Source organism: Actinosynnema sp. NPDC004786 (assembly GCF_053601135.1).
Genome location: NZ_JBSGBG010000015.1, coordinates 115344 through 172192 on the forward strand (window position 1 = coordinate 115344; position 56849 = coordinate 172192).

The window sequence follows — 56849 nt, forward strand, 5'->3', positions numbered from 1 at the left end:
GTCGGCCAGGAGCTGCCGGACCTCGTCGTAGCCGGTGACGAGCCAGCCCTCGTGGCCGTCGGGGAAGATCAGGGGGCTGACCGGGCGGGTGGCGCGCAGGTCGCTGATCCGCCGGGGCGGGTCGAAGGGCCCCGCGTCGCGCTCCACGGGCAGGCCGTGCGGGATGTCGGCCGTTCGGGTCATCGGTGTTCCTTCCGTGGCGGGTGTCCCGGCCACGATCACCGACCGGCCGGACACGCCGCTGACACCGCTCTGACACGACCCTGACGCCGCCCCGATCCGCGAACACCCGCCTGCCGCCGCCTCCGAGGCACGGCCCGGCCGCACGCCGCCCCACCGACGACCCGGCAGGACGGCCCGCACGCCGACCCCGACCACAACCCCGGGCATCCGCCCGGCACCCGACGAGGCCCGGTTCGGCGGACCGAACCGGGCCTCGTCGGGTGAGCGACGCCTTCCGGACGAAGGGGGGATTCGCGGAGGCGTCCGCTCGACCTGCCCTGGTGGTCAGGCGGCCGCGGGGGTTCCGGTGCGGTTCTCGGCCACCTTGCGACTGATCATCAGGGACAACAGGGCAGCGCCGATGCTGAGCGCCCCGGCCACGTACCAGGCGGGCGCGTAGTCGCCGTAGCTGTCGCGGGTGATCCCGGCCAGCGTCGAGGCGATCGCCGCGCCGATCTGGTGCGAGGCGAAGACCCAGCCGAACACGATCGGCGCGGACATGCCGTAGTGCTCGCGGCACAGCGCGACGGTCGGCGGCACGGTGGCGATGAAGTCCATGCCGTAGAAGATGACGAACACGATCATCGGCCCGGTGATGGACTCGTGGAACAGCGACGGCAGCACCAGCAGCGAGATGCCGCGCAGCACGTAGTAGACGCCCAGCAGGATCCGGGAGTCGACGCGGTCGGTGAGCCAGCCGGACAGGATCGTGCCGATCAGGTCGAACACGCCGATCAGGGCCAGCAGGCCCGCCGCGTGGACGCTCGGCATGCCGTGGTCGTGCGCGGCGGGGATGAAGTGCGTGGCGACCAGGCCGTTGGTGGTCGCGCCGCAGATGGCGAAGCCCAGCGCGAGGAACCAGAACGGCTTGGTGCGGGCGGCGTTCTTCAGCCCGTCGATGGCCAGGCGCGCGGCGTTGCCGGTCACCGGCGGCGCGGGCACGACCTCGTCCGCGCCGTACGGCGGGATGTTCAGGTCGGCCGGGTGCTCGCGGAAGAACAGCAGGACCAGCGGCACGGTCGCGAACGCCACGAGCGACACCACGATCGCCGCCGAGCGCCACCCGCCCGAGGACTCCGTCAACGACGCCACGAGCGGCAGGAAGACCAGCGAACCGGTCGCGCCACCGGCCGAGAGCAGGCCGGTGACCAGGCCCTGGCGCTTGACGAACCACCGCGTGCCGATGGTGGCCACGAAGCCCAACGAGATGGAACCGGCGCCGAGGCCCACCATCACGCCCCAGAGGAGCACGAGCTGCCACGCCGCCGTCATGAAGATGGTCAACCCGCTGCCCAGCGCGATCAGCGCCATCGCGCCGGCCGTCACCTTGCGCACGCCGAAGCGCTCCATCAGGGCGGCGGCGAACGGCGCGGTCACGCCGTACAGCGCCAGGTTGACCGACATGGCGAAGCCGATGGTGCCGGTCGACCACCCGAACTCGCGTTGCAGGGGGTCCACCAGCGCGCCCGGGGTGGAACGGAACCCAGCGGCGCCGACGAGCGCGACGAAACCGATGCCCGCGATCATCCAGGGCCAGAGTTGCTTGTTGCGAATCACGGGACAAGGGTGCTCGATGCGGGGCGGTTCCGAAAAGTGGCTCGATGGCCATCCTGTGCAAGAATCGGGCCATGACCCGACCGCACCTGGTTGCCGTGCTCGCGCTGGACGAGGTCGTCGCGTTCGACCTCGGCACCCCCACGCAGGTCTTCCACGCCGCCCGCGACCAGCAGGAGCGACGGTTCTACCAGGTCCGGGTGTGCACGCCCGGCGGGAGGCCGGTGCGCAGCTCGGCGGGCTTCACGGTCACCCCCGAGCACGGGCTGGAGCTGCTGGCCGAGGCCGACACGGTGCTCGTGGCCGGCGTCCACTACGACTCGCGGGTGCTGACCGACGGCACGGTGGACGCGCCGGTGCGCGACGCCCTGCGCGCGGCGGCGGACCGGGGCGCGCGGGTCATGTCGATCTGCACGGGCGCGTTCGTGCTGGCCGCGGCCGGGCTGCTGGACGGCCGCCGCGCCACCACGCACTGGGCGCACGCGGAGCAGTTCCGGCGGCTGTTCCCGGCGGTCGAGCTGGACCCGGACGTGCTGTTCGCCGACGAGGGCCGGATCCTCACCTCGGCCGGCGTGGGCGCGGGGGTGGACCTGTGCCTGCACGTCGTGCGGGAGGACCACGGCAGCGGGGTGGCGAACATGGCGGCGCGCCGGTGCGTCGTGCCGCCGTGGCGGCCGGGCGGGCAGTCGCAGTTCATCGTGCGCCCGATCCCGACGGTGGCCGACACGTCCACCGCCCCGGCCCGCGCGTGGGCGCTGGAGCACCTGCACGAGCCGCTGGACCTGCGGTCGCTGGCCGCGCACGCCCGGATGAGCGTGCGCACGTTCACCCGCCGGTTCCGCGAGGAGACCGGGATCAGCCCCGGCAAGTGGCTCACGCAGCAGCGGGTGGAGCGGGCGCGGCACCTGCTGGAGACCACGGACCTCGCCGTCGACCAGGTGGCGCGGCACGCGGGCTTCGGCACGGGCGCGGCGCTGCGGCAGCAGATGAGCGCGACCCTCGGCGTGGCGCCCAGCGCCTACCGCACCACGTTCCGGTCCGCCGGGTAGGCCCGCCCCGGAACGGCAAGCGGCACATCGACACCCCGCGTCGCAAGGCGCCACGCCCGCGGCACGACCACACGCCGCACCGCACCACGCCGCGCGACCACCGACCTTAGCCGGACGCGCCGCGGCACGACCGCCCGCACGCGCACGGCGGTCCGGCGCCGACCCGTCGAGGGCCGGCGCCGGACCGCCGTGACCGATCACCGCCGTCAGGCCGAGGCGTCGTCGGGCTCCGCGACCGTGACGCTGTAGAGGTCCAGCTCCCGGAACGGGTTGGGCTGCACCGTGCGCAGCCGCGTCGACCACGCCGACAGGGTGCTCTGGTACCACACCGGGATGGTGGGCATGTCCTCCAGGATCGCCCGCTCCGCCTCCTGGTACAGCTTCCACGCCTGCTCGCGGTCCGGCGCGCGGTCCGCGGCGGACAGCAGCTCGTCGACCACGGCGCTGCTGTACCTGCCGACGTTGTCGGACGCGCCGGTCCGGAACATCGGGCTCAGGAAGTTCTCGATCGACGGGTAGTCCGCGATCCACCCCGAGCGGAACAGGGCGGTGATCTCCTGGGCGTTGAGCTTGCGGCGGAACTCGCCCATGGTCGGGATCGGCACGAACCGGCACGGCACGCCGAGCGTCTCGGTGACCGACGCGCAGATCTCCTCCATCCACGGCTGGTTCGGCGAGTCGACGTTGGAGGTCAGCTCGATCTCGCCCTCGAACCCGGACGCGTCGAACAGCTCCTTGGCGCGCACCGGCGAGTACGTGCACAGCTCGCCGCCCTGGTTCTCCGCCCGGCCGGAGACCGCGGGCGGCACCAGGCCGTCGGCGGGCACCTGGTGGCCCTGGAAGATGCGGTCGATCAGCTTGACCCGGTCGATCGACATCGAGATCGCCTGCCGCACCCGCCGGTCCGCGTAGCGGGAGTCGTAGAGCGGGAACGAGACGGTCTGGATGCCGAGGTAGGTCCGGTCGTGGGTGCGGCCGGGCAGGTCGCGCTGGTACCGGTTGCCCTCCAGCGCCCAGTACGGCGTGACGTCGAGGTAGTCGAGCTTGTCCGCGATCACGTCGTGGTAGGCGTCGCCCAGGTCCCGGTAGATCCGGAACTCGACGCCGCCGATGTGGGGCTTGTCGTCCCCGGCGTACCCCTCGTAGCGGTGCAGCAGGATGTACTTCTCCCGCTCCCGGGAGACGAACCGGAACGCGCCGTTGCCGATGGGGTGGGCCTCGTAGGCCGCCCGGTCGGTGAAGAACACCTCGGGCAGCGGGAAGAACGCGCTGCACCCGAGCGTGACGGGGAACTCCGAGAACGGCGCCGACAGGGTCACCACGAACGTGTGGTCGTCGATCACCTCCAGCCCGGACATCTCGGTCACCGTCGAGTCCGGCGCGTTGACCTCCTCGAAGCCCGCGATGTGCGACAGGAACGTGGCCGCCTGCATCTTGTTCGGGCCGTGCGCGGTGTAGTTCCAGGCGTCCACGAAGCTGCGGGCGGTGACCGGCGTGCCGTCGTGGAACGTCCAGCCGCGCTTGAGCTTGATGGTGAACCGCGCCGAGTCGGTGGTCTCGATCGACTCGGCGACGGCGTTGCGCGGGTGGGCGTCGACCGCGTCGTAGGAGACCAGTCCCCGGAACAGCGCGGCGATCACCTTGACCCCGCCGGACTCGGTGGTGTGGCCGGGGATCAGCGCGTTCTCCGGCTCGGTGCCGTGGTAGCTGATGATCGCCGGTCGGGATGACTGCACACTTCCTCCGTATGGCCTGTGTTCGGGACGTTCGGGATCCGTCAGCGCTGCTCGTCCAGCGCGTGGTAGCGGCCGTGCAGGAACACCAGGGCGGGACCGTGCTGCCGCTCGTTGACGGCCACGACCTCGCCCACGACGAGGGTGTGGTCGCCCACGTCGAAGCTGTCCCACAGCACGCACTCCAGCCAGCTCGCGGAGTTGAGCACCAGCGCGCCGGTCTCGCACCCCGGCGTGGCGCGCAGCGCGCCCACGACCGGGGCGCGGGTCTCCCGGTCCTTGGCGAGCTGCCGGGCGACCTCGCGGGCCCGGCTGTCCAGGATGGACACCGCCCACTTCTTCGTCTCCAGCAGGTCCGCGAGGAACGCCGACTCCAGCCGCAGGCTCAACGACACCAGCGGCGGGTCGAGCGAGACCGAGGTGAGCGAGTTGACCGTCACCGCGTCGTGGCGCCTGCCGTCCGCCCGGTCGCTGTAGGTCGTCGCCACGCACACGCCGGTGGCGAAGTTCCGCATGACACCACGCAGGTCGGGTGGCATTGTGATCACACCTTCCGATGCGGACACCGTCGGCCGGGTCCCGGTGACGTCAGATCGACTGGGAGAACGAGAAGACGCGGTCCGGGTCGTACCGGCGCTTGACCTCCGCCAGGCGCGCCGCGTTGGGGCCGTGGTAGGCGGTGCGCCAGTCGTCCAGGTCCGGGTCGGTGAAGTTCACGTAGGACGCGTTCGCCGCGAACTCCCCCATGTCCTGGTGCAGCGCGTGCAGCCAGTCGAGGTTGCTCCGCTCGACCTCCGGCGACTCGTCCGGCAGCCACGAGGTGTCCAGCGACACGAGGAACAGCACGTCCCGGTGCGGGAACGCGGTCTCGGTCGCGGGCACGTCGTTGATCGCGCCGCCCCAGGTGAACAGGGCCGCGCCGGCGCCGTCGGGGTTCGCGCTGCCGGGCCACTTGTCCACCGCGGTCACCAGGGTCCGCAGCCCGTCCTCGGCCAGCGGTCCGGGCGTGCACCGGGTGCGCACCGCGAACGCGCCGCCCGCGGTGGCGTGGTGCAGGTACTCGGCCGCCTCCCAGTAGGTCCGGTCGGCGATGTCGACCCGGGACGGCGGCGCGACGGCCAGCGCGGGGGCGAGCAGCTCCCGCAGCTCCTCGGCCGGGCCGAGGTGCTGGCCGATCACCGACACCACGCCGTCCTGGCCCGCCGCGCGGCTGATGCCGATCCGGGCGGCGAACCCGTTGGGGGCCAGGCGCATGACCTCCTGCATGGTGGCCAGCACGTCCATCGCGTGCGCCCAGTCCCACAGCAACAGGCAGGTGGACGTGGCGGGCACGGGCCGGGCCTGGAAGGTGAACGAGGTGTTGACGCCGAAGTTGCCGCCGCCACCGCCCCGGCACGCCCAGAACAGGTCCGGGTTCACCGTCTCGCTGCACGTCACCGTGCTGCCGTCGGCCAGCACCACGTCGGTGGACACGAGCGAGTCGCAGGTGAGCCCCATCGCGCGGGACACCACCGAGACACCGCCGCCGAGCACCAGGCCGCCGATGCCGACGTCGTCGGAGTTGCCCAGCGGGAAGATCAGGTCGTGCTCGCGCAGGGCGGCGTAGATCTTCCCCGTCTGGGCGCCGCCGCCGACCGTGACGAGCGCGGTGGACGGGTCGACGCTCACCTCGTCCAGGCCCTGGAGGTCGAGCACCAGGCCGCGGTTCACGGAGTTGCCCGCGTAGCTGTGCCCGCCGCCGCGGGCCACGATCGGCACCCCGGCGTCGCGGGACCAGCCGATCGCCCGGCTCACGTCGTCCGGCCCGGCCGCGGACAGCACCGCGGCCGGCCGCACGTCGCGGAACCGCTCGTTGAACGGCCTGCTGCGCTCGTCGAACCCGTCGTCGCCGGGCAGCCGCAGCCGCCCGTCGACCAGGCCGCGCAACCCGTCCCACCCGGTCATGCCACACTTCCCGTCCGCGTCGGGGCCGACGGCTGCTGCGCCGGCACCTCCTCCAGGTAGGACACGCCGCTCGCGGCGTGCTCGCCGAAGCGCTGCCACTCCTCGCGCAGCACCAGCCGCCCGTCGGCGCGCTGCTCCGGCACGTTCACGGTGTGCCCCGAGATCACCTCGCCGGTGCCCAGCACCATCGTGTACGCCAGCCGCAGCGTGCCGTCCGGGGCGCACACGCCGGTGATCGTGCCACGCCGCACCTTGCCGCCGGTGAAGTCGGCCCACACCAGGTCGCCGTCCTGGTGGTAGCGGGCGACCGTGCCGTCGCCGCCGCCCGCCTTGCGGAACAACCGGCCGTCGTAGTTGATCATTCGTCCACGTCCAGCAGTCCGGCGGGCATCTCCAGCACCGCGCCCTTGGGCTTGGGCGCGACCCGTTCGGCGTCCACCTCGACCAGCGCGCTCGCCGCGAGCAGCCGCTCCTCGCAGGTCGGCACGTCGTCGGCCTGGACGACCACGAACGAGTGCCGGGCGATGTAGCCGCCCGGCGGCAACCGCAGCGTGGTGCCGGGCTCGACCATCGGCGAGGCCGTGACCAGGCCGGGGGCCTCCTTCGGCACGACGACCTTGTGCACCACGCAGTCGTGGTCGGGGTAGCCGAACCGGATGCCGGCCACGCCCCGCGCGGTGCGGGTGGTCTCGGGCCGCTGGCCCAGCGCCACGTCCACCATGACCTCGCCGGGGTCGATGCCGGTCGCGGTCTTGCCGAGGAACGGGATGAGGTCGCCGCCGACCCGGCCGTTGATCTCGATGATCAGCGGGCCGCGCTCGGTCAGCCGCACCTCGGTGTGGGTGATGCCGTCCTCGATGCCGAGCACCCGGTGCGCCCGCGCCAGGGTGTCCAGCAGGACCGGGTCCTCCAGCAGCGGGTCGGAGGCGTCCACCACGTGGCCGATCTCCTCGAAGTACGGGTGCTCGCCGGTCCGCTTGCGGGCCACGAACATCGGCAGGTACTCGCCCTTGTGCAGCGCGCCGTCCACGCTGATCTCGGGGCCGACCGCGTACTCCTCCACGATCGCGCCGCCGCGGTAGGGCTCGTCGCCGACCAGGCTGGCCTCGTGCGCGACCTGGAAGGCGTCGGCCAGCTCCTGCTCGTCGCGGGCCAGCACCACGCCCATGCTCGCGCCGAGCGCCCGGGGCTTGACCACGACCGGGTAGCCGATGCGCTCGGCCGCCGCCCGCGCCTCGTCCAGGTCGGCGGTCATCGCGAACCCGGGCTGGAGCAGGCCGCCCTCGGTCAGCCGGGTCCGCGCGCTGTACTTGTCCCGGCAGCCGTGCACGCCGGGGATGCTCAGGCCGGGCACGCCGAACTCCGCGGCCAGCTCGGCGGCGGGCATCACCAGCGGCTCGTCCCAGCACAGCACGCCGACGACGGTGTGCCGCGCGGCGACCTCGCGGGCGGTGGCCGCCAGCAGCTCGTGGTCGAACACGTTGACCACGGTGATCTCGTCGAAGTACTCGTGCTGCCAGGTCGGCTGCAGGTTGTTGATCAGCACCAGCGCGTGGCCCGCCCGGCGCGCCCTGGCCGCGGCGGACCGGACCAGGTACTCGCGGTAGAGCTTGAGCCCGCTGCCGATGACCAGCACCACGGTCTTGGAGCCGCTCATGTCGTGTTCCTCCACGGTCTTCTCATCCCGCCCAACCGGTCAGCCGCGGCAGGGTAGCGGGCGTCACGGTCGTCGCGCCCGCCCCCGTCGGGATGCGGGTGTCCGGCAACGCCTCGGCCGCCAGGTCGATCAGGATCGGCGCGGCGCACCGCAGCACCACCTCGACCTCGTGGCAGAAGTCGCCCTCCTCGCCGGGCCGCACCGACCACCGCGCCAGCCTGGCGAGCTGGTCGGTCAGCACCTCGGTCGCCCGGGTCAGGCTGAAGCAGTCCAGCTCGTAGCAGGCGGCGAACCGCTCCACGATCCTCGCCGCCGCCGCCCGCGACCGCTCCGACACCGGCAGCGGGCCGCGGCCGGTGAACCCGTCCACCCGGGCCGCGACCTCGTTCCACGGCTCCACGAGCCGGGTCGAGGTCACCCGGGCCAGCGCGGCGTGGCTGAAGTCGGTGCGCTGGTTCTCCGGGCTGGTCGCGGCCAGGTGGAACCGCACCAGGTCGCGCGGCACCCGCTCGACCAGGTCGCGGCCCCACACCACGTGTCCCCGGCTGGTGGAGAACTTCGAGTTGTCCAGCTCGTAGAACTCGTTGGTGATGAACTCCTCCGGCAGCAGGTACCGCCCGTCGGTGGCGAGCAGCATCGCCACCGCCGCCACCGCGAACGGGTAGGTGTTGTCGAAGCCGAGGAAGTAGACCACCTTCGTGCCCGCGTCGGCGAGCCACAGCTCGTCGTCCACCGCCGACGGCAGGCCCCGGCGCTCGGCCGACAGCGCGGCGCAGTAGATGCTCCACGCGGCGGGCTCGGCGTTCGGGTTGATCGTCTGACCGGCGACCTCGGGGAACGGGGCCGGGATGCCCCACGAGATCGGGTAGGTGACCGGGTAGTCGGGCAGGGGCCGGGACAGCATCTCCCGGATCGCCTGCGCCATGTGCGGGCGCATCGCCTTGCCGTGCTCGGCGAAGTGCGCGCGGATGCCCTCGCGGTAGCGCTCCATGGGCAGCACGAGCACCTGCGCCTCGCGCAGCTCCAGCGGGTCGTCGGGGTCCAGCGTCGACTTCGGGTCGATCAGGTCGCCCGCGGCGATCGGGTGGCCGCAGCTCTCGCACAGCCCGGCGCACCCCTCGGCGAGGCAGAGCGGGCAGCCGCCGCGCACGAACCCGTCCACCAGGTACTGCCCCGTCGCCGGGGAGTACGGGAACTTCACCGCGCGCAGCTCGAGCTTGCCGGCGGCGTGCAGCCGCTCCACGAACCCGAGCACGGTCTTGACGAACCGGTCCTCGTCGCCGGTGTACCCGTCGACCTCGATCCCGGCGGCGGCCAGCGTCGACTCGATCTGCTCGGCCGACCGGGCCACGAGCGCGGCCGGTTCCAGGCCGAGCCGGTGCGCGGTGGTCACCACGTAGGTGGAGGTGTCCTGGAAGCCCGTGGCCAGCAGCACGTCGCGGCCGGTGGCCCGCAGGTACCGGGCGTGCACGTCGGCGGCGAGGAACGGGCCCGCGAGGTGCCCGAGGTGCAGGTCGCCGTTGGCGGTGGGGGCCGGCGAGATGATCAGCGTGCGCTCGCTCATCCCGCCCGCTCCCCGTGCCGGGCGAGGAACTTCTCCGACATCTCGGCGTCCCACCAGACGCCGTAGTACTCGAAGTCCTCGGCGCTGTCGTTGACGACCTTGTGCGTGCAGCCCGGGGGCAGGTGCACGATGTCGCCCGCGACGAACGGGTGCCGCTCGCCGTCCACGTCCAGCTCGGCGACGCCCTTCATGGCGATGAAGATCTCGTACTCGTGGTGGGAGTGCGGCGTCGACTCGGTGCCGGCGCGCAGCACGCACCACGCGCCCTCGAACGGCGCGTTGAGCGCGGGCCAGGGCAGTAAGCGCTGGCCGTCCAGCCCGTAGGCCGGTTCGAGGTTGTCCCGGTCCAGGTGGCGGATCTCGACCACGTCGCTCACACCTCCGCGGCGGTCTCGGCGACCGCCCGCCGGTCCAGCAGGTCCTCGGTGATGTCCTGCGAGCGGTGCGCCAGCACGCTGATCAGCGAGTCGGCGATGCCGTGCGTCTGCTCGTTGACGCCCTGCAGGTAGATCGCGCCCCAGGCCGACTCGCCCAGGTCCACCCGGTAGCGGCGGCTGACGTTGACGTCGGTGAGGCCGATGCGCTCGGTCAGGTCGTTGACCAGCGCGGGCATCCGCGGGTCGTAGCCGGTGCCCAGGAACACCATGTCGCAGCGCAGCGGCTCGACCTTGCCGCTCTTGCGGTCGCGCAGGTCCAGCACGACCTCGTCGCCGTCCATCCGCGCGCCGACGACCTCGGTCAGGTGCCGCACGGAGGACCGCTGCCGCCCCAGCATCTTCTGCTGGTACAGCATCGAGTAGATCTCCTCCAGGAAGGGCGGCGCGAGGCCCGCGTAGTTGGTCAGGCGCATCTCGTCGAGCACCTGCGCCCGCGCCTCCGGCAGCATGTCGTAGAACTCGTCCACGAAGGACGGGTAGAACAGCTCGTTGACGAACTTGCTCGTCTGGTAGTTCTGCAGGCCGATGGCGCGCACGACCAGCGTCGGCTCGGACTCGGGGATGTCCTGGTGCAGCGCCATGAACATCTCCGCGGCGCTCTGCGCGCCGCCGATCACGACGGGCCGCCGCGGCCGCCGGTCCGCCGGCAGCTCGGCCATCCGGCCGGAGTACTGGGTGCTGTGCACCACGCGGTCCTGCGGCAGGTCGCGGAACACCGCGGGGACGTGCGCGTCCCGGCCGGTGCCGACCACCAGGTCGCGGCACGTGATGGTGTCGCCGTCGGACAGCGTGACGGTCCACCCGGCGATCGAGCCGTCCTCGGCCAGGCGCGGGTCGATCCGCTCGGTGCGGGCGTTGTAGCGGATGCGCACGTGCTCCAGGCCGTCCGCGACCCACTGCTGATAGGCCGACAGCTGCCAGCGATAGGGGTTGAAGGTGGACAGGTTCACGAAGTCGTCGAGCTGGCCCTGCTGGTGCAGGTAGTTCAGGAACGAGAACCGGCTCTGCGGGTTGCGCAGGGTCACCAGGTCCTTCAGGAACGACACCTGGCTGCGCGCCCACGGCAGCAGCAGGTTGCGCTGCCACTTGACGTCCGGGTACTGCTCCAGCACCAGGGTGTTCTCGGCCAGCCGGCTCACCCCGGACTCCTCGATCGCGACGGCGAGCGCCAGGTTCGACGGCCCCGCACCGATCAGGAGAACTTCGACATCTTGCCCAGTCACATTCCCACCTGACTACTAGGTCGGTCTCAAAACGGGTCGGTTACTCGGGCGGCCGCTGCGCGGGCCGCCGTGCCTGACTCCCGTGTGGACGGTCGTCGGCCGGGGGTTCTCGGGGCGGTCAGCTCTTCCGGTCGCGGCCGCCGGAGCCGATGACGCCGAGCGACAGGGCGAACGACGGCTTGCCGCCCAGCAGGTAGGCGCCCGCGGACTGCGCGATGCGGTCCTGCGCCACCACGTGCTGGCACATCGTGTTGGTGTCCCGCAGCCACCGGTCCATCGGGGACCGCTGGTAGATCGACGTGGTCTGCAGCAGGTCGTACAGCCGCGCCACGATCGACCGCGCCGTGCGGAAGGCGTGCCTGCGCGACAGCGGGAGCGCGGCCCGCTCGTCGGCGGTGAGGTCGTCGAGGGTGCCGCCGGCGGCCAGCACCTCGTGCTGGCGGCGCAGGGCCCCGTACACCGCGTGCCTGGTGGCGGCGTAGTCCGCCTCGCAGTCGGCGATGGTCACCTGGGTGCGGTAGTCGTCGGACATCGCGCCGGTCACCGGGCTCACCTTGGTGACCGCGATGTCGCGGACGTAGTCCAGCGCGGCGCGGGCGACGCCGAGCGCCACGCCCGGCATGTTGCGCATGTGCACCTCGGGCTGGGCCAGGGGGCCTTCGCCGTTGCGCACGGTGTCGAAGGTGACGGTGCGGCCCTCGGGCACGAACACGTCGGTGATCGAGTAGTCCCAGCTGCCGCTGCCCGCGAGGCCCGTGGTCTGCCAGGTGTCGATCACCTCGACGTCCGAGCGGGGCACGATGAACAGCTTGGAGTCGTGCGGGTCGCCGTCCTCGCCGGGCTCGGGCTTGCCGTCGCGGTAGATGAACGCGCCGGAGATCACCCAGTCGGCGTGCGTGATGCCGCTGCCGAACTGCCAGCGCCCGGTGAGCCGGTAGCCGCCGGGCACCAGCTCGGCGCGACCGGTCGGGAACAGCAGGCCCGCGGTCACCATGTCCAGGCTGGTGAACATCTCCTTGGCGACCGTCTCGTCCAGGAACTGGGCGTAGAGGCCGGAGTCGGAGCCGATCATCGCGCACCACCCGGCGGCGGCGTCACCGTAGGACAGGGCCTCGATCACCTCGGTCTGCTCGACGGAGTTCAGCTCGGGACCGCCCCACCGGCGGCTGAACCCCATCCGGAACACGCCGGTGCCCCGCAGCAGCTCCACGACGTCGGCGGGCAGGCGGCGCTCGCGCTCGACCTCGGCCGCGCGTTCGCGCAGCAGCGGCGCGACGGCCTTGGCGCGGGCCAGGATCTCGGCCGCGGTCGGCGCCACCGGGTGCGCGGACGCCCCGTCCGTGGCGGTCTCAACAGGTGTGGCTGTCATTCGCTCGCTTCCCCTCGACTGCGCTGGTGCGATTCCGATTCAAGACACCCCGCCCGTTGACCGGAAGCGTTGTCCAGACCAGACAATCAACCCGCGCGGACAACGCCGGAAAACCGTTGCGCCGTCAAGCGGACGGGCTGTGCGCGGAGCCGATGTCGGGGGTGAACGTCGAGGTCAGCGGCCATGGACGCCGAACGGCGAACAGCGGATACATCGCGGCAAGGGTTTCTTGTTCACAATTGCCGAACCCGAACCCGAACGCGGCCGGCCGCGCCACGACGCCGGTCAACCGCGCACCAGCGCCCAACCCACCGCGACCGAACGCACCCCGGCAGAGGTCACCCGCCCACCAGCACCCAACCCACCGCGGCCGAACGCACCCCGGCAGAGGTCACCCGCGCACCAGCGCCGAACCGTGCGCGGTCAGGTGGGCCGCCACGATCGCGCGCCACGGCCACCACCCGTCGGCGACCGGGGCCGGGTCGGTGACGCCGAGGTTGCGCAACGCCCGCCCGACGAACGGGTCGGCGGCGGGGAAGGCGTCCCGGTGGCCCAGCCGCAGCGCGATCTGCTCGGCCGCGCCCTCGCCGATCCCCTCGACCGCCGTCAGGCCGCTCACCAGGTCGGCCGTCGCCGCGCCGCCGTCCAGCACCACGTCGCCCGCCGCCACGTGCCGCGCCAGCCGTCGGACGGCGTCGGCGGCGCGGGCGGGCAGCCCTGCCTCCGCGAGGTCCGCGCCGGCCAGCACCTCGGCCGACGGGAACAGGTGCGTGAGCCCGTGCGTCAGGCCGGGCACGGGCGGACCGAACCGCCGGACCAGCGCGCCCGTCCACGACCGGGCCGTCGGCAGGTCGCCGTACTGGGCGACGACGGCGTGCACGGCCACCTCGAACTCGCCCCAGGCGCCCGGCGCGCGCAGCCCCGGCCGGGCCGCCACCAGCGCGCCGACGACGGGGTCGCCCGACAGCGCCTCCACCGCCGGACCGGTCTCCACGTCCACGGCCACCATCCGGCTCGCCCGCTCCACGACGTGGATCAGCCCCTCCCAGAACGGCAGGTGCGCCCGCAGCACCAGGGAGTCCTGCTCGCCGGGGTGCACCTCCAGCACACCGGGCTGGCCGTCCAGGCCGATGGTGCGCCGGTACACGCCGTCGTGCACCGACTCGACGCCGGGCACCGCCCGCGCGGCGAGGTAGCCGAGCACGCCCTCCCAGTCGAACGGCGGTCGGAACGGCAGCCGCATCGCCAGCCCGCCGTCCGCGGCCAGGCGGTCCGCCCGGCGCCGGCGCAGCCGCAGCTCGCTCGGCGAGGCGTGGAACACCTGGCGCATCTCCCGGTTGAACTGCCGCAGGCTCCCGAACCCCGACGCGAACGCCACGTCGGCCACGGCGAGTTCGGAGTCGTCGAGCAGCCGGCGGGCGAAGTGCGCGCGACGCGACCGCGCGAGCTGGTCGGGGGTCACGCCGAGGTGGTCGTGGAACAACCGGCGCAGGTGGCGCGGCGACATGCCCAGCCGCGCGCCCAGGGTGGCCTCGGTGCCGCCGTCCAGCACGCCGTCGAGGATGAGCCGCACCGCGCGGCACACCAGTTCGGGCGCTTCGGGACCGACGGCCCCGGCGGCCCGGTACGGGCGGCAGCGCAGGCACGCCCGGTACCCGGCGGCTTCCGCCGTCGCCGCCAGCTCGAAGGTGCGCACGTTCTCCGCGAGGGGCCGGGCCGGGCACTCCGGGCGGCAGTAGATGCCGGTCGTCACCACTGCCCTGAACGTCGTCATGTCGCAGCCACCTGGGTAACGCCACCCGACCCGCCGGCCTTGCTCCGGTCCCGCCGGGTTGTCCGCATCTGACCAGACACCTCCCGACGCCTCCGCGATCCTATCGTCGCGCCACGGCGCTGATCCACGTCCCACCCAGGAGGTCGGTGTGCTCACCAAAGTCCTGTTGATCCCGCTCAAGCCAGGCAAGCAGGCCGAGGCGGAGGAGATCGTGCGGCGGTTCGCCCTGCTCGGGCCGGAGCAGGAGCCCGCGACGCTGTCGTTCCGGGTGTACCGCGACCCGGCGCGCCCGGACTACCTGATGCTGGTCGGGAACTTCGCCGACCAGGACGCCTACGACGCGCACACCGGCTCGCCCGCGTACCGCGACCTCATGGCCGGCCGGTTCGCCGAGCTGGCCGAGGAGATCGTGGAGACCGACCACGAGATGATCGTCGCCATCTGAGCGGCGGCCTTCGTCGCGGGTTGATTGTTCGGACCGATCAACCCTGCCGGTCAATGCGGTCATCGGCTGGAATAGCCGCCGACGGGGTGCCCGCGGGCGCCCGGCCCGACAGGGTCACCGAAGTCGGCGACAACGGAGACAGACCTGTGACTGCCATGGCAGAAGACCCGTCCGGCGCGTTCGCCTCCCTGCGCGAGACCCGCGCGGCGGTGTGCGGACCGGCCGGGCGGACGTTGTGCCCCGACGCCGGTTCGACTCACCGGCGTCCACCGTCACAGCCCGGGAGGCGGTCCGGCCGCTGTCCCGACGTGCCCCGCCCGCCGGTGGTACCGTTCGCGTGACCGGAACCGGCCCGCGCCGCGCCCTTGACCGGTGAGCCGGTCGGCTGCGCTCCGCCTTGTCAACAGCGGAGGGCCCGACCGCTTCGTGACACCGCACCTGCCTGACGTAGCACGGTGGTGTCGGGTGAGCGATCGCCCGACCACGTGCGACGGTTCGCCGCGTTCGACCGCTGGACCGCGAGCCGGTTCGGCGTGGGTCCGATCGGCGGCAGTGACGTTCGACGAAGGTGTAGTCGGCCCTGTGGGGAGGGATTCCGTCATGGCGAGACCGGAGAAACCCGTGGACGCGAGCGGCGGGGTGGCGGCGGCGTTCGCCACCGAGCTGCGGCAGTTGCGGGCGTGCGCGGGCAACCCGACGTACCGGGAGATGGCGCGCACGGCGCTGTTCTCCCCTTCCGTGCTGTCCAACGCCGCGAGCGGCACCCGGTTACCGACGTTGCAGGTCACGCTGGGGTTCGTGGCGGCGTGCGGCGGTGACCGGGAGGAGTGGCGGCGGCGGTGGGCGCAGGCGGCGAACGTCGTCACGCCCGACGCCCCCACCTGGGGGCGATATAGGAGCTCGCCCGCCGACCGGGGGATGCCCCGACCGGCCCAGCTGCCGCTGCGGCCCTGGGGTTTCGTCGGCCGGCGACCGGAGCTGGAGCGGCTGCGCGAGCCCGCGTCGACCCCGCTGGTGATCACCGGACCGGTCGGCGTCGGCAAGAGCGAGTCCGCCCTGCACTACGCGCACCGCATCGCCGCCGACATGGTCGACGGCCAGTTGTACGCCGACCTCGGCGTGCTGACCGGCACGGCGTCGGACGCCGGGTTCGTGCTCGACGGATTCCTGCGGGCCCTGGGAGTGCCCGCAGACCTCCTGCCGGGCACGGTCGACCAGCGCGCCGGGCTGTACCGCTCGCTGCTGGCCGAGCGCAAGCTGGTGGTGCTGCTGGACAACGTCCGCGACGAGCGCCAGGTGCGGCCGCTGCTGGCCGAGTCGCGGCACAGCGTGACCCTGGTGGTGAGCCGGAAACCGCTGCTGGGCCTGGACGGCGTGCGCCGCGTGCGGCTGGAGGTGCCGCCGCGGTCGCAGTCGATCGCGATGATCACGGCGGCGGTGCCCGAGCGGGCCGCGGCCGAGCCGCTGGAGTGCGACCGGCTCGCCGAGCTGTGCGGCGACCTGCCGCTGGCGCTGACCATCGCGCTGCGCAAGCTGGTCGCGCGGCCGGACCTGTCGTTGCAGCGGGCCAACGCGAAGCTCATGGAGCGCGACGGCGCGCTGAACTGGCTGCGCATCGGCGACCTGTCCCTGCGCGAGGCGTTGAACTCGGCCTACCAGGACCTCGGCGACGCCGCCAAGACGCTGCTGACGCGCATCGCGCGCCTGCCGTTCCGCTGCGACCCGGACACGGTCATGCACGACGGGGGCGAGCTGGCCGAGGAGCTGCTGGAGGCGGGGCTGCTGCGCCGCGGCGACCAGCCCGGCACCTACCGGGTGGACCGGCTGGTGCGGGCGTTCGCGATCGAGGCGAGCGTGGCCGCGCACGGCCGCGACGACCCGCCGGTGCGGATAGACGTGCCGGTGCAGCAGTCGCGGCTCGACGGGGCCCGCGGGCTGTCCGCGCTGCGCATCGAGCTGCCGGTGTTCGCCGAGCACGCGCCGCCGGTGACCGAAGTGCGGTCCTGACGGCGTCCCGTCGCCGGGGCCGCCCGGTCACTCCACGTTGAGGTCGATCTCCGCGCCGTCGGGCAGGTCGTGCAGCTGCTGCGCGATCGGCCCGCGGACGCGCATCGCCTCGGCGGCCTCCTTGACCACGAGGTTGTCCAGCTCCAACTCGCCGCCCAGGGCGAGGAACCGCAACGGCACCAGGCGCTGATCGGGCGACAGGCGGCCGTGGGTGCGCTCCCAGTCGACGGTCAGCCCCACGGTCGCGTTCGTCTGCGGGTCGGCCAGCAGCCACGCCGCCCAGTCCTGAAGGCTCTTGCCGATCACCTCGACGTCGGCGGTCTCCGGGTCGAACAGCACCACCTGCTCGCCCAGGATGCCGAACTGCGTGCCCAGCACGTCCTGGCCGAAGCAGAACACGTCGTCGGCCAGGCCCCCGAAGGTGTCCTTCCACAGCTCGCCGGTGTTCCACTCGCCGAGTTCCGGACCCGCGCCGGGCGTGCCCGCGCGGTACACCTGCACCGCGGAGCCGAACACGGTGAACCCGTTGCGGCCGCTGAGCAGCGCCGCCAGCTCGCCGAACGCCCCGCCGACCCCGAAGTCCACCTGCGCGTCCTGCCCCAGTCGGCCCTGAGCCCTGGTCAGGAGGTCCTCCAGCGGGCTGAGCATCGCGTCTCCTCGCTCCGGCGGGTGGTTGCCGAGTGTAACCGTCTCATGGCACGACCTTCACCTCGAACTTGGCCCCGTTGGGCAGGCCGCGTATCTGGTGCCCCATCGACGACCCGGAGCCCCGGTTGTCGCCCGGCGCGATGGGTCTGACGCTCGCGCCCCGGCCGCCCTCCTTGGTCGCGGCGAAGGGGTACTCGTCCAGGTCCTTGCCCTTGACCTTGGGCATGCCCCGCAACGACGCGCGCCGGTTGGCCTTCGCGCCGGCGCGGTTGACGGTGAGGACCTTGGGGTGGCCCGCTTTCTGGGCGTCGCGGATGTGCTTGGCCGACTCGGGGTACTTCTTCGCGCTGATGGTGACCTGGTGGACCTTGCCCTTGGGCACGGGTTTGGCGACCGCGCCCGTGCTGCTGCGCACCCGGCGGGTCCGCTTGAGCACCGCCTTGGTCTGCCCGGCGGTCTGCGCCGTGGCCTTCGTGGCCGACCTGAGCGTCCGGGTGGACCTGGCCGCGGCGGCGAGCGTCTTGCCGACGCTGCGCTTGGCCATCAGAGGAGGAACTCGGCCACCAGCATGGCCAGGTCGATGAGGATGCCGGGCAGGGCCAGCCCGGCGGTGGCGGTGACGAGGCCGAGCCAGATCGGCAGCCGGGACAGGATCGTGCCGACGCACTCGGCGACGATGTCGCGGACCATGTCGCGCACCGACCCGATCACGTCGCCCGCGCTGCGCACCGCGGCGGCGACGTTGGCGGCGGTCGCGGCGACGGCGGCCAGGCCGCCCTCCTGCTCGCGCGCCCGGGCGCGGTAGGCGTCGGCGGCCTCGCCGCTCCAGCCCGCCGTGTCCGCGGCGACGACCTGGGCGAGCCGCTGCTGCGCCTCGGTCATCCGGGTGGCGATCCCGGTCCACGCGTCGGCGTAGGCCGCGATGGCGGCCGGGTCGCCCGCCAGCTCGTCCAACGCCTCGCGCAGCGGCTCGACGTGCTCGATCAGCCAGCCGACGCCGGCGCTCAGCGCCGCCTGGGCGGGGTTCGCGATCGCGCCGAGGACGGCCAGCGCGCCCTCCTTGACGCTGATCCCCGGGTCCGCCCACGCGGCCTGCTCCAGCTCGCGGGTGGACCGGTCGATCTCCTGGGCCAGGCGGAAGCCCGCCTCGGTGTCGGTCACCTGACTCCCCTCAGGGCGTGAACGCCTCGGCGTTCCCGCGCTCGACCTCGTCGTACTCGGCGATCGTGTCGATCACCAGGTCCGTGCTGGTGGACACCGAGTCCACGGCGTCGCGCACCGCCTCGACGGCCTGCTCGACCATCGGCCCGAGGTCGCCGGGCACGGAGGTGAACAGGACGCCGAACGCGTCGGGGGGCGCGCCCGCGCCCCGGGCGAGCGACAGCGCTTCGGCCAGCACGTCGGACACGTCCCGCAGGTGTTGCACGTGCGCCTGCAGCTCGGTCGTCAGGAGGCCGTATTTCCCCGTCATGTGTAATCCCAACGTGTCGAGCCGTTGACTGAGCGTGAATATAGTGACCGGGCCCACTGCGTCGGTGGGGAACGGGACGAGTTGCTCCACCCGGTACCGGTTGTCATCTGAAAGGACGAAGCCGATGTCTCCCAGTGGCGAAGACGCGCTCGAACGGCGCATCGCGGAGTGGTCGGCGCGCGCCGCCGGGACGGCCGAGCGCTACCGGGAGCTGGAGCGGCGGCTCAGCACGCTCTCCGTGACCGAGGAGGGGTTGAACGGCGGGGTGCGGGTGACCGTCGGGCAGAACGGCCTGGTCACCGCGATGAGCGCGTCGGACTCGCTGGTGGGGGTGCGACCGTCGGAGATCGTGCGGGAACTGGACGCCGCGATGCGCCGCGCGCAGTCCCGACTGGCCGCGCGGGTGGAGGCGGTGATGGTCGAGGTGGTCGGCGAGGACACGGAAAGCGTGGCCGCCGTAGTCGGCAGCTTCCGCCGCGCGTTCCCGGAGCAACCGGAGGGCGAACCGCCCGCGCCGGGTCGCGGTGACGGGGACCGGGACGAGGACGACGACGACTTCGACCCCACGCCGTGGCGCGGGTGAACCGACCGCACGGCCGGAAGTGTTGGTGCGGCGGGGAGTTCGGCGGGGTGAGGCGCGCTGCGACCGGCAGGGCTTCCGGCCCTCGCCCCGGAGAACGCGCCGTGGCGAGCCCGGCGGTTGGGGCGGCGCGGCAGGCGGGCTCCGACACAGGCCGGCGCGGGAACCGCTGCGGTAGCGGGGTTCAGGCCGGCGGTGGGGTCGCGGTGGCGAGCGCGGCGGCGGTCGGGTCCGAGGCGGCGGGTCGGCGGTTGCGGAAGCGGAAGTAGGTGGCGAGGGCGTTCGCCAGGGGGCGGGCGTGGTCCGGTGGGCCGTGGCGGGTCGCGTGGGCGACCGCGGCGACCAGGTTCGGCGCTTCGGCGTCCAGCCACTCCAACGCCTCGCCGCGGCCGAACGGGCGCGACGCCCCGCCCACCGCCGCGTCCGACGCCACCACCGCCACCGCGGCGGTCGCCCTGCGCACGTAGAAGCGCAGCACCCGGTCCACCGCCTCGTCCCGGCCGCCCTCGTGGTCGGCCCGCTCCACCCCGTACGCGCGCAACAACCCGTGGATCCGGTACCGCTGCGGGGCGTAGTGGTCCACCAGGTGCTCGGCGCACAACACGTCCAGCGCGTCCACCGTGTCCTGGTCGTCGTCCGACAGCACGACCACCACCTCGGCCGAGAAGTCCGCGCCCGGCAACAAGGCCAGCCGCCGGAACAACGCCCGCGCGCCCACCGGCAACGCCGTGTACGACTGGTCGAACGCCGCGCGGACGGTCATGTCGGGTTCCGCGCCGACGGCCAGCGCGGTCAACGGGTCGCCCGCCGCCAACCGGTCGGCCAGCCCGCCGATCCCCTGGTGCGGCCGGGCGGACAGGGTCGCGGCGGCAATCCGGATCGCGAGCGGCAGGTGGCCGCACAGGGCGCACAGCCGACGCGCGTCGGCGGGCTCCCGGTCCACCCGACGCGCCCCGAGCATCCGCCGCAGCAGGTGGACCGCCTCCTCCTCCCCCAGCACACCGACCGGCAACGAGCGGGCGTCGTCGAGCGCGACCAGGCCGCGCAGCTCGTTGCGGCTGGTCACCAGGACCAGGCAGCCCTGGTGCCCCGGCAGCAGCGCGCGGACCTGGGCCGAGTCGTGCGCGTTGTCCAGCACGATCAGCACCCGCCGGTGGGCCAGCGCCGACCGGAACGCGCCCGCGCGCTCCGCCGGGTCGGACGGCACCCGGTCGGGCGGCGTGCCCAGGGAGCGCAGCAACCGGCTCAACGCGTCACCCGTGCCCACCGCCGGATCGCCGGCGTGGCCGCGCAGGTCGAGGTACAGCTGGCCGTCCGGGAACCGGTCCCGCACGCGGTGCGCCCAGTGCACGGCGAGCGCCGACTTGCCCACGCCCGGCGGTCCGCTGATCACCCACGTGGACGCGACCCCGTCGGACAGCCCCTCGTCCAGCAGCGCCAGGTCGGCGGTGCGGCCGACGAAGCTCGCGATGTCGGCGGGCAACTGCGCCGGCGGCGGTTCGGCGGCGGGGCCGGGCAGCGCGCGGGCCGCCTCGGACCGCTCCACCCGCAGCACCGGGGCCTGGTTGAGGATGTCGTGCTGGAGCCGGGTCAGCTCCTCCCCCGGCTCCAGGCCGAGTTCCCGGTCCAGCACGGCGCGGAAGTCCTGGTACACGGCCAACGCCTCGGCCTGCCGCCCGCACCGGTACAGCGCCAGCATCAGCAGGCCCCGCAGCCGCTCCCGCAACGGGTGCGCCGCCACGAGCGCCTGCAGCTCGGCGCTCGCGTCGTCGTGCGACCCGAGCGCGAGGTGCGCGCGGAAGCGGTCCTCCTGCGCGGTCAGCCGGAGTTCGCCCAGCCGGGTCCGGAACGCCCGGACGTCCGGCGTCTCCAGCTCCGCGAACGGCTCACCGCGCCACAACGCGATCGCGGCCGAGGTGAGCCGTTCGGCGAGCGGCCAGTCGCGGGCCGCCGCCGCCTGGTGCCCGAGCCGCACGTCGTCCTCGAAGCGGAACAGGTCCAGCTCGTCCCGCGCCACGTCGATGCGGTAGCCGTTGGCGCCGCTGCTGATCCGCCCGTCGGCCAACGCGGTGCGCAGCTTCCACACGTAGGTCTTCATGTTGCCCACCGCCGACCGGGGCGGTTCGTCGTCCCACAGCACGTCGACGAGCTTGTCCACCGACACCCAGTGGTTGGCGTTCATCAGCAGCACGGTCAGCAGCCTGCGTTGCTTCGCGGACCGGACGGCCAGTTCGCGGCCGTCCGGCAACACGACCTCGACGCCCCCCAGCACCCGGAACAGCACGGGACCCTCCGTAACCGCTCGTGTCTCCCCGGTAATCGAGAGTAGGGGCAACCCCGGAGAAGGCACTCCTCCGAATGGTTCAACCAATCATGGTCGTGTACCGCGCGGCCACCACCGTGGACCGGCTGTGGACCGGCCGTGGACCACCGGTTGCCACCGTCGTCGTATTCGGACCGGCGTGGACGACTGGGGGAAGCGGATGCGACGCGGTGGCGTGCTCTTGTCCGGCGAAGCGGAGCGCCAGGTCGTGCCCGCGCGCCTGTGGGACCGGATGTCGATCACGTCGCCGGACGGCCACCCCGACGGCTTCCCGTTGACCGCGCCCGGGATCCGGCTGGCGCTCGGGCTCGTCGACGCGGCGTTCACGGCGGTCGGCGCGGTGAAGCGCGGCGGGCCGCGCGCCGTGCCGTCGGCGGGCGCGTTGTACCCGTACGAGTTCCGGGTCGTCACCGGCGACCGGGACCGCGCGGGCGCGCCGCACGTGCTGCACGTCGACCCGGTGCGCCGGCTGGCGCACCGGCTGCCGGGCGAGTCGGCCGCGTGGTCGTGCGAACGCGCCGGGCTCGCGGTGCCCGACCCCGGCGGCGCGCTGGTCTTCGTGGTGAGCAGGCCGTGGCTGTCGATGCGCAAGTACGGCGACCGCGGGTACCTCTACGCCCAGCTCGACGCGGCGCACGTGGCGACGAACCTGCTGTGCGTGTCGTCGGCGGCGGGGCTGCCGGCCGAGTTGCGGCTGCGGTTCGACCGCGACCCGCTGCTCGACGCGCTCGGCCTCGCCGGCCGCTGCCGCGAGGTGCACTCGGTGGTGGCCGTCGGACCGGGCCGCGACCCGGTCCCCGGCGAGGGCTGGTCGGGGCGCGACGTCCACTCCTCGCCGCCGCCCGACCTCGACGTCACCTGGCTGGAGCTGGCCTGCTGGGACTCGCTGGACCCGGCCGACGGGGCGCAGGCGACCCGGGCCGTGGTCAGCGGCCCGATCGCCGGGGTGGCCGGCGCGACGGCCCGGCCGGCTCTCCGATGGCGCGAGCTGTCGGCGGTGCGTGCGTCCGCCAAGAGGTTCCTCCCGGTCGAGGTGCCGGCGGAGGTGCTGGGGCGTGCCCTGTCCGCGCTGGACACCCGGCACGCCACCGACCTGCGGCCGGACCCGGACTTCCACCTGTCGCTGGTCACCCGGTCCGTCGCCGGCCGGCCGCCCGCCGTGACGCGCCTGACCGGCGGCGGCGCGGTCGGCCCGGACGAGCCGGTCCGACCCGACGACCTCGCGCGGGCGTGCATGCACCAGGACCACCTGCGGGACGCGGCGGCGTTCGTCGTCGCCCACGCGCCGCGCGACGAGGTGGTCGGCCGGTACCCGCACCGGCTGCGCGAGCTGATCTTCCGCGCGGGCGCGGTCGGGCAGCTGCTGTACCTGGGGGCCACCGAGGCGGGGTTGGGCGTGACCGCGGTAGGCGGGTTCGACGCGCGCCGGTGGCGGCGGATCGCGCGGCTGCCCGGCGACCACGAGGTGCTCTACCTGGTCGCGCTGGGCGCGGGCGTGGACACCGGCGCCAAGTGGGACCGCGCGCACCTCGCCTACGCCCACGACGAGCGCTGAGGGGGAACGCCGTGCCGCCCACCACGACCGCCGAAGGGGCCGCCCTGCCGACCACCGCCCGACACGGACCACCGAGCGGGACGCCACGCCGCCACCCGACGCGGACCACCGAGCGGGACGCCACGCCACCGCCCGACGCGGATCACCGAGCGGGACACCGTGCCGACACCCGCCGCCGGACACGCCCACCACGAGCGCTGAGGGGGACGCCGTGCTGACCGAGATCGTCACCGAGCACCTGCGCGAGCACCGCGACCGGGTCGCGGTCACCGACCCGACCACCCGGCTCACGGGCGCGGGGCTGCTGGCCGCGGCCGACGCGTTCGCCACCGCGCTCGACGCGGCACGGCCTCCGTCGTCCGGCCGGCCGCGGGTCGGGGTGGTCGCCGGGAACTCCGCCGCCTACGTGGCGGCCTACCTGGGCGTGCTGCGGATGGGTGGCGTGCCGTTCCTGGTCGACGCCGCGTTCACCGCGGGCGAGTTGGCGGGCATCGCCGACGACTGCTCGCTCGACCTGCTCGTCCACGACGAGCGCGACCTGGGCGCGCTGGGCGGTCGGGCGCTCGACGTGCCCGGCGGCGGGTTGGCGGTGACCGCGTTGCCGGTCGCCGGGCGGCGCTTCGACCTCCTGCCCGACACCGAGGTCTGCCGCTTCACGTCCGGTTCGACCGGCAAGCCCAACTGCATCGAGTTCGCGGGGCGGGCGGTGCACCGCGCGGCGGCCAACTGGGCGGCGGGCACCGGCCTGCGCGCCGAGGACCGCATCGCCTGCTACGCCGCGCTGTCCAACGGCTTGGCGTTCAACACCTCGCTGCTGGCCACGTTCCTGGTCGGCGCGTCCCTGCACCTGAGCCGGGGCCTGCCGACGGCGGCCCGGGTCGAGCGCGACCTGGCGCGCACCGACGCCACCCGGCTGGTCGGCTTCCCAGCGCTGTACGAGTCGGTGGTGCGGCGCGGGAGGTCGTCGCCGGCGCCCGCGAGCGTGCGGGTGGCGGTGTCCTCGGGCGCGCCGCTGCGGGAGGACACCAAGCGGGCGTTCGCCGAGCTGACCGGGATCGCGATCAGCAACTACTACGGCATCGCCGAGACCGGGCCGCTGACGTTCGCCGCGGACCCCGCCCGCACCGAGGGCCTGGGCGCGCCGCTGCCCGGCGTCGACCTGCGCGCGGGCGTGGCCGGGCGACCCGGCCCGATCACCGTGCGCAGCGAGTCGATGGGCTCGCGCTACCTCAACGCGCCGGGCGTGTTCGAGGACCGGGTCGACGCGGAGGGCCGGTACCGCACCGGTGACGAGGGCTACCTGGCCGCGGGCGCGCTGGTGCTGACCGGCCGGTCCAACCGCATGATCAACATCGGCGGGCGCAAGGTGGACCCGGTCGAGGTGGCCGAGGTGCTGCGCACCGCGTCGGGCGTCCGCGACGTCGTGGTGTTCGAGGACGCCGACCAGCACGGCGACCCGCTCGTGGTCGCCGCCGTCGTCCGGGACGGCGGGCTCGACGCGGCCGCGTTGCGCGCGCACTGCGCCGCCCGGCTGGCCGCCTACAAGGTGCCCGCGCGCATCCACCTGCTCGACCGGATCCCCGCGAACTCCATCGGCAAGCCGTCGCTCACCGCGCTGCGCGGGCTGTGAACCACGGACACAAGGAGACCACCCCATGCACCCCGACAGCACCACGCTGCGCGCCGACCTCGTGCGGCTGATCGTGAGCAGCGGCGACGGCGTGATCGCCGAGGACGACCTGGCCCGGGCGGACGGCTCGCTGCGCGCGCTGAACTACTCGTCGTTGTCCTACATGCGGTTGATCGACGCCATCGAGAACGAACTGGGCGTCTACGTCGACCCCGAGGCCGACCCGGAGCGGTTCGCCACCGTCGACTCGCTGGTGGACCTCATCCGGGAGAGCGCGGACAGCGAGGACAGCGTCGATGCGTGACGGCCTGCCCCGGGTCGGCGTGGTCGGCGCGGGCCGGCTCGGCGGCGCGGTGCTGCGCCGGTGCCGGGACCTGGGGCTGCCGGTGGCCTGGCAGGCGTCCGGCGGCGGGCGGCACGGCGACGGTGTCGCGGACGTGGTGGTGGACGCCGCCGCGCCCGCCGCGCACGACCTCGTGGTCGCCTACTGCCGCGACCACGGCGCGGCGCTGGTGGAGTGCGTGTCCAACCTCGCCGACGCGCAGTGGGCCGCGCTCGCCGACCTCGCCACCGCCGTGCCGGTGCTGCGGGCGACGAACCTCGCGGTCGGCCACCACCTGCAACGCCGGCTCATCACCCACCTGGCCGCCATCCTGCCCGCGCAGCCGCAGACCAGCGTCTGGGAACGGCACCCGACCACCAAGGCGCACCGGCCGAGCGCCACCGCCGTCGCGCTCGCGCGGGAGTGGTCGGCCGCCACCGGGCACGAACCGGACGACCTCAGCTCGACGCGGACGGGCCTGCCCGTCAGCGAGCACGAGATCACCTGGACCTGGGAGTCCGAGACCCTGAGCGTGCGGCACCACGTCGGCTCCTTCGACGCCGCCGCGACGGGTGCGGCACGCGCGGCCGTGTGGCTGTCCGCGCGGGAACCGGGGCTCTACGACACGCAGGAGATGTACGACGACCTGATCGGCACACCGGGGGCCTAGATGTCCGAGCACAGGCCGGCGCTGCGCCGGCTCATCACCCAGTTGGCGCAGGGCGCGCGCATGCTCTCGCTCGACGGGCACGACGACTTCAACCAGGGGCAGATCTCCGCGCGGCTGCCCGGCGAGGACACGTTCGTCATCAAGAACGCGCTGGTCGGCTTCGACGAGGCGACCCCGGACGAGGTCGTGGTCGCGGCGGTGGACCACACCGCGCCCGCGCCGAAGCTGGCGCCGCCCGAACTGCCGCTGCACCAGGCGATCTACCGCGCCCGCCCGGACGTGAACGCGATCGTGCACAGCCACGCGCCGCACACGCTGGTCTTCGGCGCGACGGACCTCGTGCTGCGCCCGATCTCGCACGACGGGGCGTACTTCGCCGAGCGCACCGGCGTGTTCACCACGACCAGCAACACCGTGCTGGACATCGAGACCGGCGACGCCATCGCCGCGGTGCTGGCCGGCGGCAACGGCGTGTTCCTGCGCAACCACGGCGGCGTGGTGGTGGGCAAGAGCGTGCGGCACGCGGCGATCTTCGCCCAGGTCCTGGAACGGGCGTGCCGGTTGCAGCTCCTGGCCGAGGGCGCCGCGGGCAAGTACGAGTGGTCCACCGACGCGGACGTGAAGCTCAAGCAGGACTTCATCTACGCCGACCTGTCCGTGCGGTCCTACTGGGACTACGCGGTGCGCCGCGTCGGCCGGGTCTGGCCGGAGACCACGCGCTGGCCGACCCGGTGACCGGGGACGACGTCGTCGTCACGCTCGCCCGGCGCGGGCGCGGACCCGACCCCGGCCGGTACGCCACCGCGGCCGACCGGGCGCGGGCGACGGACCTGCCCGAGCGCCGGGCGGCGGAGTACCTGGAGGGCCGCGCCCTGCTGCGCTGGCTGCTCGACCGGGTCCTCGGCCCGCCGACCGCGCACGCCGCCATCGGCGTCACGGCCACCGGCAAACCGGTGCTGGACGGCGACGTGGGCGTCAGCGTGTCGCACGGCACGCGGGTGCTCGCGGCCGCCGTCGCGCCGGCCCGCGAGGTGGGCGTCGACGTGCAGGAGCACGTCGTGCCCACGCCGGGACTGCTCGCCCGGTGCTGCCGGGCCGAGGACGTGGCGGCCGTGGCCGCGCTGGCCCCGGCCGAGCGCGCCCGCGTGTTCACCGCCGTGTGGGTGGTGCAGGAGGCGTGCCTGAAGGCCGTCGGCGAGGGCGTCCGGTTCCGGCCCGGCCGGGTGGCGGTCCGCCCCGGCCGCCGACGCGGCGCGTGGCGCGACCTGCACTGGCGGCTGCTGCCCCCGTACGCGGGGGCCGAGGTCGCGGTCGCCGCGTCCGGTCCGCCGCCGCGCGTCCACCTCCTCCACCCCGTCGAAGGAATGAGAGCGCCATGAGCACCATCCCGACGATCCCCCGCGACCGCCCCCTGCCGGTGTCGTTCACCCAGGAGGAGCGGCTGACCACCGGGCGGCACGTGCAGTTCGTCAACAACAAGATCGCGATCGGCCTGCTGTTCGACGGGCCGCTCGACACCGCGCTGCTGGACCGCGCGCTCGCGGAGCTGACCGACCGGCACGAGGCGCTGCGGCTGACGTTCCCGGACGAGGAGGTGCTCCGGGCCGCGCTGCTGCCGCGGCTGCCCGCCCTGCGCCACGTCCGGGTGGACGGCGGCGACCCGGAGCAGCGGCTGGACCGCGCGCTCGCGCTGCTGGCCGAGGACGCCTGCGCGCCGTTCGACCTGGCCGCGGGGCCGCTGTGCCGCACGCTGCTGGCCGAGGTCGAGCCCGACCGGCACGTGCTGTGCGTGACGATCGACCACGTCGTCACCGACGCCTGGTCGGTCCGCCTGGTGCTGGAGGAGCTGCTGCTGATCTACCGCGCGCGGGCCGCCGGCGCCACGCCGGACCTGCCCGGGCTGCCCGTGCAGTACCCGGACTTCGTGGCGTGGGAACGGGCGCAGCTCAGCGGCGCGGCGCTGGAGCGGCAGGTGGGGTACTGGCGGCGCAAGCTCGCGGGCATCGACCCCATCCCGTCCTCGGGGCTGACCGACCCGGCGGGCGAGCCCGGCGGCGCGCCGCGGCTGGTCAAGCTCCGCACGCTGCTCGACCGGCCCGCGGTGGACCGCCTCACCGGGCTGGCCGCCGACCTGGGCACCAGTCTCGTCGTGCTGGTGTCGGCGGCGGTGAAGGCGGCCATGTGGCGGCGCCGGCGGGCCACGATGGGCGACGCCGAGGCCGGTGACGTGGCCACGTTCGGCTCGCTGGCCAACCGCACGCGCCCCGACACCCAGCGGGTGGTGGGCTACCTGGCCACCGTCGCGACGTTCCGCACCGCGTTCGACAGCGCGACCCCGTTCCGCGAGCTGGCGGGGCGCGAGGCCCGGACGCTGTGGGAGGCCATGCGCCACCAGCGCATCCCGCACTCGCTGATCATGCGCGAGCTGCGCCACCCGCAGTACGGCGCGCGTTACCGCGACCCGGCGTCGCTGCCCTCCTACCTCAACTTCGACTTCGACCTGGTCGAGGACTCCAGCCAGGAGCTGCCGCGGGTGCCCGGCCTGGACGTGCGGCCGATCGCCATCCCCATGCCCGAGGTGCCGCGCGGCGGGCTGCGGGTGCTGGGGTACCGCCGGCCGAACGGCGTCGAGCTGGAACTGCGCTACCGCAGCGACCGCTACGGCCCGGCGTGGGCGGCGGAGTTCCTGGACGACATCGCCCGGGTGCTGCACGTCGCGGTGGACGCGCCGGACGTGCCGGTCGGGCAGGTCTTCGAGCCGGCCGCGCGGAGCGCCCGGTGAGCCCCCGCCACCGGCTCGCCGCGATCGACCTGGACGGCACGCTGCTGCGCCGCGACTACACGTTGTCCCCGCGCAACGAGCGGGCCCTGGCGGCGCTCCGCGAGGCCGGCACGGAGGTCGTGTTCGTCACCGCCCGCCACCCGGCCGCCGTGCGCGACTACGCCGTCCGCCTGGGCCTGGAGGGCGAGGCCATCTGCTGCGTGGGCTCGGCGGTGTGCGCGCTGCCCTCCTGCGAGGTCACCTGGAGCGCCGCGATCCCCGCGGAGGCGGCGGCCACCGCGGCGCGCCGGCTCCGGGCCGCGTTCCCCCGGCTGCACCTGGGCTGGGTGCTGCCCGCCGGACCGGTCGGCTACCAGCACGGCTACCCGCCGCCGCTGCTGCTCGGCGAGTCGTTCTTCGGCGACCCGACGGCCATCGACGGACCCGTGCTGAAGATGTGGCTCGCGGGCGGCGACCTCGACGGCACGGTCCCGGCGGGGCTCGCCGAGGCGGTGCGCGGGCTGGTCGACATCGCCCACGTGGGGCCGGGTTTCGTGGACCTCGTCGCGCCGGGCGCGACCAAGGTCGGCACGCTGGCCGAGCTGGCGCGGCGACGCGGCCTGAGCGCGCGTGACGTGGTCGCGTTCGGCGACACCGCGGCCGACCTCGACATGATCCGCTGGGCCGGGCACGGCGTGGTCATGGCCAACGCCGACCCCGCGCTGCACCCCCTGGCCGACGAGGTCGCGCCCGACTGCGACGACGACGGCGTGGCCGTCGTGCTGGAACGCCTGTGCGCCGAGGAGGTGAGGGTGCCGTGAAGGTGCACCGCCTGCTGCCGACCGAGGACGCGGTCGACCTGATCGGGCTCGTCGAGGAGATCGCCGACGGGGAACTCGCGCCGCGCGTCGCCGACTTCGAGGCGCGCGGCGAGTTCCCGCGCGAGGCCGTGCGCACGCTGGCGCGGGCCGGGCTGTTCGGCCTGCCCTACCCGCAGGAGCACGGCGGCGGCGGCCAGCCGTACGAGGTCTACCTGCACGTGGTGGAGCTGATCGCGAGCCGGTGGCTGGCCGTGGCCGAGGCGCTGAACGTGCACACCCTGTCGTGCCACGGGATCGCCCACTTCGGCACCGACGTGCAGCGCAAGCAGCACCTGCCGGACCTGCTCGGCGGCGAACTGCTCGGCGCGAACTGCCTGTCGGAGCACGAAGCCGGCTCGGACCTCGCGTCGATCGCCACCACCGCGACCCGCGACGGCGACGACTACGTCCTGCGCGGGACGAAGGCGTGGGTCACGCACGGCGGCATCGCCGACTACTACGCCGTGTACGCGCGCACCGGCGGTCCGGGCGCACGCGGCCTGTCGTGCCTGCTGGTGGACGCCGACACCGCGGGCGTGCTGCCGCAGCGGCCGGAGAAGAAGATGGGCGTGTCCTCCTCGCCCACCGCCCAGGTCGTCTTCGACCACGCCCGGGTGCCGGGCGACCGGCTGATCGGGCGGCCCGGCAAGGGTTTCCTGATCGCCATGGACGCGCTGGACTGCGGCCGGCTCGCCATCGGCGCGTGCGCGGTCGGGCTCGCGCAGGCGGCGCTGGACTACGCCGTGGACTACGCCAGGCAGCGGCGGCAGTTCGGTCAGCCGATCATCTCCTTCCAGGGCATCGGTTTCCTGCTCGCGGACATGGCCACCGCGGTGTCGGCGGCGCGGGCGCTCGTGCTGCACGCGGCCCGGCTGAGGGACACCGGCCGGCCGTTCTCCGTGGAGGCCGCCAAGGCCAAGCTGTTCGCCACCGACATGGCGATGAGGGTCACCACCGACGCGGTGCAGGTGCTCGGCGGCGCGGGTTACGTGGCCGATCACCCGGTCGAGCGGTGGATGCGCGAGGCCAAGCTCCTGCAGATCGTCGAAGGCACCAACCAGATCCAACGACTGGTCGTCTCCCGCGCGCTGTGACGCGGGGCCGTGGAGGGGAAGGCGATGGACAACCCGTTCGAGGTCGCGGCCGACCAGCCGCTCGACGTCGTCGTGCACAAGGGCGGGTACGGCGACGACTACGTCATCTCCGCCGAGGCGCGGTACCGGGAGCGGTTCCCGGCCGCGCCGGTCCGGCACGAGGGCGTGCAGGACGTCAAGGGCCGGCTGGCCGGCCGCTTCGCCGACGGGAACCCGCCCGACCTGGTCAGCTCGGCGGGCCGGTTCACGCTCGACATCGGCGGGCTCGCCGCCCGGCGGCAACTGCTCGACCTCGCGCCGCTGCTGGACGCGCCGAGCTTCGACGACCCGGACCGGCCCGTGCGGGACACCCTGCGCCCCGGCACGGTCGAGGCCGGCGCCTACGGCGACGCCTGCTACACGCTCAACTACGGCTACAACGTCTACGGCATCTGGCGCAGCCGCGCGCTGTTCGACCGGCACGGCTGGCCCGACCCCACCACGTGGGACGAGATGCTCGCGCTGTGCGCGGAGATCCGGGGCGCGGGCGTGACGCCGTGGATCTACCAGAGCATGTACCCGGCCTACTTCATGTACCCGATCCTGGCCATGGCCGCCAAGACCGGCGGCCGGCAGGTGCTGGTCGACATCGACAACCTCGAACCCGGCGCGTGGCGGGCCGACGCGGTGGTCGCGGCCGCCGAGGCGTTCCACGACCTGGCCCGGCGCGGTTACCTGGCGGGCAACGACGAGCCGATCACGCACCTGGACGCGCAGCGGCGGTGGCTGCGCGGCGAGGCGGCGTTCCTGCCGTGCGGCTCGTGGCTGGAGAACGAGATGGCCGCCGAGACCCCGCCCGACTTCGACCTGGCGATGTCGCCGACGCCGAGCCTCACCGCGACCGACGCGCTGCCCCGCCGCGCGGTCCTGGCCATCGCCGCCGAACCGTTCTTCGTGCCGGCCGACGCGGCGAACCCGCGGGGCGGGCTGGAACTGCTGCGGATCATGCTGTCGCGGCGGATCTCGCGCGGGTTCGCCGAGCGCACGGGGGCGTTCAACAGCGTGGTGGACGGGTCGGCCGGGGTCGGGGGCAACCCGGGTTTCCGGTCGGCGAGCGCGGCGCTGGCCGAGGCCGGCGACGACACGCTGCACTTCCACTTCTTCATCCGGTACCTGGACATGTACCTGGCCATGGGGGTGGCGATCCGCGAGCTGCTGGCCGGTCGGACCACGCCGCGCCGGTGGAGCGAGACGTGCCAGGCGTTGGCGGACGAGGCGGCGGCGGACGACCGCCTGCTCAAGGTCCGGCGTTGAGCACCCGATTTCGAGACGGATGTGGGGACAGATGGTAGTCGCGGAGATCTTCGGCTGGATCGGCGGCACGATCGGCGCCGCCGTGGCGTGGCCGCAGGCGTGGCGGCTGTGGGTGGGCCGGAAGTTCCAGGGCCTGTCGCCGTCCGCGGGCGTGCTGGCGGTGTTCTACGGCGTCGGGTGGACCGCGTACGGGTTGTGGACGCAGAGCCCGGCGCAGATCGTCACCAACGCCATCGCGCTCACCGCGTCGGTCGCGGTGCTGGCGGGCCACGTGCGGCTGGGTCAGCTGGCGGCCCGCCAGTGGCTGCCGCTGCTGGTGGTGACGTTGGGCGGGCTCGCGCTGATCGGCCTGCTGGCGGGCGGCACGGCGGTGGGGTCGGTGGTGGGCGCCTCCACCATCTTCGCCATCGGCGCGCAGGTCGTGTCCCTGATCCGGCAGCGCGCCCGGGGCGACTTCGACGTGCGCGGGGTGTCCCGGCCGCGGTGGTGGCTCAGCGCGTTCTGCAACGCCATGTGGATGGTGTTCGGCATCCTCGCGCTGGACTGGGTCGTGCTGGTCACGTCGAGCACCAACACGGTGCTGTCCCTGGCCGTGCTGGCGCTGACCCTGCCGCCGCGCGGGCGCGCCTCGACGCCGGTCGAGCAGGTCGAGGCCGCGGCGTGACGCTCGTCGAGCTGCTGCCCAGCCTGGGCGGCCTCGCGCGGGCCAGGCTGGAGGACGGCCGGTGGCCCGCCGACGCCCACGTCTCCCCCACCGGTGACGTGGTGGTCGGCGGGGTCGCCCTGGCGGGCCTGGCGGGCGCGTTCGGCACGCCCGTGCACGTGGTGAGCGAGCAGGAGGTGCGGCGCGTGTCCGGCGCGTACGCGCGCGTGCTGCCGCGGGTGGTGGTGTCGCCGGCGGAACTGCCGTGGCCGGACGTGCTGCGGTGGTGCGCCGAGGAGGGGCTGGTGGTCGCCGACGCGCCGGGGCTGCGCGGGCACGGCCTGCGGTACCGGCTGTCCGGCGACGTGCCCGCGGCCGAGCGGTGCGCGCGGGACGTCGTGCGGCTGGTCGCGCGGCTGCGGCACGAGCACGGGGTGGAGCTGGACGAGGTCGTGGTCGAGGTCGTCGCCGGCGAGGCGGGCGCGTTCGACCTGACCGGGCTGGCCACCCGGCTGCGCGTGGCGGTCAACGGCGAGGCGCTGACGCACCGCGTCCCGCCGCCCCGGCTCACCGTGGAGCCGGGGCGTTCCCTGCTCGTGCGGGCGGTGGTGGGCGTGGGCCGGGTGCGCTCGGTGCGGGCGGGCGCGGTGGAGGTCGACGGTCCGGTGGGGCCGGTCATGCGGGTGCTGGCCCGGCCGTCGTCCGCCGTGGCGCGGGACCACGCGGTGGTCGGGCCGTTCGGCGAGGCGACGCGGGTGTCGCTGCCGGCCGATGTGCGCGCGGGCGACCTGCTGGCCGTGCCGTGCGCCGGCGGCCGACCGCGTGCGCCGCTGTTCGCGGTGGCGGGCGGTGAACGGCGGCTGCTGCCGAAGACGACCGCCGGGCGTTAGCCGTACCGCCGGTGCGGCCCGGGGCGGTTCGGTCGCGGTCGGCAGATCCGGCGGGGAGCGTCGGCGCGCCGCCCGGTGCGGCAGGCGGTTCGGGCGCGGATCGCCGGGTGGCGGGTGCGTCGCGGCGTGCCCACTTCGTCGCTCATCTGCGGTCGGCAGGAGCGCATCCGCGCCCGTCGGCGCTGCGCGGGGATCAGCCGACCCACAGGTACGGCGAGGCGATGCTGCCGCCGACCCAGCCCCCGCCGGTGCTGTACTCGGCGGTGGCCACGGCCCGGTAGTAGCCCGCGCCGCACGACGCGCCGCCGTAGTCCAGGATCCGCGCCGGTCCGTAGGGCCCGCCGAACTCGCCGCTCGACCAGCCGAACGACCCGTAGGCCCAGTCCGAACCCCGGCAGAACTGCCACGCCGACCCGTTCCACACCTGCACGTCCACCCGGGCGCGGCCGTTGCCGGTCGTGGCCCGGTTGCACGCGCCGTTGATGTCGCGGGCGACCAGGTAGGCGTTGCCGTAGCCCAGGTTGCCGGAGAAGCCGCCGGTGAAGGTGTCGATCGAGGCCGAAGCCTGCACGCAGTACGCCACCGTCGAGTAGACGGTCGTGCGGGCCGTGCCGACGGACGCGGACGCCGGGCCGGCGACCGCGGTCAGCAGGGGAACCGCCAGTAATCCGCTCAACGCCAACCGGGAGAACGCGCGCACACCCCGCATGACCGACCCCTCCGACACACCGCCGTGGTGGACATCCCGACCGTCACCGGTCGCACTCCAGTGTCGTGTGCCGGGACGGGACGTCAATCGGCCGACGAGCCGCGTGCGGCAGGGCCGTCCACCGGCAGGACGTGCCGGCACGGCAGTTCGAAGAACCAGTCCCCCGGCTCGTGCGCGAACCGGCCGACCGGACCGCCGGCGGCGCACTGCGCCCGCGCGTCCGCCACGCTGTCGCCCCACGGGACACCGGTCAGCACCGCCGCTCCCTCGCGCAGGTGCAGCACGACGCTCGCGGCCACGACGAGCCCGATCACCGCGCGACCGGCCGCGACCGACCAGCGCTCCCACCGCCGGGCGGGCACGGCGTCCAGGCCGACGGCGATCGCGACGAACAGGAACAGGCACGGCGCGATGCTGTAGCGCTGCGCGGCCATCACCACCAGCGGGTGCTGCACCTGGAGGACCGCGCTCCAGTTGGCGGTCAGCGACACGACGATGAGGAGCGCGCTGCACGCCACCGAGAACAGCACCAGCAACCGGCCCGCCCGGTCGCCCCACCGCAGACCCGCCGCGACCGGCACGGCGGCGAGCACCAGCGCGGCCAGGATCGGCAGGTTGCCGTGCTCCGGGTAGATCCGGGCGACCTGCTCCGACCCGGTGAACGCCACCACCGGCACCCGCAGCAGGCTCGCCAGCGCCACCTGCGCCGGGTCGACCAGGTCGTGCGAGTACGGCGTCCGCTGCGCGAACGGCATCACCAGGCCCTGCGCCACCACCCCCGCCAGGAACGCGACGGGCACCTCCCGGCGCGGCCGGGCGAGCCGCACCAGCGCCACGGGGACCAGCACGAACACCAACGGGCTCGACACGGCGGTGAGGAACACGAACACCGCGACCGGCACGCGCGGCGCGTCCCGCCACAGCAACGCCCAGAACGCGCCGTAGAGCAGGAACCAGTGCAGGTTCGTCATGTTGTTCAGCGGCTCGGAGTTGCCCGCCGGCAGCACGACCACCAGCGCCGCCAAGGCGAACCGCAGCGGCGTCGAGCGCAGGTACGCCCTCGATGCCGCGAACGAGATCAGCGCGACCGCGGCGCGCAGCACGGCCGCCGAGACCGCGAACCCCGCGGCCGTCCACTCCAGCGGGAGCAGGGCGACCAGCTCGGCCACCAGCCGGGGCAGCGTGTGCAGGTAGCCGCCGTAGGGGTCCACCAGGTTCGACCACGGCGACGCCGTGACCGCGTCCAGCGCGAACCGCGCGCCGTCCTCGGCCCACAGGTGGTCCAGCCGCGCCCGGCCCGCCGGGGTCAGCAGGAGGAACGCCACCGCGGCGGCGAACCCCAGGGCGTAACCCGTCGCGGTCCGCGCCCGTGACGCCGCCACCGGGGCCGGCTCGGGCAGCAGGCCGTCGGCCCACCCGCGCCACGCCGTGCCGCGCGTTCCCGGCGGCTCCTCGTCCGTCACCGTCACCCGGCGGCCCTCCCCCTCGACGTGACCCGGCAGCGGGAAAATACCGGCCCGGCGCGGGAGCGCCGGCGGCGGATCAGCGCGCGACGAGTTCCGGCCGCTTGCGGTACCCGGCCCACTGCGCGGCGGTCACGTCCGTGATCGGGGACGAGTTCGCCGCCGCCACCTCGGCCGAGCCGACGACCCACAGCGTGCCGTCCAGCAGCAGGCCGACCGCGCCGTCCGGGCCGCGCACCGCCCGCGCGCCGGCGGGCACGCGGACCGCGACCGGCAACGAGTCCACCCCGGCGGGCCGGCGCGACAGCACGCGGCGGGCGAACTTCTCGGCCACCGACAGGCGCTCGAACCGGACCACCTCGCCGCCGACCACCACGTCGGCGGTGTTCTCCGGCGACGGCACGGCGTACCGGTCCAGCGCGCTGACCTGGGCCTGCGTCCGACAGCCCCGCGCGCCCACCACGTCGAGGCCGAAGCGCGCGATGTCCGTCGGCGCGCCCGCCGCGCCGATCGCGGTGGCGCGCAGCACGTCCAGCGACACCCGGCCGCACGGGTCCGCCGGGTGGACCGGCGCGTGGCCCTCGGCGGTGCGCACCAGCCCCGGCCCCTCCTTCCACGGGCCGGGGATCAGCACCGGGTCGAACGGGTGCCGGGTGAAGTCCTTGTCCCAGAACGTGATCGTGGTCCCCGCGTCGGTCGAGTGGGCGATCGCGAACGCCGACACGGCGTCCACCCACATCAGGTCCGCGCTGAACGCCTCGACCACGGACCGGGTGCGCGGGCGGTTCGTCGCGGGCGCCGGCGCCATCCCCGCCTCGCCCAGCGCCTCCACGTCGCGGGCGAACAGCGGGTCGCGCGAGCGCAGCACGAACTGGCCTGCGCCGTTCGGCTGGGCCGCGCGGCCCGTGGTGTCGGTGAACATCAGGTAGAACCAGCCGTCCACGTGCACGACGGACTGCTGCCCCGCGCCGTAGGTGTTCTCCCGCAGCACGTCGTGGGACGGCACGACGATCGGCCGGCCCTCGTTCGCCCGCGTCCAGGAGATGCCGTCCTGGCTCGTCGCGACGCCGATCGCGCTGCCGTTGGGGAGGTTGTCGCGCTCCGCGGCCGTGTAGTACAGGTAGTAGGTGCCGCCCACGCGGATCACCGACGGGTCGCACACGTGCATCGCGTCGAACCCGCCGGTGCTGCCGGACAGCACCGGGACCGGCGCGCTGAACGGCCCGTCGAGCGTCGGCCCCTCGCTGTGCAGGATGTCGTCGCCGCCCGGTGGCGCGCTGCCCAGCTGGCTGCACCACCAGACGCGGAACCGGCCGCCCTCGTCCAGCACGGACGGCGCGTAGTTGTACGGCGCGTCACCGCCGCCCCGCACCACGACGCCGGCGCTCTGCCGTGGCTCGTCGACCGCGAGCGCGATCTTCTCGGGCGGTGGCGGAGGCGCCTGCTCGGGCCGGGCGGACGCGGTGGTGGAAGCGCTGGCCTCCGGGGTCGGGTCGACCGCACCGTTCGCCACCGGGTCGTCACAGCCCGTAGCAGTACCCACGAGCACGGCGGCGGTGAACAGCACGAGAAGTCGTCGGCCCGGCGACACGTCGGTCACTTTAGTGGTCAATTGATCCGTCTGGGTGAGAAACGCTGTCACCGAACGTTTGTGTGCGCCGACGCACCTCAGCGGTACGCCCGGGCCTGGAGCGCGAACAGCTCCGCGTACAGGCCGCCCGCGGCGGTGAGCGAGGCGTGGTCGCCGGACTCCACCACCCGGCCGTCCTTGACCACGAGGATCAGGTCGGCCATGCGGACCGTGGAGAACCGGTGCGACACGAACACGGTGATGCCCCCGGTCGCGCGGGCCACCCGCCGGGCGTGCTCGGCGTACCGCTCGAACAACACGTGCTCCGCCTCGGGGTCCAGCGCCGACGCCGGCTCGTCCAGCACCAGGAGCAGCGGCGCCTCCCGCATCATGGCGCGGCCCAGCGCGAGCTTCTGCCACTGGCCGCCGGACAGCTCCGCGCCGTCGGCGTAGCTCTTGCCGAGCCGGGTGCGCAGGCCGTCGGGCAGGTCGGCGGGCAGCCCGGCGGCGTTGGCGCGGTCCAGCGCCGCGCGCACGGCCGGCTCCGACGACAGCCTCGGCAGGTCGCCGAGGCCGACCACGTGCTGCGCCGTGAACTCGTACCGCACGAAGTCCTGGAACCCGGCCGCGATCCGCGCGCGCCACCGGTCGACCGGCGTGCCGCTCAGGTCCTGCCCGTCGACCAGGATGCGCCCGGCGGTCGGCCGGTAGAACCCGCACAGCAGCTTGACCAGCGTCGACTTGCCCGCGCCGTTCTCGCCGACGATCGCGACCGCGGCGCCCGCCGGGAGGTGCAGGTCCACCCCGCGCAGCACGGGCACGTCCGTGCCCGGGTAGGTGAACGCCACCCCGTCGAACCGGATCCCGTCGCGCAGCCGGCGCGGCGGCGGGCCCCCGGCCGCGACCGGGTCGACCGGGGCCACCGACGCGGCGACCTCGGTGAGCCGGCGGTACGCGCCCGCCATCCGCTGGAGGTCCTGCATCAGCGTGACCGCCGTGGCGACCTGCTGGTTGACCTGGGCGGCGAGCACGATCACCAGCACCACGTCGCCCACCCCGCGCCGACCGGCGATCGCGTCGCGCACCACGAGCAGCACACCCGCGACGTAGGCGAGGGCGAACACCACCTGCCCGGCCGCGCGGATGCCGGTCGCGGCCAGGTGTGCCCGCCACAGTCCCCGGGTGGCCTGGTCCCACAGCCGGGCGTGCCGGGACCGCAGCTCGTCCTGGACCCGCGACACCCGCAGCTCGCCGGCCAGGCGCGCGGACGTGGCCAGGTGGAACAGGTTCAGCGCGGTCCTGGTCGGCTCGGCGGTCGCCGTCCTGGCCCGGTCGAGCACCCGCTCGGCCGCCCGACCGGCGAGCAGGGGCGGCGCCGCCGCGACCGGCAGCAACAGCAGCCACGGGTTCTGCCCGGCCAGCAGGACGGCGGTGAGCGCCGCGGCGAGCACGAGCCCGACACCGTTGAGCAGCGCTTCCAGGCCCGTGCGGAACTGCCTGCCCTCCTGCCGCAGCACGGTCCACGTGTCGGCGTGCTCGGCCCGCTCGTGGTGCTCGATGCCGGCCGAGCCGTTCGACACCGCGATCACGCGCTCGTCGAAGTCCAGCTCGGCCAGCTCCGCCAGCTCGTAGTAGGCGAGGTGCGCGAAGTGCCCGAGGGCCAGCACCATCAGCGCCAGCACGGCGACGACCACGCCGGCCAGCACCGCCGGACCCGACGCCCCCGCGACGACCTCACGGGTCATCCACCCGAGCGCGGCCGCGAGCAGCGGGGCGGCCACGGCCCCGGCGGTCATCAGCACGACGGCCGACGCCGTCTTGCGCGGGTTCAGCCGCCACGCCGTGGCGATCATGGTCCACGCGCCGGTCAGGAGGACCTTCACCGGGCCGCCCCTTCGACCGCGTCCACCACGTCCGCCGGGTCGGCGAACCGGTCCGCCTGGAGCCGGAACAGCTCCGCGTACCGCCCGTCGCGGGCCAGCAGGTCCGCGTGGCCGCCCTGCTCGACGACCCGCCCGTGCTCCAGCACCACGATGAGGTCGGCGTGCCGCACGGTGGAGAACCGGTGCGAGATCAGCAGCGTCGTCGCGCCCGCGGCCAGGCCGGCGAACTCCTCGAAGAACCCGGCCTCCGCGCGCACGTCCAGGCTCGCCGTGGGCTCGTCCAGCACCACGACCCGCGCGCCGTGGCGCAGCGCGAACAACGCCCGCGCCAGCGCGACGCGCTGCCACTGGCCGCCGGACAGCTCCGCGCCGTCGGTGAGGTGCCGCGCCAGCGGCGTGTCCAGGCCGCGCGGCAACCGGGCCACCGCCTCGCCGAGCCCCACCGAGTCCACGACCTCGCGGATCGTCGCCCGGTCGGCCAACCGGTCCACGGCGCCGAGCCCGACGTTGTCCGCGACGGACGACTCGTACCGCACGAAGTCCTGGAAGATCACGCTGAGCCGGGCGCGCCACTCGTCCACCCCGAACTCGCGGATGTCCACGCCGTCCAGCGTGATCCGGCCCGCCGTCGGCTCGTAGAGCCTGGCCAGCAGCTTCACCAGGGTGGTCTTGCCCGCGCCGTTGACGCCGACGACGGCCGTGCAGCGGCCGACCGGGATCGTCAGGTCCAGGCCGTCGAACACCACCCGCCGTTGGCCGGGGTAGCGGAACGAGACCCGCTCGAACCGGATCGCGCCGGAGGGCTCGGGCGCCGCGGTCCGCCGCACGGTCCCGGCCGGCTCCTCGTGCGCCTCGACGTGCTCGGCGAACCGGCGCACCGAGTCGTAGGCCCTCATGCCGATCGCGGTCGGCAGGTCGGCCTCCGGGTAGTGCTCGGCCAGCCGCAGCAGGGCGAGCGCGGCCGTCGCCGTCAGCACGAACCCGGTGAGCGTCAGCCGGTCCGCGGTCGCGCCGACCACGGCGAACACCACGCCCGTCACCACGAGCCCCACGACGGAGTACCGGACGAACGGCCACAGGTAGACGCGGCGGCGCTCGACCCACAGCGGTTCCAGGAAGCGGAGGTACGCCTCGCGCAGGCGGTCCCGCAGCCAGCCCGCCAGGCCGAAGACCCGGATCTCCTTGCCCGCGGCCGCGCCGCCGGCCAGGTCGCGCAGGTAGTCGATCTCGCGCTGCTCGGCGGCCAGCCGGGACCGGGTCCGGGCGTACCGGCGCAGCCCGCCGCGCTGGCCGTGGCGGAACAGCAGGACCACCACGACGAGCGCCACCGCCGCCGGCCAGGAGAACACCACCCCCACCGCGACCGCGCAGCCGGTCAGCTCGGTGTAGCGGGCGATCAGCGCGAGCAGGCCGGCGGCCGCCCGGCCGGGGCTCTGCACGCCGAACTCCACCTCGCGCGCCGCGGCCCGCAGCGCGTCGAGCGCCCGCTGGTCCTCCAGCGGGCCGAGGCCGGGGCTGCGCAGCGACGCGGCCATCAGCTCGTCGAACACCCGGCCGTCGACCCGACGTGCCACCAGTTCGCCCAGCGCCCGTTCCACCGGGGAGAGGAGCTGCCGGGCGACGAACGCGACCGCCGCGACGCCGAACACCGCGACCAGCGACGTCCACTCGGCCGAGCCCGACCCCGCCGCCACGGCCGCCGGCACGCGTCCGAGCACCACCGCCGTCGCCACGGTGAACACGACCGGGAGGCACCCCAGCACCAGCTCGACCGCGGCCAGGGAGGCGACCAGGGGGCCGCCCGCGCGCGGGAGCAGCCGGGCGATGTCCCGTCGTGCGGCCACCTGCTCCCGGGCGACGCCGACCCGAGCGCGCAAACCCATGCCGGCCACCGGTCTACCCGGCTGTCAGGTAGTCGGCGCAGCGGGGCAGACCGCGTTCCTCGATCACGTCGTTGAACGCCGCGAAGCGCACGGGGGGCTCCTCGGTGAGCAGCCGGATGATCGGCGTCCGGTACTTGTCCACGATGTAGCGGTAGTTCTCCAAAGCGGACTTGACGTTCTCGACGTGGTCCTTCTCGTGCGGGTAGTGGATGGAGGACGCCTCGCGGCTCACCGCGAACCGGGCCCCGTCGAGGTGTAACCGGTAGGCCAGGTCGAGGTCCTCGCCGCCCCACTGCGTGAACGCCTCGTCGTACATGCCGATCGAGCGCACCTGCTCGGTGCGGGCCGACGCGTGGCAGGTCCAGTACATCAGCCACGGCGCGGGCAGGTGGCCGAAGTCGTCGGAGTACCGGGCGTAGAACGGGTCCCGCACGTCCGGCCAGGCGTTGGTGCGCGCCATCGCCTCGATGGTCGAGTCGACGTCGTCCAGGTCGACGAACTCGCGGATGAGCCGGGCGTCCTCGTTGTCGAGGTTGAAGCAGTACACGTACCCGTTCAGCGCCAACGGTTCGGGGGACGCCTCGTGGGCGGCGACGTGCGCGCTCAGGCTCCGCGAGTGCAGCAGCACCCCGGAGTCGACCGAGACGTAGATCTCGCCGGTGGCGTTGCGGATGCCGATGTTGCGCGCCCGGGCCACGCGGTAGCCCTCGTCGGGCTGGTAGAAGTACCGCAGGTCGAGCCGGTCCTCGTAGGCCCGCACCGCCGCCGCGGTGTCGTCGCTGGAGCCGTCGTCGACGACCAGCACCTCGAACCGGTCGGGGTGCAGGTCCTGCTTGACGAGGCAGTCGAGCGTCAGCTCGAGCAACCGCCTGCGGTTGTAGGTGGGGACGATAACCGTGCAACGCAACGAACTACCCACGAGATGCTCTCCTTGTAGAGGTCCCGCAAGGCCGCCGGGGCCGTGCACGCGGTCGGGCGCCGTCAGGGCGCCAACCGACCACGGCCGCTCGGGCCACCCTGCCGCACACCTGTCCGAGCCCTGCATGACGAGGTCAGGAGGTCTGGTGGGGCCGCGGCGAGGATCCGCTCTCCGGCTAAGTCCCCACCGATCACCGCGCAAGTCTGCCGAGGCGCGCGAGCGTTGGTCAACACTACGGGCGAAGTCCGGTCGCTCCCGGCACCGCGGGCCGTTGCGCCGGGCGGACGAGTGCGGCGGCTCCCCACCCCGCCGGTCCTGTGGTCACCTCGGAGGGGCACCCGCCGCCGCCCAGGCAGTGACGGCCGGGCGGAGCGCCCGGCCGGCCGGTCACCGGCGGTGGGCCAGGCCGTCGATGCGCAGCGTCGTGGACTCGTCCCGGTGCGCCCCGCCCGTGCCGACGTGCTTGGCGCTGATCCCGACGCCGTTCTTGAGCACGTGGAACAACGCCATCCCGTGCCCGCGGCCGAGGTCGTAGTCGGTCTTGAGCCAGTCGAGGACCACACCGGCCCTGGTGGTCGCGTCGTAGCCGCGGGCGCTCGCCTCGGCCAGCAGCTCGGCCGGCGTCTTGCCGGTCTTCGTCTCGATGGCGTCGAGGTATGCCTGGAAGGACATGGCGTGCTCCGTTCGGTCGTCGTCGCGCCCCACCCTAGACAACTTCCACTGTCCTGACAAGTTTCCTTGTCGGTGCGCCGGGCCAGGCCCCCACGCCGCGGATCCACGACCGCGCGGAATTCCCCACGAGCCCCGACATTCCCGGAATGTCGATCGCGCCATCGCCGAATTGGTGGTGACGACGGGATAACCGGCTCGTCACAGTCCGGTGGAGCACGTCTTCCGGTCGATTTCCGCCACTCCTCCACACCAATGGCGTCACCGCCGACGCCGGTCGGGAATGGGGGAATGACCATGTTCCAAGCCGCCGCGGGTTCGGTCGTGATCACGCCGGTGCCACCGGGGTTCCCGAGCACCTGGATGGGGGGCTACGGCTGGGCGCCCCGGTTCAACAACGGCACGATCGCCCGGAACCTGCGCGCCCACTGCGTGGTGATCTGGGACGACGGCACGCCGAACGTCCTGGTCCGGGCCGACGTCGTCGGCATGCAGCGCAACCTCGTGCAGGCGATCCGCACCGCCGTCGCCGCGCTGGGCGTGGCGCCGGCCGATTTCCTGATCGCGTCGAGCCACACGCACTCCGGCCCGCAGATGAGCGACACCCGGATCGACCCGTTCATCCTGATGGGCCTCACCCAGGCGGACAAGGACGCGATCAACGGCACGGTCGCGGTCATCCGCGACGCGATCGTGCAACTGGTGCGGGACACGCTCGCGATGCCGCGCACCGACGTGACGCTGCACTACAGCGAATCGCAGGCGGTCATCGGGTACAACCGCATCGGCCGGCCCACCGTGCCCACCGACGTGCCGGTCCTGGTGCTGCGCCGGGTGGACGACTCGCCGCTCGCGATCCTGTTCGGCTACGCCTGCCACCCGGTGGCCCGCGGCCTGGACAACGTCTTCGACAGCGACTACCCGGGGTTCGCCGCCGAACTGCTGGAGGCGGTCTTCGGCTGCCCCGCCCTGTTCTTCCAGGGGTGCTGCGGCGACATCGACCCGGTGGACCACCTCGACGACGAGCGGGTGCGCGAACACGGCCGCACCGTGGCGGTCGCCGTGCTCAACCGGATCCTGGACCCGGCCTCGTTCACCGAGGTCACCGGCCCCGTCGGGAGCCGGCTGACCGAGGTCCAGCTCCCCTTCTCGGTCGTCACGGCCAACGCGACCGTCCGCTCCCAGCTCCGCGCGAAGTACCAGGCCCGGATCACCGCGCTGCCCGCGGGCGACCCGGCCCGCCGGCACGCGTCGGTGATGGTCGGCCTGATCGACGCCAACGCGCTGCCGACCTCGGTGCCGATGTCGCTCCAGTGCTGGAAGCTCGGCGGCCTGACGATCCTCGGCCTCGCGCACGAGGTGCTCAGCTCGTACCCGGTGAAGATCAAGGAGGCGTTCACCGGCGACCACCTCTGGGTCATGGGGTACGTCAACGAGTGCGAGGCGTACGTCCCCGGCGACGAGGTGCTGTGGGCGGGCGGCGCGGTGCACGGCGGCTACGAGGCCGGCTGGACCGACGACAACACGGTCTCCGGCCCCTTCACGTCCAGCCAGATCTACGCCTGGCCCGCGCCGCTCAAGGCCTCGCCGGTCGGCTCCGCCACGCCGACCTCGACCAGCGCCGAGGGGATCATCCTCAACGCCTGCCGCACCCTGATCGCCTGAGCCGCGGCGACCGGTCCGAGGCGCGGTGGAGCGGCTTCGGGCGGTGCCGGCACGCGCGGGGTGCGCACGGCACGTGCCGGAGGTCGGGCCGTGCACGGCGAAGGCATGGCGGCCCCGCACCACGGTCCACTCGGGAGTGCGCCCGGCCGCGATCGGCCCGTGCGGAGGCCGCCGGGCTCGACCCCGAGCAAGCGCATGGGCTGTCGCTCCACGGTGTGGCGCGGGCGCGGTGCGCTGAGGACCCGGCGCACCGCAGGGCGCGACGGGAAGCGTTCACGGCGCGTAGGCGCAGAGGCGGTCGACCAGGTCGTCCGGTGTGCCGTACGTGCGGAGCCGGATCGGCCTCGGATCGCCCGGGTGGGTGCCCTGGCGCAGTGCCGCCACGTAGGCGGCCACGGCGGGCGCCGGCGGCAGCACGTCGCCGCCCAGGTAGGTGATCACCACCGGCGGATCGTCGGAGTCGGCGCGCACGGCGGCGGCCCAGCCGTACTCCTCGTCCCACAGCAGGGTGAAGTCCCGGTCGGGGAACGCGGGCAGGGGCCGGGCCACGGCCAGGCGCGCCGTCGCGGGTGGACCGGGGTCGGTGCGCCAGCACCCCCCGGTCACGCCCAGGGCCGCCGCGACGGCGCCCACGTACCGCTCGAGGCCGCGGGTCGGCGTGTCGTCGAAGCCGTCGAGGTCCGAATCCACGCCGACCGCCGCCTCACGTCACCCGGTGCGCGGCACGTCACCCGGTCGGGTGGAACGCCCCAGGGCGAAGCCCAAGGCGACCATGCCCAGGCCGAGCACGAGGTGCAGCCAGTTGTCGGCCGTGTTGACGGGCACGAAGTTCGCCGCGCTGCCGTGGTCGACGATGAGCCCGTACAACCACAGCACCAGGTAGATCACGCCGCCGGCGACCAGGTACAGGAACGCCTTGCGGGCGGTCCTGGCCATCGCCAGGCCGACCACGCCGAACAACAGGTGCACGATGTTGTGCAGGATCGAGACGGCGAACACGCCCAGCAACATGGCCTGGGACTCGTGACCCGCGAACCGGAGCGTGTCGTAGTCGGTGGTCAGCCCGGGGATGAACCCGGCGATGCCGACCACCAGGAACACCGCGGCCACCACCGTGGCGGCCAGTTGGACCGGTGTGCGTGACGTCGCTGTGTCGGGTCTGGACATGTCGACTCCCGTCGCGTCGCGGAACGGAACCACTCCCGTCGCCGTCCGACTACCCGGCGCACGCGGGGGCAAACGACCCGCACAGGTTCGATCAGCGCCGGAACACGACGTGGGCGGACGGCCGTCGGAGGGGACCCCCGAACTGGTGTGCGCGCCCGCCGCGACTCCCCCACAATCGAGCCATGGGGGTGACGTCGGCGGGCGTGGGGCTGCCGGAGCTGGACGTCGTGGTGCCCGTCGCGCCCAAGGACGTGGCCGACGCGGCGACGGCGGTGGAGTCGTTGCTGCGCCACTGCCGCAACCCGATCCGCGCGGTGCACGTCGTGGCCGCCACGCCGCCCCGGTTCGCCGACCCGCGGGTCCGGTGGGTGGACGAGTCGCTGGTGCGGCCGGGCGTGGCGGAGGTCGAGGCGGTGCTGCGCGACACCGGCTCGCCGCACGGCAACGCCACGTGGTACTTCCAGCAGCTGCTCAAGCTCGGCTGCTTCGCGCTGCCCGGCGTGGCGGCCGACCACGTCCTGGTCGCCGACGCCGACGTGGCGTTCGTCGCCGACCTGGCGTTCGCGGACCGGCACGGCCGGGCGCTGGTGCCCGCGGGCTACCCGCTGCGCTGGGTCCCCGGCGGGGGCGCGTCCGGCGCGGTCCGGCACGCGGCCCTGCGCGCGGCCTCGCGGTTGGTGCCCGGGTGGCGCGCGGTCGACGGCTTCAGCGGGATGCACCACCACGTGGTGTTCGAACGTCGGGTGCTGGCCGAGTTGGTGCGACGGGTCGAGCAGGCGCACGGCGTGCCGTTCTGGCGCGCGTTCCTCGCCTCCCGCGACCGGTCGCGGTGGACCGGGGCGTCGGAGTACGTGCTGTACCGGCACTTCGCGTGCCGGTGGTTCCCGGAGCGGGTCGTGGTGCGGCACCTGTCCAGCGTCGAGGTCGTCCAGGGCGACGGCGCGGGCGGGTTCACCCTGGCGGACGTGCTCCGCGCGCCCCGCTCCCCCGACGTGGCGGCCGTGGGCTGCCACCGGTTCGTCGACTACGCCGACCGCATCGCCACCATGGACTACATCCCGGACTCGCTGCGCCGCGCGCTGCCCGCGAACGCGCCGCTGACCCTGCGCCTGCGCCGCGGCGAGGTGACCGTCACGCCGACGACCACCCCGTTGGCCTTCCCGGACCCGGCTCAGGACACGGCGTAGACGTGGAACTCCACGGTCGCCCCGGTCGCGAACGAGGCCGGCGCGGGGACCGCGAGCAGGTGCCGGGCGCCGGCGAAGCACCGCCGCAGCGACGGCCGGGTCGTCGTGTCGTCCGCCCCGACGACGATCACCTGCAGGGCGACCAGGCACGGCACGCCGGCACGCGCGGCGCGGATGTCGGCCAGGATGCCGGGCACCGGCGGCTCGGTCGCCGCCACGTCCAGGCCGGACGGGGTCAGCGCCGCCCCCCAGGGCGGCTCCACCACGACGACGTCGCCCGCCCGGGGCGGCGGCAGGCAGGCCAGCAGCTCGCGGTAGTCGGCGTGGCGCAGGTCGACGTCGATGCCCAGGACGCGGAAGTTGTGCCGGGTGGCGGCGTGCACGGCCGGGTCCAGCTCGGCCGCGAACACCGGCAGGCCCAGCCGGGCGCGCAGGTGGAAGCCGACGTTGCCGGAGCCGCAGAACAGGTCGGCGACGTAGCCGGGCGTCAGGTCCGGCTCGTGGGCCAGGCACTCGGCGAGCGCCTCGGCGAACGGCGCGCAGTGGTCGTCCACGCTGCACTCGATCGCCGTCCGCCCCAGCAGCCGGAGGCCCCTGCCCACCATCGACGGCGCCGCGACCCCGTACAGGGACAGCCCCTCGGGGCGGCCGTGGAAGACCCGGCCGGCGTGGCTCAGCTCGGCCTCGGTGAGGACCCTGGTCCGCGCCGGGCCGAGCAGCTCGGCCCGCAGGGCGAGCGCGGCGCTCAGCGACGTCGCCCCGCCATCGTGCCCCATGGCGGCATCCTACGCGACCGTCCACACGACATGGTCGCTACCTGCGGCGGAGCCGGGTCCGGTCCGGACGGGCCGCCCCCGCGAGCGGCCCGTCCGGGCTCGGTCAGCAGGAGCCGTCGGACTCCCGCAGGCCCGTGTTCGCGCCCGCCGTCCGACTCACGATGTTCGGCACGCACTCGGCCCGGTCGAGCGTGAACCCGTACGGCACGGTGACGCTGGTGGTCGACTTGACGTCCGGACCGGCGGGGTTGGTCTCGCTGTCGCGGGGCGACCAGGTCACGTTGTCGAAGATGTTCCCGCCGACCTGCCAGTACCCGGCCTCGTCGGTGTAGAACGTGCCGAGGACGTCCTTCGAGTTCTTGAAGTAGTTGTTGTCCACCCTCGCCTTGGCCCCGGCCCGGGAATTGATGCCGGATTCGTTGAGGCTCACGTAGTGGTTGTTGTAGATGTGCGCGATCCCGCCCCGCAGCAGCGGCGCGCGGGAGTCGATGTTCTGGTACAGGTTGTGGTGGTAGGTGATGAAGCCGTTCGACAGGTCGCTCTCGCTGGACCCGACCAGGCCGCCGCGACCGGAGTTGCGCAACGTGCTGTAGGACAGGGTCACGTACTGGGTGTTGTCCTTCATGTCGAACAACCCGTCGTAGCCCTCGGACTCGCCGCCCGACGCGAGCAGGTTGACGTGGTCCACCCAGACGTTGCGGACGTTCTTCTCCATCCCGATGGCGTCGCCGCCGTTGGACGTGGGCGACCCCGACTTCTTGACGTTCCGCACGGTCACGTTGCGGATGATGATGTTGCGGGACTCGCGGATGTGGATGCCGATCTGGTCGAACACCGCCCCGGCCCCGACGCCGATGATCGTGACGTTGCTGATCCGCTTCAGCTCGATGACACCGGAGTTGGTGTCGCAGCTGTCGCCCGAGACCTTGGCGGTGTTGCCGTGGTTGATGGTGCCCTCGACCTGAATGGTGATCGGCGTCGAGCTGCTGGCCCGGCTGCACAGGGCCTGGTGGATCTGCGTGCCGGTGGTGGCCCGGACCGTCGCCCCGCCCTGACCGCCGGTGGTCCCGCCGTTCTGCGACGCGTACCCGGTCGCCGTGCCGGCCGCCGAGGCCGGCGTGGCGCCCAGGACCGCCCCGGTCGAGGCCGCGAGGACCACCGCGGCCACCACCGCGGGCGCCCGCCGTGCGACTGATCGATTCATTCCGTCTCCTGCGTCGTCGAAGGTCCGGTGGCGCCGTCCCATTCACCGGTGCGCGCACTCGCGCGTCGGATCCGTGAACGGCGCTACCGGGCGGCGGTGCCAGCAGCATTGCGCACGGCCGCGCGGCGGACAATAAATTTCACAGCCGTGAACGAATCGGGGTCGGATTCACGGATGTGATCGGGCGGACCGTGCCCCGGAATTGTCGGAACGCCGCGCCGCCGCCGGGTGGCGCATTTCCGGCCGCGACCGGCCGGCCGGTGATCTGGCCGTGCGGGCCGCGCACCCCCTACGGTCGGGTGCGCGGCCCGTGACGACCGACCTGGGGGAGATGTGGAGCGGCGTTCACCCACCACCGAGGAGCCCGCGGCGCGCGCGGTGCGCAAGGCCACCGTGCGCCTGGTCCCGTTCCTCGGCCTGCTGTACCTGCTCAACTACCTGGACCGGGTCAACGTCGGGTTCGCGGCGTTGACGATGAACGCCGACCTCGGCATCAGCGCCGCGGCCTACGGGCTCGGCGCGGGCCTGTTCTTCATCGGGTACTTCCTCTTCGAGGTGCCCAGCAACATCATCCTGCACCGGGTGGGCGCGCGGGTCTGGATCGCCCGGATCATGGTGACCTGGGGCATCGTGGCGTCGGCGACCGCGTTCATCCGGGACGAGGTCGGGTTCTACGTGGTCCGGGTGCTGCTCGGGGTGGCCGAGGCCGGGTTCTTCCCCGGCATCGTCCTGTACCTGACCTACTGGTTCCCCCGCGCCCGGCGCGCGAAGATCGTCGCCCTGTTCTTCCTGGCCGTGCCGCTGTCGTCGGTGCTCGGCAGCCCGGTCTCCACGCTGCTCATGCAGTACGGCGACGGCGTGCTCGGCTTCGACGCGGGGTGGCGCTTCATGTTCTTCGTCGAGGGCCTGCCGTCGGTCCTGCTCGGCGTCGCGGTGTTCTTCGTGCTGCCGAACCGGCCGCGCGACGCCCGGTGGCTGGCGCCGGACGAGCGGACCGCGCTCCAGTCGGCGATCGACGCGGAGGACGCTCGGCAGGTCGGCGGCGAGGTCGGCGTCAGGTCGGCGTTGACCAACCCGCGCGTGCTGGCCCTCAGCGTCGTCTACTTCGGCATCGTGTTCGGCCTGTACGTGCTGGCGTTCTTCCTGCCGCAGGTGGTCAAGGGCTTCGAGCGGCAGTTCGACACCACGCTGAGCCTGGCCGGGATCGGCCTCGTCACGGCGGTGCCGTACGCGTTCGCCGCGGTCGCGATGGTGCTGTGGGCGCGGCACTCCGACCGCACCGGCGAACGGGCGTGGCACGTCGCGGTCGCCGCGTTCGTCGGCGCGGTCGCGATCGCGGCCGCGCTGTACCTCGACTCGCCGCTGCTGGTGATGACCGCCATCACGGTGTGCGCGATCGGCGTGTTCGCCGCGATCCCGGTGTTCTGGCAGTTGCCGAACGCGTTCCTGGTGGGTGTCGGCGCGGCCGCCGGCATCGGGCTGATCAACTCGTTCGGCAACCTGGCCGGGTTCGCCGGCCCGTACCTCGCGGGCTGGCTTCAGGGCGTGACCGGGGACTTCCGCGCGGGCATGTGGGTCGTGGCGGCGTTCATGGCGCTCGCCGGGGCGATCGCGCTGTCGTTCCGCCGCACCGGTCCCGACTCCACAGTGGACTGACGAGCCCGCCCGGGACCGGCGGTTCGGGCGAGGGCGTGGCACAGGGGCCGGGAACCGCGGCGCCGGCGGTCGGCAGGACGCCGCGGAGCCGACCGGCGTTCACCCCGCGGGTTCGCGGTTGTAGAGCCTGCGGGCCCACAGGTAGCCGCCCACCGCGATCAGGGCGCACCACCCCACGGCCAGGATCGCGCTGTGGCCGATCGGCGTGCCGAACAGCAGCCCGCGCAGGGTCTCGATGAACGGGGTGAACGGCTGGTACTCGGCGAACCACCGCAGCCCGGCGGGCATCGAGTCGGTGGGCGCGAAACCGCTGCCCACCATGGGCAGGACCATCAGCGGTGTCAGCATGGTGCTGGCGCCGGCGACCGTCTTGGCGACCATGGCCAGGGCGACCGACAGCCAGGTCAGCGCGAGCACGATCAGCACGAGCAGGCCGACCGCGCCGAGCCACCCGCCGGGGCCCGCGGTCGGCTCGAAGCCCACGAGCAGCGCGACGCCGACGACCGCGGCGATGCTCAGCAGGGTCTGGACCAGGCTGCCCACCACGTGACCGGTGAGCACCGAGACGCGGGCGATCGCCATGGTGCGGAACCGGGCGACGATGCCCTCGGTCATGTCGATGGCCACGGAGATCGCGGTGCCCTGGGCGGCGGTCGCCGCGGTCATCAGGATGACGCCCGGCACGACGTAGTCCACGTAGGCGTCCCGGCCGCCCGACGCCCCGCCGAGCCCGGCCCCGAGGATGCCGCCGAGGACGTAGACGAACAGCAGCAGGAAGACCACCGGGACGCCGGCGGCCGTCAGGACGAGCGTCGGGTAGCGCAGCAGGTGCCGCAACTGGCGGCGGACCATGGTGGCCGAGTCGGCGAGGGCGTGCGACGGGGTGCTCATCGGGCGGGCTCCTGCTCGGTGACCGGGTTGCCCGTCAGGGCGAAGAAGACGTCGTCGAGGTCGGGGGTGTGGACTTGCAGCTCGTCCACCGCGAGCGAGGCGTGGTCGAGCCGGTCCAGCAGGGCCCGCAGCGACCGGACGTCGCCCCGGCCGGGGACCTGCAGGGTGCGCGCCTCGTCGTTGCGGGACACCGCGTCCAGCGTCCGGACGGCGCGGTCGTAACCGCCGCGGTCGGCGAACCGGAGCGTGACGTGGCCGCCGCCGACCTGCCGCTTCAGCTCCTCCGGGGAGCCCTCCCCCACCACCTTCCCCCGGTGCAGCACCGCGACCCGGTCGGCGAGGCGGTCGGCCTCCTCGAGGTACTGGGTGGTGAGGAAGACCGTGACGCCCTCGTCGGCCACCAGCCCGCGGATGACCTCCCACATGGCACGGCGGCTGCGCGGGTCCAGGCCGGTGGTCGGCTCGTCGAGGAAGATCACGCGCGGCCGGCCGACCAGGGTCATCGCGAGGTCCAGTCGGCGGCGCAGCCCCCCGGAGTACGTCGCCGCGGGCTTGCGGGCCGCGTCCACCAGGTCGAACCGCCGCAGCAGCTCGGCCGCGCACGTCCGCCGTTCCCGGCGGGGCAGGTGGTTCAGGTCGGCCATCAACAGCAGGTTCTCCTCGCCGGTGAGGAAGCCGTCCACCGCGGAGAACTGGCCGGTGACGCCGATCGCGGCGCGCACCGCCCCCGGTTCGCGGACCACGTCGTGGCCGGCGACCCGCACCTCGCCCGCGTCCGCGCGGATCAGCGTCGACAGGATCCGCACCGCGGTGGTCTTGCCCGCGCCGTTCGGGCCGAGCAACGCGAAGACCGACCCCGCGGGGACGTCCAGGTCGACGCCGTCGAGCACCACGTGGTCGCCGTACGCCTTGCGCATCGCCCTCGCCGCGATCGCCGGGTGATCGGGATCGGCAGTCATCGGGTTCCACTCCCCCCGTCGATTCTGTTCACAACGCGGCGAAAGTTACGTTGCATACACGATATCGTCAATCAATCTCCGGGAACGCAATGACGTTTGTGCTGCTAGATAGCTCGATTCGTTGCAAGGGCACTGTCTGGTAATGCAACGACGGCCCGTTGCACTAAGCTGCCGCCGAACACCGACAGCGGAGGACAGCCGATGCCCGGTGAGCGACTCACCCTCCAGGACCGGCAGCAGATCGCCGCGGCACTGCGCGAGGACCTGACCTACGCCGCGATCGGCCGCCGCATCGGGCGGCCGACCTCCACCGTCACCCGCGAGGTGATGCGCAACGGCGGCCCGCGCGGCTACCGCGCCGAGGCGGCCCACCGGGCCGGCGCCCGACCGGTGCGCCGGCGTGGCGCCGCGCCACCGGGGAGCGCCGCTCCCGGCGGGCGCGACCCGCGGGTCGTGGACGAGGTGGACGCGCAGAGCGTGGCGCTGATGATGCGGGCCGGGCTGCCGAACATGATGGCCAGGGTCCTGGCCGCCCTGTTCACCACCGACAGCGGCAGCCTCACGTCCGCGGAACTGGTGCGACGCCTGCACGTCAGCCCCGCGTCGATCTCCAAAGCCATCGGCTACCTGGAGGAGCAGGCACTCGTCAGGCGCGAACGCGATCCCCGCAGCCGCGCCGAGCGCTACGTCGTGGACGACGACGTGGCGTTCCGGTCGATCATGGCCGGCGCCCGCAACCAGATCGAGATCGCCGAGGCCTGCGGGCAGGCGGCCGAAAAACTCGGCGCCACCACCCCCGCCGGCGCCAGGCTGGCGACCACGAGCCGGTTCCTCCTCCGCGTGATCGACGACCTGGTCCGATCGGCCCGGCACTGGCACGAGGTCCACTCCGCTCCGCGGACCTCCGACGGCCGACGTCCGCAGTAGTGCGGTCCGCCGCCCGTTCGGGGCCGGGACACTGGCGGTCTTGCCGAGTCACCGCGCACTGCCCCGCTCCCGGGGTGGAGGGGGATGTCGTGTCGTCGTCCGAGGACGAGTCGCAGGACGAGGGGACAGCGCCCGAGGCAGGGCTCGAACCGGCCCTGCGGATGCCGGGACCGCGCACCGGTCCGGTTCCCCGACCACGTGCGGATACGCCGGCGACCGGTTCGGGTCCGCTGCGGGACCGTCGTCGCCGACCGGTGGAGCCCTTCACGGGTTCCGCCCCGACCGGCGCGCCCGGCCGGGAGTCGTGGCGGTTGCCGGCCCACCTGCTCGGTGTGGCGGCGACCACGCCGTCGGGCGAACCGACCCAAACCACCGGAGTGGTGCTGGTGAACGTGGGCCGCGGCGCGGTGCTGAGCGTCGCCGGCCACGCCCGGGCTCCGGTTCGGGTGACGGGTTTCGGGCGGTTCTTCCCCGCCCGAACGGTGCACCTGGTCACGCCGACCGCGGCCGTCGCCGCCGACCACTGCCGCCTGGAGGCGGTCGACCACTACCACATCGCCTCCGCCGGCGTGCGGATGGACCAGTTGCGCGAGCTGTCCAACCGCGGTCGGCAGGCGTTGTCCGACCTGGTGGCCGACCCCGGCGACGCCGCCGCGCTCGCCGCGGTGCAGGAGGCCGCGGCACGACTGGTCGCGCGGGTGGACGCCGGGCCGCCCGAGGTGGTCACCCGGCGGGTCGTCGCCGAACCCGGGATCACCATCGACGACCCGACGCTCGTGCAGACCGGCGACCGCAGCACGCTCGACCTGAACCTGCGCTACGTCGCGGAGGAAACCGTGTTCCCCCTGGCGGAGTTGCTCGTCGGGGACGCGGACCTGTGCGTGGCCCTGGCCCACGCCCTGGCGGAGCCCTCGCCCGGTGAGCGCACCGCCGGGTTCCTGCGCGCCCTCGTGACCGCGACACGGGGCGTGGACGACGAGACCGGCCTGCGCCACACCCCGGACCTCGACGCCGTTCCCGCCACCGACCTGCTGGCGTGGTTCGGCCTGGCCCGCGCGGAGAACGCCTCGGTGGTGATGATCGGCCACGACAACCGCGTCACCCGCACCGCGGTGGTCGACCGCCCCGACGCCGCGACCGGCGACCTGCTGCGCGACCTGAACACCGTCCGGCGGCAGCTCGACCTGCCCGAGGTGACCGACGTCGTCGACCTGCCGCCGACGCCCGCGCTCGACCCGGTCCCGCACCCCTCCGACCCCACCCGCGATCCGGCGACGGCCGTCGAGGAGTCCGCCCACGGCTGGAACGACCGGGTCGCGGACCGGACCCGGCACGGGCCCGCCCGTCCGGACACCGACGAAGTCGCCAGACCGGAACCGGAGTGGCCGGCCCGGGCCCCGCGCTGGGAAGTCCGCGAACCCGACATCGACGACGAACCCGGAGGACCTTGGTGAACGAAACCCGTTACCGCCGCAAGCGTGCCGTGGTGGTGGTGACAGCGGCCGTCGTGCTCGCCGCAGGTGTGCTGGTGTGCGTGCTGGTCGACCTGGACACGGCGGACCGCCTCGCCAGCGTCGCCGCCCTGTTCGTCGCCGTGACCGGCCTCGCCCTGACCCTGTTGCACCGCATGGCACCCGCCCCGGCGAACACCGGGCACACGCCCGCCCCGGACACCGCTGCACGGCCGAGGACCGGGGGCACGAGCACCATCACGATCAACCAGTCGGGCGGCGGTGTCGTGCAGACGGGTGAGGGCGCGCACGCGGAAGTCCACCAGGAGATCCGGCTCGGACACCCCGGCGGACCATCGCGCCGCACTCGCCGTCGAAACGCCTGACGGCGCGGCCCGCCACCGTGACCGCTCGAAGAACGCGGCCCCCGGAGCCGACCGGGTGATCGTCCGGTCGAACCGCGGTAGGCGGTCCCTCCGACGGTCGAACGCACGCTGCAACCCCTGGCGCGTGCGCGGAGGTGTGCGGCCGGACCGGGTGCCGGGTCCGGCCGCGCGCGGGTCAGCGTTCGCGTTCCACGTACAGGCAGTACAGGTCGAACCCGCCGGGGCTCGCGTCGAACTGCTGGACCAGCTTGCCGCTGTCCTCGAACTCGGCGAGCACGTGGTGGGTGCCCTCGCCCAGGCCGACGGCGAACAGCGGCCGCCCGACGGGCGAGTCGCAGGCGGCCTCACCGGCGCCGGGCGCGTAGGACTCCGGGCAGTTCGCGCACGGCGGCAGGGTGAACTGGTGCGCGGTGGAACCCGCCAGCTTGATGGTGATCGAGCTGTTCACGGTGTTGTAGAAGGTGATCGTGATCGGGCCGCCCGCGCCGAGGGGCGCGGGCACCGGCACCCGCGCGCCGGTGCCGACGGCCACCTGGGCGGCGAGCTGCGCCGACTGGGCCTGCGGCAGGTCGCCGTGACCGGGGAACGTCCTGACGAACCGGTCCAGCGTGGCGACCGCGGCCGACCCGTCGCCGTCGCGCAACTGGTTCAGCCCGCAGTCGAGCATGGCGCGCGGGTACCGGTTCTTCGCATCGCCGGCCACCTTCGCGGCGACGTCGCTGGTCCGGCCCGCGAAGAACGCGAGGACGTCCACCACCTGGCACGGCTTGCCGGCGGCGAGCGGCGCGGTGGCCGCCGCGTAGAGCGCGTCGAACGCCGCGGGCACCTCCTCGGCGCTCGGCGTGCCGCCGAAGTCGTCGGCGATCGCCTCCAGCGCGGTGGTCGCCCCGTTGACGCCGACGGGGGTTTCCGCGGTGAACGCCTTCGCCAGCCGCAGGTAGGCGTCGGCGACCTCCGGGGCGAACGACTCGTCCTCGGCGAGCAGGTCGCGGTAGACCTTGATCGCATCGGCGAGCCGGCCCTCGTCGCGCAGGCCGCGGGCCCAGGTCGTGTAGGTCTCGATGAGCCGGTCGTGCACGATCGGGCCCAACGGGCTGTCCGGGTGGTCGCGGCGGAACCGGACGTAGCGCTCGACGGCGGTCTCGCCGTCGGAGCCGGCCGCGCCGGTGAAGTCGGCGCACTCAACCAGGCCGCGGTCCGCCGCGGCGACGTCCGAGCTGAGCGTCAGCTCGTAGGGCCCGGTCACGGCGTTGAACCGGCCGGTCGCCGTCGCGCAGTCACCGCGGCCCTGCGCGGCGACCCCGTCGTCGTACGCGGCGCGACCCAGCAGTCCGTACCCGAGGTATGCGACCACCAGGGCGACCACCGCGACGATGCCGACCACCACGGGCCGGCGGGTGGTGACCGGCGGGTGCTTCGCCGCGATCCGCCACGCGTCGAGGACGAGCAGCGCGAGCCAGCACGCCGCCAGGACCCGCCACAACCACGGGTTCGCCGCCGCGTCGGTGGCGAACGCGACGGCGACGAGCACGACCGCGAGGACGGCCGCCGTCCACGCCTGCCCGCGTCGGTTCAGGTAGAAGTAGCCCGCGCCGCTGCCGGTCAGGTTCAGCAGGACGGCGGCCGCGGTGGACTTCGGCTGGGGCGGCGTCGGAGGGATCCGCAGGATGGGGTCGGTCGGCGTCGGGTCCACCCACTCGGCCTGCGCCTCCGGTCCGGCCGGCCGCGCCCACGGGCTCGCCGCCGGGTGCCCGGCGGAGGGATCG

54 protein-coding genes (2 of these 54 cut by a window edge) are annotated in these 56849 nt (G+C 73.9%); 22 read left to right on the top strand and 32 right to left on the bottom strand.

Annotated features, from left to right (window positions below):
* Together ACWEFJ_RS16130 and ACWEFJ_RS16135 are read right to left on the bottom strand one after the other, a co-directional pair.
* Positions 1-183, bottom strand: partial view of a cytochrome P450 gene (locus ACWEFJ_RS16130; RefSeq protein ID WP_449714168.1) — the beginning only. 1038 nt of this gene lie to the left of the window's left edge; only the first 183 of its 1221 coding nucleotides appear in the window; its start codon is at positions 181-183; its stop codon lies off the left edge, out of view.
* Between the two features lie 324 nt (positions 184-507).
* Entirely contained in the window at positions 508-1779 is a 1272-nt protein-coding gene (locus ACWEFJ_RS16135) for an MFS transporter (RefSeq protein ID WP_378093048.1), read from the bottom strand.
* A 71-nt stretch (positions 1780-1850) separates the two neighbouring features.
* Here ACWEFJ_RS16135 and ACWEFJ_RS16140 point away from each other — a divergent pair, with 71 nt between their 5' ends.
* A complete protein-coding gene (locus ACWEFJ_RS16140) occupies positions 1851-2825 on the top strand; it encodes a GlxA family transcriptional regulator (RefSeq protein WP_378093050.1) in 975 nt (324 codons plus the stop codon).
* A 206-nt stretch (positions 2826-3031) separates the two neighbouring features.
* Here the strand turns inward: ACWEFJ_RS16140 and ACWEFJ_RS16145 are convergent, their stop codons facing one another.
* From ACWEFJ_RS16145 to ACWEFJ_RS16195, 11 genes are all read right to left on the bottom strand, one after another.
* A complete protein-coding gene (locus tag ACWEFJ_RS16145) occupies positions 3032-4561 on the bottom strand; it encodes a peptide ABC transporter substrate-binding protein (RefSeq protein ID WP_449714169.1) in 1530 nt (509 codons plus the stop codon).
* 41 nt (positions 4562-4602) lie between these two features.
* Complete coding sequence (locus ACWEFJ_RS16150; RefSeq protein WP_378094668.1) at positions 4603-5097, bottom strand: flavin reductase family protein; 495 nt, start codon at positions 5095-5097, stop codon at positions 4603-4605.
* A gap of 49 nt (positions 5098-5146) precedes the next feature.
* Positions 5147-6502 (bottom strand): FAD-binding oxidoreductase, encoded by a 1356-nt coding sequence (locus ACWEFJ_RS16155; protein ID WP_378094666.1) that lies wholly within the window; start codon positions 6500-6502, stop codon positions 5147-5149.
* On the bottom strand, positions 6499-6864 hold the full coding sequence (locus ACWEFJ_RS16160; RefSeq protein WP_378094664.1) for a hypothetical protein: 366 nt from the start codon (positions 6862-6864) through the stop codon (positions 6499-6501). Before ACWEFJ_RS16160 ends, ACWEFJ_RS16155 begins: the two co-directional genes overlap by 4 nt.
* Complete coding sequence (locus ACWEFJ_RS16165; protein ID WP_449714170.1) at positions 6861-8159, bottom strand: ATP-grasp domain-containing protein; 1299 nt, start codon at positions 8157-8159, stop codon at positions 6861-6863. Before ACWEFJ_RS16165 ends, ACWEFJ_RS16160 begins: the two co-directional genes overlap by 4 nt.
* A 22-nt stretch (positions 8160-8181) precedes the next feature.
* Positions 8182-9723: a class I tRNA ligase family protein gene (locus ACWEFJ_RS16170; RefSeq protein ID WP_449714171.1), complete on the bottom strand. Its 1542-nt coding sequence runs from the start codon at positions 9721-9723 to the stop codon at positions 8182-8184.
* Complete coding sequence (locus ACWEFJ_RS16175) at positions 9720-10100, bottom strand: cupin domain-containing protein (RefSeq protein WP_378094658.1); 381 nt, start codon at positions 10098-10100, stop codon at positions 9720-9722. Before ACWEFJ_RS16175 ends, ACWEFJ_RS16170 begins: the two co-directional genes overlap by 4 nt.
* On the bottom strand, positions 10097-11383 hold the full coding sequence (locus ACWEFJ_RS16180; RefSeq protein ID WP_378094656.1) for a lysine N(6)-hydroxylase/L-ornithine N(5)-oxygenase family protein: 1287 nt from the start codon (positions 11381-11383) through the stop codon (positions 10097-10099). Before ACWEFJ_RS16180 ends, ACWEFJ_RS16175 begins: the two co-directional genes overlap by 4 nt.
* Positions 11384-11501: 118 nt before the next feature.
* Complete coding sequence (locus ACWEFJ_RS16185) at positions 11502-12752, bottom strand: acyl-CoA dehydrogenase family protein (RefSeq protein WP_378094654.1); 1251 nt, start codon at positions 12750-12752, stop codon at positions 11502-11504.
* 124 nt (positions 12753-12876) lie between these two features.
* Positions 12877-13041, bottom strand: coding sequence for a hypothetical protein (locus tag ACWEFJ_RS16190; protein ID WP_449714172.1), 165 nt, complete (start codon positions 13039-13041; stop codon positions 12877-12879).
* 102 nt (positions 13042-13143) lie between these two features.
* Entirely contained in the window at positions 13144-14526 is a 1383-nt protein-coding gene (locus ACWEFJ_RS16195) for a DNA-3-methyladenine glycosylase 2 family protein (protein WP_449714173.1), read from the bottom strand.
* A 148-nt stretch (positions 14527-14674) separates the two neighbouring features.
* On the opposite strand from ACWEFJ_RS16195, the gene ACWEFJ_RS16200 reads away from it, so the two are divergent.
* Both ACWEFJ_RS16200 and ACWEFJ_RS16205 read left to right on the top strand, forming a co-directional pair.
* Positions 14675-14971, top strand: a complete 297-nt coding sequence (locus tag ACWEFJ_RS16200) for a putative quinol monooxygenase (RefSeq protein ID WP_378094648.1) — start codon at positions 14675-14677, stop codon at positions 14969-14971.
* A gap of 600 nt (positions 14972-15571) precedes the next feature.
* Positions 15572-16978 (top strand): NB-ARC domain-containing protein, encoded by a 1407-nt coding sequence (locus ACWEFJ_RS16205; RefSeq protein WP_378094646.1) that lies wholly within the window; start codon positions 15572-15574, stop codon positions 16976-16978.
* A gap of 27 nt (positions 16979-17005) precedes the next feature.
* Here the strand turns inward: ACWEFJ_RS16205 and ACWEFJ_RS16210 are convergent, their stop codons facing one another.
* The 4 genes from ACWEFJ_RS16210 to ACWEFJ_RS16225 are packed head-to-tail and all read right to left on the bottom strand — an operon-like array spanning position 17006 to position 19097.
* Positions 17006-17626, bottom strand: coding sequence for an SMI1/KNR4 family protein (locus tag ACWEFJ_RS16210; protein WP_449714174.1), 621 nt, complete (start codon positions 17624-17626; stop codon positions 17006-17008).
* Between the two features lie 43 nt (positions 17627-17669).
* Entirely contained in the window at positions 17670-18170 is a 501-nt protein-coding gene (locus ACWEFJ_RS16215) for a NucA/NucB deoxyribonuclease domain-containing protein (protein WP_378094642.1), read from the bottom strand.
* Positions 18170-18787 carry a WXG100-like domain-containing protein gene (locus ACWEFJ_RS16220; RefSeq protein WP_449714175.1) on the bottom strand — a complete coding sequence of 206 codons (618 nt, stop codon included), beginning with the start codon at positions 18785-18787 and terminating at the stop codon, positions 18170-18172. Before ACWEFJ_RS16220 ends, ACWEFJ_RS16215 begins: the two co-directional genes overlap by 1 nt.
* A 10-nt stretch (positions 18788-18797) precedes the next feature.
* Positions 18798-19097 carry a hypothetical protein gene (locus tag ACWEFJ_RS16225; protein WP_378094638.1) on the bottom strand — a complete coding sequence of 100 codons (300 nt, stop codon included), beginning with the start codon at positions 19095-19097 and terminating at the stop codon, positions 18798-18800.
* Between the two features lie 124 nt (positions 19098-19221).
* On the opposite strand from ACWEFJ_RS16225, the gene ACWEFJ_RS16230 reads away from it, so the two are divergent.
* Positions 19222-19680: a YbaB/EbfC family nucleoid-associated protein gene (locus ACWEFJ_RS16230; RefSeq protein ID WP_449714176.1), complete on the top strand. Its 459-nt coding sequence runs from the start codon at positions 19222-19224 to the stop codon at positions 19678-19680.
* A gap of 181 nt (positions 19681-19861) precedes the next feature.
* Here the strand turns inward: ACWEFJ_RS16230 and ACWEFJ_RS16235 are convergent, their stop codons facing one another.
* Positions 19862-21961, bottom strand: coding sequence for a BTAD domain-containing putative transcriptional regulator (locus tag ACWEFJ_RS16235; protein WP_449714177.1), 2100 nt, complete (start codon positions 21959-21961; stop codon positions 19862-19864).
* 178 nt (positions 21962-22139) lie between these two features.
* Between ACWEFJ_RS16235 and ACWEFJ_RS16240 the strand changes: the two genes are divergently transcribed.
* From ACWEFJ_RS16240 to ACWEFJ_RS16295, 12 genes are all read left to right on the top strand, one after another.
* Positions 22140-23555, top strand: coding sequence for a nitroreductase family protein (locus tag ACWEFJ_RS16240; RefSeq protein WP_449714178.1), 1416 nt, complete (start codon positions 22140-22142; stop codon positions 23553-23555).
* Between the two features lie 211 nt (positions 23556-23766).
* On the top strand, positions 23767-25185 hold the full coding sequence (locus ACWEFJ_RS16245; RefSeq protein ID WP_449714179.1) for a class I adenylate-forming enzyme family protein: 1419 nt from the start codon (positions 23767-23769) through the stop codon (positions 25183-25185).
* Positions 25186-25210: 25 nt separating this feature from the next.
* Positions 25211-25489 (top strand): phosphopantetheine-binding protein, encoded by a 279-nt coding sequence (locus ACWEFJ_RS16250; RefSeq protein WP_449714180.1) that lies wholly within the window; start codon positions 25211-25213, stop codon positions 25487-25489.
* Positions 25482-26177, top strand: a complete 696-nt coding sequence (locus ACWEFJ_RS16255) for a dihydrodipicolinate reductase C-terminal domain-containing protein (RefSeq protein ID WP_449714181.1) — start codon at positions 25482-25484, stop codon at positions 26175-26177. The genes ACWEFJ_RS16250 and ACWEFJ_RS16255 overlap by 8 nt, the downstream gene beginning before the upstream one ends.
* The gene (locus ACWEFJ_RS16260; RefSeq protein WP_378090089.1) at positions 26178-26912 is read left to right on the top strand and encodes a class II aldolase/adducin family protein; all 735 of its coding nucleotides are present in this window, start codon (positions 26178-26180) and stop codon (positions 26910-26912) included.
* Positions 26909-27556 carry a 4'-phosphopantetheinyl transferase family protein gene (locus ACWEFJ_RS16265; RefSeq protein WP_378090087.1) on the top strand — a complete coding sequence of 216 codons (648 nt, stop codon included), beginning with the start codon at positions 26909-26911 and terminating at the stop codon, positions 27554-27556. The genes ACWEFJ_RS16260 and ACWEFJ_RS16265 overlap by 4 nt, the downstream gene beginning before the upstream one ends.
* Complete coding sequence (locus ACWEFJ_RS16270) at positions 27553-28959, top strand: condensation domain-containing protein (protein WP_449714182.1); 1407 nt, start codon at positions 27553-27555, stop codon at positions 28957-28959. The genes ACWEFJ_RS16265 and ACWEFJ_RS16270 overlap by 4 nt, the downstream gene beginning before the upstream one ends.
* The gene (locus ACWEFJ_RS16275) at positions 28956-29759 is read left to right on the top strand and encodes an HAD family hydrolase (RefSeq protein ID WP_449714183.1); all 804 of its coding nucleotides are present in this window, start codon (positions 28956-28958) and stop codon (positions 29757-29759) included. The genes ACWEFJ_RS16270 and ACWEFJ_RS16275 overlap by 4 nt, the downstream gene beginning before the upstream one ends.
* Positions 29756-30892: an acyl-CoA dehydrogenase family protein gene (locus tag ACWEFJ_RS16280; protein ID WP_449714184.1), complete on the top strand. Its 1137-nt coding sequence runs from the start codon at positions 29756-29758 to the stop codon at positions 30890-30892. Before ACWEFJ_RS16275 ends, ACWEFJ_RS16280 begins: the two co-directional genes overlap by 4 nt.
* Before the next feature lie 24 nt (positions 30893-30916).
* Entirely contained in the window at positions 30917-32185 is a 1269-nt protein-coding gene (gene ngcE, locus ACWEFJ_RS16285; RefSeq protein WP_449714185.1) for an N-acetylglucosamine/diacetylchitobiose ABC transporter substrate-binding protein, read from the top strand.
* 31 nt (positions 32186-32216) lie between these two features.
* Positions 32217-32849 carry a hypothetical protein gene (locus tag ACWEFJ_RS16290; protein WP_449714186.1) on the top strand — a complete coding sequence of 211 codons (633 nt, stop codon included), beginning with the start codon at positions 32217-32219 and terminating at the stop codon, positions 32847-32849.
* Complete coding sequence (locus ACWEFJ_RS16295) at positions 32846-33718, top strand: hypothetical protein (protein ID WP_449714187.1); 873 nt, start codon at positions 32846-32848, stop codon at positions 33716-33718. The genes ACWEFJ_RS16290 and ACWEFJ_RS16295 overlap by 4 nt, the downstream gene beginning before the upstream one ends.
* A 193-nt stretch (positions 33719-33911) precedes the next feature.
* Here the strand turns inward: ACWEFJ_RS16295 and ACWEFJ_RS16300 are convergent, their stop codons facing one another.
* The 7 genes from ACWEFJ_RS16300 to ACWEFJ_RS16330 form a co-directional block, all read right to left on the bottom strand.
* A complete protein-coding gene (locus ACWEFJ_RS16300; RefSeq protein ID WP_449714188.1) occupies positions 33912-34427 on the bottom strand; it encodes a hypothetical protein in 516 nt (171 codons plus the stop codon).
* 83 nt (positions 34428-34510) lie between these two features.
* Entirely contained in the window at positions 34511-35896 is a 1386-nt protein-coding gene (locus ACWEFJ_RS16305; protein ID WP_449714189.1) for a hypothetical protein, read from the bottom strand.
* A gap of 73 nt (positions 35897-35969) precedes the next feature.
* Positions 35970-37502, bottom strand: a complete 1533-nt coding sequence (locus tag ACWEFJ_RS16310; RefSeq protein ID WP_449714190.1) for a beta-xylosidase — start codon at positions 37500-37502, stop codon at positions 35970-35972.
* 56 nt (positions 37503-37558) lie between these two features.
* Positions 37559-39343 (bottom strand): ABC transporter ATP-binding protein, encoded by a 1785-nt coding sequence (locus ACWEFJ_RS16315; protein WP_449714191.1) that lies wholly within the window; start codon positions 39341-39343, stop codon positions 37559-37561.
* Positions 39340-41226, bottom strand: coding sequence for an ABC transporter ATP-binding protein (locus tag ACWEFJ_RS16320; RefSeq protein WP_378090065.1), 1887 nt, complete (start codon positions 41224-41226; stop codon positions 39340-39342). The genes ACWEFJ_RS16315 and ACWEFJ_RS16320 overlap by 4 nt, the downstream gene beginning before the upstream one ends.
* Before the next feature lie 13 nt (positions 41227-41239).
* Positions 41240-42193 carry a glycosyltransferase gene (locus ACWEFJ_RS16325; protein ID WP_449714192.1) on the bottom strand — a complete coding sequence of 318 codons (954 nt, stop codon included), beginning with the start codon at positions 42191-42193 and terminating at the stop codon, positions 41240-41242.
* Positions 42194-42532: 339 nt separating this feature from the next.
* The gene (locus tag ACWEFJ_RS16330) at positions 42533-42817 is read right to left on the bottom strand and encodes a DUF4287 domain-containing protein (RefSeq protein ID WP_378090058.1); all 285 of its coding nucleotides are present in this window, start codon (positions 42815-42817) and stop codon (positions 42533-42535) included.
* Between the two features lie 288 nt (positions 42818-43105).
* On the opposite strand from ACWEFJ_RS16330, the gene ACWEFJ_RS16335 reads away from it, so the two are divergent.
* On the top strand, positions 43106-44479 hold the full coding sequence (locus tag ACWEFJ_RS16335) for a hypothetical protein (RefSeq protein WP_449714193.1): 1374 nt from the start codon (positions 43106-43108) through the stop codon (positions 44477-44479).
* 273 nt (positions 44480-44752) lie between these two features.
* Here the strand turns inward: ACWEFJ_RS16335 and ACWEFJ_RS16340 are convergent, their stop codons facing one another.
* Together ACWEFJ_RS16340 and ACWEFJ_RS16345 are read right to left on the bottom strand one after the other, a co-directional pair.
* Entirely contained in the window at positions 44753-45169 is a 417-nt protein-coding gene (locus tag ACWEFJ_RS16340; protein ID WP_449714194.1) for a DUF6292 family protein, read from the bottom strand.
* 18 nt (positions 45170-45187) lie between these two features.
* Positions 45188-45646 (bottom strand): DUF4383 domain-containing protein, encoded by a 459-nt coding sequence (locus ACWEFJ_RS16345; RefSeq protein ID WP_449714195.1) that lies wholly within the window; start codon positions 45644-45646, stop codon positions 45188-45190.
* Positions 45647-45828: 182 nt separating this feature from the next.
* Between ACWEFJ_RS16345 and ACWEFJ_RS16350 the strand changes: the two genes are divergently transcribed.
* Positions 45829-46833, top strand: coding sequence for a DUF6492 family protein (locus tag ACWEFJ_RS16350; protein ID WP_449714196.1), 1005 nt, complete (start codon positions 45829-45831; stop codon positions 46831-46833).
* On the opposite strand, the gene ACWEFJ_RS16355 is transcribed toward ACWEFJ_RS16350, so the two are convergent.
* Entirely contained in the window at positions 46818-47609 is a 792-nt protein-coding gene (locus tag ACWEFJ_RS16355) for an RsmD family RNA methyltransferase (RefSeq protein WP_449714197.1), read from the bottom strand. The two genes, ACWEFJ_RS16350 and ACWEFJ_RS16355, sit on opposite strands and share 16 nt — an antisense overlap.
* Before the next feature lie 103 nt (positions 47610-47712).
* Positions 47713-48813, bottom strand: coding sequence for a pectate lyase family protein (locus ACWEFJ_RS16360; RefSeq protein WP_449714198.1), 1101 nt, complete (start codon positions 48811-48813; stop codon positions 47713-47715).
* Between the two features lie 333 nt (positions 48814-49146).
* Here ACWEFJ_RS16360 and ACWEFJ_RS16365 point away from each other — a divergent pair, with 333 nt between their 5' ends.
* A complete protein-coding gene (locus tag ACWEFJ_RS16365) occupies positions 49147-50469 on the top strand; it encodes an MFS transporter (protein WP_449714199.1) in 1323 nt (440 codons plus the stop codon).
* A gap of 99 nt (positions 50470-50568) precedes the next feature.
* On the opposite strand, the gene ACWEFJ_RS16370 is transcribed toward ACWEFJ_RS16365, so the two are convergent.
* A complete protein-coding gene (locus tag ACWEFJ_RS16370; protein ID WP_449714200.1) occupies positions 50569-51360 on the bottom strand; it encodes an ABC transporter permease in 792 nt (263 codons plus the stop codon).
* Positions 51357-52319: an ATP-binding cassette domain-containing protein gene (locus tag ACWEFJ_RS16375; protein ID WP_449714201.1), complete on the bottom strand. Its 963-nt coding sequence runs from the start codon at positions 52317-52319 to the stop codon at positions 51357-51359. Before ACWEFJ_RS16375 ends, ACWEFJ_RS16370 begins: the two co-directional genes overlap by 4 nt.
* A gap of 201 nt (positions 52320-52520) precedes the next feature.
* On the opposite strand from ACWEFJ_RS16375, the gene ACWEFJ_RS16380 reads away from it, so the two are divergent.
* From ACWEFJ_RS16380 to ACWEFJ_RS16390, 3 genes are all read left to right on the top strand, one after another.
* On the top strand, positions 52521-53246 hold the full coding sequence (locus ACWEFJ_RS16380; RefSeq protein WP_449714202.1) for a helix-turn-helix domain-containing protein: 726 nt from the start codon (positions 52521-52523) through the stop codon (positions 53244-53246).
* A 254-nt stretch (positions 53247-53500) separates the two neighbouring features.
* The gene (locus ACWEFJ_RS16385; protein ID WP_449714203.1) at positions 53501-54700 is read left to right on the top strand and encodes a hypothetical protein; all 1200 of its coding nucleotides are present in this window, start codon (positions 53501-53503) and stop codon (positions 54698-54700) included.
* Positions 54697-55083 (top strand): hypothetical protein, encoded by a 387-nt coding sequence (locus tag ACWEFJ_RS16390; protein WP_449714204.1) that lies wholly within the window; start codon positions 54697-54699, stop codon positions 55081-55083. Before ACWEFJ_RS16385 ends, ACWEFJ_RS16390 begins: the two co-directional genes overlap by 4 nt.
* A 175-nt stretch (positions 55084-55258) precedes the next feature.
* Here the strand turns inward: ACWEFJ_RS16390 and ACWEFJ_RS16395 are convergent, their stop codons facing one another.
* Positions 55259-56849, bottom strand: partial view of a hypothetical protein gene (locus tag ACWEFJ_RS16395; protein WP_449714205.1) — the 3' portion only. Its footprint extends 5 nt past the window's final position; only the last 1591 of its 1596 coding nucleotides appear in the window; its start codon lies off the right edge, out of view; the stop codon is at positions 55259-55261.

What these genes read in the sequence shown, in the direction of transcription:
- ACWEFJ_RS16335 (WP_449714193.1), top strand. Translation starts at nt 43,106, where the DNA reads ATGACCATGTTCCAAGCCGCCGCGGGTTCGGTCGTGATCACGCCGGTG.
- ACWEFJ_RS16345 (WP_449714195.1), bottom strand. Translation starts at nt 45,646, where the DNA reads ATGTCCAGACCCGACACAGCGACGTCACGCACACCGGTCCAACTGGCC.
- ACWEFJ_RS16290 (WP_449714186.1), top strand. Translation starts at nt 32,217, where the DNA reads ATGGTAGTCGCGGAGATCTTCGGCTGGATCGGCGGCACGATCGGCGCC.
- ngcE (WP_449714185.1), top strand. Translation starts at nt 30,917, where the DNA reads ATGGACAACCCGTTCGAGGTCGCGGCCGACCAGCCGCTCGACGTCGTC.
- ACWEFJ_RS16150 (WP_378094668.1), bottom strand. Translation starts at nt 5,097, where the DNA reads ATGCCACCCGACCTGCGTGGTGTCATGCGGAACTTCGCCACCGGCGTG.
- ACWEFJ_RS16215 (WP_378094642.1), bottom strand. Translation starts at nt 18,170, where the DNA reads ATGGCCAAGCGCAGCGTCGGCAAGACGCTCGCCGCCGCGGCCAGGTCC.
- ACWEFJ_RS16300 (WP_449714188.1), bottom strand. Translation starts at nt 34,427, where the DNA reads ATGCGGGGTGTGCGCGCGTTCTCCCGGTTGGCGTTGAGCGGATTACTG.
- ACWEFJ_RS16170 (WP_449714171.1), bottom strand. Translation starts at nt 9,723, where the DNA reads ATGAGCGAGCGCACGCTGATCATCTCGCCGGCCCCCACCGCCAACGGC.
- ACWEFJ_RS16330 (WP_378090058.1), bottom strand. Translation starts at nt 42,817, where the DNA reads ATGTCCTTCCAGGCATACCTCGACGCCATCGAGACGAAGACCGGCAAG.
- ACWEFJ_RS16160 (WP_378094664.1), bottom strand. Translation starts at nt 6,864, where the DNA reads ATGATCAACTACGACGGCCGGTTGTTCCGCAAGGCGGGCGGCGGCGAC.
- ACWEFJ_RS16350 (WP_449714196.1), top strand. Translation starts at nt 45,829, where the DNA reads ATGGGGGTGACGTCGGCGGGCGTGGGGCTGCCGGAGCTGGACGTCGTG.
- ACWEFJ_RS16185 (WP_378094654.1), bottom strand. Translation starts at nt 12,752, where the DNA reads ATGACAGCCACACCTGTTGAGACCGCCACGGACGGGGCGTCCGCGCAC.
- ACWEFJ_RS16360 (WP_449714198.1), bottom strand. Translation starts at nt 48,813, where the DNA reads ATGAATCGATCAGTCGCACGGCGGGCGCCCGCGGTGGTGGCCGCGGTG.
- ACWEFJ_RS16205 (WP_378094646.1), top strand. Translation starts at nt 15,572, where the DNA reads ATGGCGAGACCGGAGAAACCCGTGGACGCGAGCGGCGGGGTGGCGGCG.
- ACWEFJ_RS16375 (WP_449714201.1), bottom strand. Translation starts at nt 52,319, where the DNA reads ATGACTGCCGATCCCGATCACCCGGCGATCGCGGCGAGGGCGATGCGC.
- ACWEFJ_RS16210 (WP_449714174.1), bottom strand. Translation starts at nt 17,626, where the DNA reads ATGCTCAGCCCGCTGGAGGACCTCCTGACCAGGGCTCAGGGCCGACTG.
- ACWEFJ_RS16225 (WP_378094638.1), bottom strand. Translation starts at nt 19,097, where the DNA reads ATGACGGGGAAATACGGCCTCCTGACGACCGAGCTGCAGGCGCACGTG.
- ACWEFJ_RS16195 (WP_449714173.1), bottom strand. Translation starts at nt 14,526, where the DNA reads ATGACGACGTTCAGGGCAGTGGTGACGACCGGCATCTACTGCCGCCCG.
- ACWEFJ_RS16355 (WP_449714197.1), bottom strand. Translation starts at nt 47,609, where the DNA reads ATGGGGCACGATGGCGGGGCGACGTCGCTGAGCGCCGCGCTCGCCCTG.
- ACWEFJ_RS16140 (WP_378093050.1), top strand. Translation starts at nt 1,851, where the DNA reads ATGACCCGACCGCACCTGGTTGCCGTGCTCGCGCTGGACGAGGTCGTC.
- ACWEFJ_RS16250 (WP_449714180.1), top strand. Translation starts at nt 25,211, where the DNA reads ATGCACCCCGACAGCACCACGCTGCGCGCCGACCTCGTGCGGCTGATC.
- ACWEFJ_RS16155 (WP_378094666.1), bottom strand. Translation starts at nt 6,502, where the DNA reads ATGACCGGGTGGGACGGGTTGCGCGGCCTGGTCGACGGGCGGCTGCGG.
- ACWEFJ_RS16230 (WP_449714176.1), top strand. Translation starts at nt 19,222, where the DNA reads ATGTCTCCCAGTGGCGAAGACGCGCTCGAACGGCGCATCGCGGAGTGG.
- ACWEFJ_RS16260 (WP_378090089.1), top strand. Translation starts at nt 26,178, where the DNA reads ATGTCCGAGCACAGGCCGGCGCTGCGCCGGCTCATCACCCAGTTGGCG.
- ACWEFJ_RS16380 (WP_449714202.1), top strand. Translation starts at nt 52,521, where the DNA reads ATGCCCGGTGAGCGACTCACCCTCCAGGACCGGCAGCAGATCGCCGCG.
- ACWEFJ_RS16370 (WP_449714200.1), bottom strand. Translation starts at nt 51,360, where the DNA reads ATGAGCACCCCGTCGCACGCCCTCGCCGACTCGGCCACCATGGTCCGC.
- ACWEFJ_RS16320 (WP_378090065.1), bottom strand. Translation starts at nt 41,226, where the DNA reads ATGGGTTTGCGCGCTCGGGTCGGCGTCGCCCGGGAGCAGGTGGCCGCA.
- ACWEFJ_RS16270 (WP_449714182.1), top strand. Translation starts at nt 27,553, where the DNA reads ATGAGCACCATCCCGACGATCCCCCGCGACCGCCCCCTGCCGGTGTCG.
- ACWEFJ_RS16165 (WP_449714170.1), bottom strand. Translation starts at nt 8,159, where the DNA reads ATGAGCGGCTCCAAGACCGTGGTGCTGGTCATCGGCAGCGGGCTCAAG.
- ACWEFJ_RS16255 (WP_449714181.1), top strand. Translation starts at nt 25,482, where the DNA reads ATGCGTGACGGCCTGCCCCGGGTCGGCGTGGTCGGCGCGGGCCGGCTC.